The 50,068-nt window shown below is 64.6% G+C and carries 57 protein-coding genes; 27 read left to right on the top strand and 30 right to left on the bottom strand.

Annotated elements, in window-relative coordinates; all coding sequences use genetic code 11:
• Together ACT3SZ_RS15490 and mobF are read right to left on the bottom strand one after the other, a co-directional pair.
• Positions 1-227: hypothetical protein (locus ACT3SZ_RS15490; RefSeq protein ID WP_444620133.1), on the bottom strand; the 227-nt coding region annotated here is incomplete at its 3' end.
• Positions 228-303: 76 nt separating this feature from the next.
• Positions 304-4,470, bottom strand: a complete 4,167-nt coding sequence (gene mobF, locus ACT3SZ_RS15485; RefSeq protein WP_444620131.1) for a MobF family relaxase — start codon at positions 4,468-4,470, stop codon at positions 304-306.
• Between the two features lie 443 nt (positions 4,471-4,913).
• On the opposite strand from mobF, the gene ACT3SZ_RS15480 reads away from it, so the two are divergent.
• Positions 4,914-5,318 (top strand): hypothetical protein, encoded by a 405-nt coding sequence (locus tag ACT3SZ_RS15480; protein WP_444620130.1) that lies wholly within the window; start codon positions 4,914-4,916, stop codon positions 5,316-5,318.
• Between the two features lie 28 nt (positions 5,319-5,346).
• Positions 5,347-5,856, top strand: a complete 510-nt coding sequence (locus tag ACT3SZ_RS15475) for a hypothetical protein (protein WP_444620128.1) — start codon at positions 5,347-5,349, stop codon at positions 5,854-5,856.
• Here ACT3SZ_RS15475 and ACT3SZ_RS15470 read toward each other — a convergent pair.
• The 14 genes from ACT3SZ_RS15470 to ACT3SZ_RS15405 all read right to left on the bottom strand — a co-directional run bounded on the left by ACT3SZ_RS15470 (position 5,853) and on the right by ACT3SZ_RS15405 (position 13,846).
• On the bottom strand, positions 5,853-6,089 hold the full coding sequence (locus ACT3SZ_RS15470; RefSeq protein ID WP_444620126.1) for a hypothetical protein: 237 nt from the start codon (positions 6,087-6,089) through the stop codon (positions 5,853-5,855). The genes ACT3SZ_RS15475 and ACT3SZ_RS15470 overlap by 4 nt on opposite strands.
• Positions 6,090-6,149: 60 nt before the next feature.
• Positions 6,150-6,632: a hypothetical protein gene (locus tag ACT3SZ_RS15465; RefSeq protein WP_444620125.1), complete on the bottom strand. Its 483-nt coding sequence runs from the start codon at positions 6,630-6,632 to the stop codon at positions 6,150-6,152.
• Positions 6,632-7,240: a thermonuclease family protein gene (locus ACT3SZ_RS15460; RefSeq protein WP_444620123.1), complete on the bottom strand. Its 609-nt coding sequence runs from the start codon at positions 7,238-7,240 to the stop codon at positions 6,632-6,634. The genes ACT3SZ_RS15465 and ACT3SZ_RS15460 overlap by 1 nt, the downstream gene beginning before the upstream one ends.
• Entirely contained in the window at positions 7,221-7,736 is a 516-nt protein-coding gene (locus ACT3SZ_RS15455; protein WP_444620121.1) for a single-stranded DNA-binding protein, read from the bottom strand. The genes ACT3SZ_RS15460 and ACT3SZ_RS15455 overlap by 20 nt, the downstream gene beginning before the upstream one ends.
• A 71-nt stretch (positions 7,737-7,807) precedes the next feature.
• Entirely contained in the window at positions 7,808-8,185 is a 378-nt protein-coding gene (locus ACT3SZ_RS15450) for a hypothetical protein (RefSeq protein WP_444620119.1), read from the bottom strand.
• A 4-nt stretch (positions 8,186-8,189) separates the two neighbouring features.
• Positions 8,190-8,831, bottom strand: coding sequence for a DnaB-like helicase N-terminal domain-containing protein (locus tag ACT3SZ_RS15445; RefSeq protein ID WP_444620117.1), 642 nt, complete (start codon positions 8,829-8,831; stop codon positions 8,190-8,192).
• A 44-nt stretch (positions 8,832-8,875) separates the two neighbouring features.
• A complete protein-coding gene (nrdH, locus tag ACT3SZ_RS15440; RefSeq protein ID WP_444620115.1) occupies positions 8,876-9,127 on the bottom strand; it encodes a glutaredoxin-like protein NrdH in 252 nt (83 codons plus the stop codon).
• Positions 9,128-9,518: 391 nt separating this feature from the next.
• Entirely contained in the window at positions 9,519-9,845 is a 327-nt protein-coding gene (locus tag ACT3SZ_RS15435) for a hypothetical protein (protein WP_444620113.1), read from the bottom strand.
• 535 nt (positions 9,846-10,380) lie between these two features.
• Positions 10,381-11,001 (bottom strand): hypothetical protein, encoded by a 621-nt coding sequence (locus tag ACT3SZ_RS15430; protein WP_444620111.1) that lies wholly within the window; start codon positions 10,999-11,001, stop codon positions 10,381-10,383.
• 509 nt (positions 11,002-11,510) lie between these two features.
• On the bottom strand, positions 11,511-12,029 hold the full coding sequence (locus ACT3SZ_RS15425) for a hypothetical protein (protein WP_444620109.1): 519 nt from the start codon (positions 12,027-12,029) through the stop codon (positions 11,511-11,513).
• 98 nt (positions 12,030-12,127) lie between these two features.
• Complete coding sequence (locus ACT3SZ_RS15420) at positions 12,128-12,718, bottom strand: hypothetical protein (RefSeq protein ID WP_444620108.1); 591 nt, start codon at positions 12,716-12,718, stop codon at positions 12,128-12,130.
• A gap of 87 nt (positions 12,719-12,805) precedes the next feature.
• A complete protein-coding gene (locus ACT3SZ_RS15415; RefSeq protein ID WP_444620106.1) occupies positions 12,806-13,135 on the bottom strand; it encodes a hypothetical protein in 330 nt (109 codons plus the stop codon).
• 91 nt (positions 13,136-13,226) lie between these two features.
• The gene (locus ACT3SZ_RS15410) at positions 13,227-13,361 is read right to left on the bottom strand and encodes a hypothetical protein (RefSeq protein WP_444620104.1); all 135 of its coding nucleotides are present in this window, start codon (positions 13,359-13,361) and stop codon (positions 13,227-13,229) included.
• An 80-nt stretch (positions 13,362-13,441) separates the two neighbouring features.
• Positions 13,442-13,846, bottom strand: a complete 405-nt coding sequence (locus ACT3SZ_RS15405; RefSeq protein WP_444620102.1) for a hypothetical protein — start codon at positions 13,844-13,846, stop codon at positions 13,442-13,444.
• Positions 13,847-14,508: 662 nt separating this feature from the next.
• Here ACT3SZ_RS15405 and ACT3SZ_RS15400 point away from each other — a divergent pair.
• On the top strand, positions 14,509-14,811 hold the full coding sequence (locus ACT3SZ_RS15400) for a hypothetical protein (protein WP_444620100.1): 303 nt from the start codon (positions 14,509-14,511) through the stop codon (positions 14,809-14,811).
• An 87-nt stretch (positions 14,812-14,898) separates the two neighbouring features.
• Here ACT3SZ_RS15400 and ACT3SZ_RS15395 read toward each other — a convergent pair whose 3' ends face one another.
• Genes ACT3SZ_RS15395 through ACT3SZ_RS15385 form a run of 3 tightly spaced genes read right to left on the bottom strand, consistent with a single transcriptional unit; the run spans position 14,899 to position 16,084 of the window.
• The gene (locus ACT3SZ_RS15395) at positions 14,899-15,222 is read right to left on the bottom strand and encodes a hypothetical protein (RefSeq protein WP_444620098.1); all 324 of its coding nucleotides are present in this window, start codon (positions 15,220-15,222) and stop codon (positions 14,899-14,901) included.
• On the bottom strand, positions 15,212-15,841 hold the full coding sequence (locus tag ACT3SZ_RS15390) for a recombinase family protein (RefSeq protein WP_444620096.1): 630 nt from the start codon (positions 15,839-15,841) through the stop codon (positions 15,212-15,214). The genes ACT3SZ_RS15395 and ACT3SZ_RS15390 overlap by 11 nt, the downstream gene beginning before the upstream one ends.
• Positions 15,842-15,898: 57 nt before the next feature.
• Positions 15,899-16,084 (bottom strand): hypothetical protein, encoded by a 186-nt coding sequence (locus ACT3SZ_RS15385; protein WP_444620094.1) that lies wholly within the window; start codon positions 16,082-16,084, stop codon positions 15,899-15,901.
• A 289-nt stretch (positions 16,085-16,373) separates the two neighbouring features.
• Between ACT3SZ_RS15385 and ACT3SZ_RS15380 the strand changes: the two genes are divergently transcribed.
• The 3 genes from ACT3SZ_RS15380 (at position 16,374) to ACT3SZ_RS15370 (ending at position 19,463) form a co-directional block, all read left to right on the top strand.
• Positions 16,374-17,375 (top strand): hypothetical protein, encoded by a 1,002-nt coding sequence (locus tag ACT3SZ_RS15380; protein WP_444620092.1) that lies wholly within the window; start codon positions 16,374-16,376, stop codon positions 17,373-17,375.
• 215 nt (positions 17,376-17,590) lie between these two features.
• On the top strand, positions 17,591-18,337 hold the full coding sequence (locus ACT3SZ_RS15375; protein ID WP_444620090.1) for a hypothetical protein: 747 nt from the start codon (positions 17,591-17,593) through the stop codon (positions 18,335-18,337).
• Positions 18,338-18,683: 346 nt separating this feature from the next.
• Positions 18,684-19,463: a hypothetical protein gene (locus ACT3SZ_RS15370; protein ID WP_444620089.1), complete on the top strand. Its 780-nt coding sequence runs from the start codon at positions 18,684-18,686 to the stop codon at positions 19,461-19,463.
• On the opposite strand, the gene ACT3SZ_RS15365 is transcribed toward ACT3SZ_RS15370, so the two are convergent.
• The 10 genes from ACT3SZ_RS15365 to ACT3SZ_RS15320 all read right to left on the bottom strand — a co-directional run bounded on the left by ACT3SZ_RS15365 (position 19,460) and on the right by ACT3SZ_RS15320 (position 27,952).
• Positions 19,460-19,999 (bottom strand): MerR family transcriptional regulator, encoded by a 540-nt coding sequence (locus ACT3SZ_RS15365; protein ID WP_444620087.1) that lies wholly within the window; start codon positions 19,997-19,999, stop codon positions 19,460-19,462. The genes ACT3SZ_RS15370 and ACT3SZ_RS15365 overlap by 4 nt on opposite strands.
• 184 nt (positions 20,000-20,183) lie before the next feature.
• A complete protein-coding gene (locus ACT3SZ_RS15360; RefSeq protein WP_444620085.1) occupies positions 20,184-20,813 on the bottom strand; it encodes a hypothetical protein in 630 nt (209 codons plus the stop codon).
• A 126-nt stretch (positions 20,814-20,939) separates the two neighbouring features.
• Positions 20,940-21,173: a hypothetical protein gene (locus tag ACT3SZ_RS15355; RefSeq protein WP_444620082.1), complete on the bottom strand. Its 234-nt coding sequence runs from the start codon at positions 21,171-21,173 to the stop codon at positions 20,940-20,942.
• Positions 21,160-21,759 carry a ParA family protein gene (locus tag ACT3SZ_RS15350; RefSeq protein WP_444620080.1) on the bottom strand — a complete coding sequence of 200 codons (600 nt, stop codon included), beginning with the start codon at positions 21,757-21,759 and terminating at the stop codon, positions 21,160-21,162. The genes ACT3SZ_RS15355 and ACT3SZ_RS15350 overlap by 14 nt, the downstream gene beginning before the upstream one ends.
• A 276-nt stretch (positions 21,760-22,035) precedes the next feature.
• Entirely contained in the window at positions 22,036-22,689 is a 654-nt protein-coding gene (locus tag ACT3SZ_RS15345; protein WP_444620079.1) for a hypothetical protein, read from the bottom strand.
• A gap of 62 nt (positions 22,690-22,751) precedes the next feature.
• A complete protein-coding gene (locus ACT3SZ_RS15340; RefSeq protein ID WP_444620077.1) occupies positions 22,752-24,410 on the bottom strand; it encodes a hypothetical protein in 1,659 nt (552 codons plus the stop codon).
• Positions 24,411-25,053: 643 nt separating this feature from the next.
• Positions 25,054-25,440, bottom strand: coding sequence for a hypothetical protein (locus ACT3SZ_RS15335; RefSeq protein WP_444620075.1), 387 nt, complete (start codon positions 25,438-25,440; stop codon positions 25,054-25,056).
• A gap of 163 nt (positions 25,441-25,603) precedes the next feature.
• Positions 25,604-26,620 (bottom strand): GAF domain-containing protein, encoded by a 1,017-nt coding sequence (locus tag ACT3SZ_RS15330; RefSeq protein WP_444620073.1) that lies wholly within the window; start codon positions 26,618-26,620, stop codon positions 25,604-25,606.
• Positions 26,617-27,408, bottom strand: a complete 792-nt coding sequence (locus ACT3SZ_RS15325; protein WP_444620072.1) for an SDR family NAD(P)-dependent oxidoreductase — start codon at positions 27,406-27,408, stop codon at positions 26,617-26,619. Before ACT3SZ_RS15325 ends, ACT3SZ_RS15330 begins: the two co-directional genes overlap by 4 nt.
• A 22-nt stretch (positions 27,409-27,430) precedes the next feature.
• The gene (locus tag ACT3SZ_RS15320; RefSeq protein WP_444620070.1) at positions 27,431-27,952 is read right to left on the bottom strand and encodes a helix-turn-helix domain-containing protein; all 522 of its coding nucleotides are present in this window, start codon (positions 27,950-27,952) and stop codon (positions 27,431-27,433) included.
• A 174-nt stretch (positions 27,953-28,126) separates the two neighbouring features.
• Here ACT3SZ_RS15320 and ACT3SZ_RS15315 point away from each other — a divergent pair, with 174 nt between their 5' ends.
• The 20 genes from ACT3SZ_RS15315 (at position 28,127) to ACT3SZ_RS15220 (ending at position 48,378) form a co-directional block, all read left to right on the top strand.
• A complete protein-coding gene (locus ACT3SZ_RS15315) occupies positions 28,127-29,125 on the top strand; it encodes a hypothetical protein (RefSeq protein WP_444620068.1) in 999 nt (332 codons plus the stop codon).
• 410 nt (positions 29,126-29,535) lie between these two features.
• Positions 29,536-30,492 (top strand): hypothetical protein, encoded by a 957-nt coding sequence (locus tag ACT3SZ_RS15310; RefSeq protein ID WP_444620066.1) that lies wholly within the window; start codon positions 29,536-29,538, stop codon positions 30,490-30,492.
• Positions 30,489-32,636, top strand: coding sequence for a cutinase family protein (locus tag ACT3SZ_RS15305; RefSeq protein WP_444620064.1), 2,148 nt, complete (start codon positions 30,489-30,491; stop codon positions 32,634-32,636). Before ACT3SZ_RS15310 ends, ACT3SZ_RS15305 begins: the two co-directional genes overlap by 4 nt.
• An 18-nt stretch (positions 32,637-32,654) precedes the next feature.
• Positions 32,655-33,278 (top strand): DUF6668 family protein, encoded by a 624-nt coding sequence (locus ACT3SZ_RS15300; RefSeq protein WP_444620063.1) that lies wholly within the window; start codon positions 32,655-32,657, stop codon positions 33,276-33,278.
• Between the two features lie 56 nt (positions 33,279-33,334).
• Positions 33,335-33,622, top strand: a complete 288-nt coding sequence (locus tag ACT3SZ_RS15295) for a hypothetical protein (protein ID WP_444620061.1) — start codon at positions 33,335-33,337, stop codon at positions 33,620-33,622.
• A gap of 40 nt (positions 33,623-33,662) precedes the next feature.
• A complete protein-coding gene (locus ACT3SZ_RS15290; protein WP_444620060.1) occupies positions 33,663-33,962 on the top strand; it encodes a hypothetical protein in 300 nt (99 codons plus the stop codon).
• 39 nt (positions 33,963-34,001) lie between these two features.
• The gene (locus ACT3SZ_RS15285; protein WP_444620059.1) at positions 34,002-34,625 is read left to right on the top strand and encodes a hypothetical protein; all 624 of its coding nucleotides are present in this window, start codon (positions 34,002-34,004) and stop codon (positions 34,623-34,625) included.
• A gap of 5 nt (positions 34,626-34,630) precedes the next feature.
• A complete protein-coding gene (locus ACT3SZ_RS15280) occupies positions 34,631-35,422 on the top strand; it encodes a hypothetical protein (RefSeq protein WP_444620058.1) in 792 nt (263 codons plus the stop codon).
• Positions 35,416-37,023 (top strand): hypothetical protein, encoded by a 1,608-nt coding sequence (locus ACT3SZ_RS15275; RefSeq protein WP_444620057.1) that lies wholly within the window; start codon positions 35,416-35,418, stop codon positions 37,021-37,023. Before ACT3SZ_RS15280 ends, ACT3SZ_RS15275 begins: the two co-directional genes overlap by 7 nt.
• Positions 37,024-37,041: 18 nt before the next feature.
• Positions 37,042-38,517 (top strand): SCO6880 family protein, encoded by a 1,476-nt coding sequence (locus ACT3SZ_RS15270; RefSeq protein WP_444620055.1) that lies wholly within the window; start codon positions 37,042-37,044, stop codon positions 38,515-38,517.
• 36 nt (positions 38,518-38,553) lie between these two features.
• On the top strand, positions 38,554-39,453 hold the full coding sequence (locus ACT3SZ_RS15265; RefSeq protein WP_444620054.1) for a hypothetical protein: 900 nt from the start codon (positions 38,554-38,556) through the stop codon (positions 39,451-39,453).
• On the top strand, positions 39,450-41,282 hold the full coding sequence (locus ACT3SZ_RS15260; protein ID WP_444620053.1) for an ATP/GTP-binding protein: 1,833 nt from the start codon (positions 39,450-39,452) through the stop codon (positions 41,280-41,282). The genes ACT3SZ_RS15265 and ACT3SZ_RS15260 overlap by 4 nt, the downstream gene beginning before the upstream one ends.
• Positions 41,279-41,578 (top strand): transposase, encoded by a 300-nt coding sequence (locus ACT3SZ_RS15255; protein ID WP_444620052.1) that lies wholly within the window; start codon positions 41,279-41,281, stop codon positions 41,576-41,578. The genes ACT3SZ_RS15260 and ACT3SZ_RS15255 overlap by 4 nt, the downstream gene beginning before the upstream one ends.
• Complete coding sequence (locus ACT3SZ_RS15250) at positions 41,575-43,221, top strand: peptidoglycan DD-metalloendopeptidase family protein (RefSeq protein ID WP_444620050.1); 1,647 nt, start codon at positions 41,575-41,577, stop codon at positions 43,219-43,221. The genes ACT3SZ_RS15255 and ACT3SZ_RS15250 overlap by 4 nt, the downstream gene beginning before the upstream one ends.
• Positions 43,205-43,909, top strand: coding sequence for a hypothetical protein (locus ACT3SZ_RS15245; RefSeq protein WP_444620048.1), 705 nt, complete (start codon positions 43,205-43,207; stop codon positions 43,907-43,909). The genes ACT3SZ_RS15250 and ACT3SZ_RS15245 overlap by 17 nt, the downstream gene beginning before the upstream one ends.
• A complete protein-coding gene (locus tag ACT3SZ_RS15240; RefSeq protein WP_444620046.1) occupies positions 43,906-44,472 on the top strand; it encodes a hypothetical protein in 567 nt (188 codons plus the stop codon). Before ACT3SZ_RS15245 ends, ACT3SZ_RS15240 begins: the two co-directional genes overlap by 4 nt.
• Complete coding sequence (locus ACT3SZ_RS15235; RefSeq protein ID WP_444620044.1) at positions 44,469-45,287, top strand: hypothetical protein; 819 nt, start codon at positions 44,469-44,471, stop codon at positions 45,285-45,287. Before ACT3SZ_RS15240 ends, ACT3SZ_RS15235 begins: the two co-directional genes overlap by 4 nt.
• 2 nt (positions 45,288-45,289) lie before the next feature.
• Complete coding sequence (locus ACT3SZ_RS15230) at positions 45,290-47,113, top strand: type IV secretory system conjugative DNA transfer family protein (RefSeq protein WP_444620042.1); 1,824 nt, start codon at positions 45,290-45,292, stop codon at positions 47,111-47,113.
• 3 nt (positions 47,114-47,116) lie between these two features.
• On the top strand, positions 47,117-47,641 hold the full coding sequence (locus tag ACT3SZ_RS15225) for a DUF4913 domain-containing protein (protein ID WP_444620040.1): 525 nt from the start codon (positions 47,117-47,119) through the stop codon (positions 47,639-47,641).
• Between the two features lie 2 nt (positions 47,642-47,643).
• Positions 47,644-48,378, top strand: coding sequence for a hypothetical protein (locus ACT3SZ_RS15220; RefSeq protein WP_444620038.1), 735 nt, complete (start codon positions 47,644-47,646; stop codon positions 48,376-48,378).
• Here the strand turns inward: ACT3SZ_RS15220 and ACT3SZ_RS15215 are convergent.
• Positions 48,362-49,354, bottom strand: a complete 993-nt coding sequence (locus ACT3SZ_RS15215) for a hypothetical protein (protein WP_444620037.1) — start codon at positions 49,352-49,354, stop codon at positions 48,362-48,364. The two genes, ACT3SZ_RS15220 and ACT3SZ_RS15215, sit on opposite strands and share 17 nt — an antisense overlap.
• A 338-nt stretch (positions 49,355-49,692) precedes the next feature.
• Between ACT3SZ_RS15215 and ACT3SZ_RS15210 the strand changes: the two genes are divergently transcribed.
• Positions 49,693-50,068 (top strand): hypothetical protein (locus ACT3SZ_RS15210; protein ID WP_444620035.1); only part of this gene is annotated, 376 nt, incomplete at its 3' end.

Here is a 50,068-nt window from a genome sequence, read left to right as displayed (position 1 = left end):
TCGAAGGTGGCTCCGGGGCCTGCATTCAGGCCGGCCTGCAGCACTTCTTCGCCATGGTCGGTGAGATATTGCTGGTCGGTCGAAATGGGGAAGGAGGCTACACCGTGGCCCTGGTTGGACGTGGTCACCATCATCTGCAGCAGACTGAGCATCCTCTGCTCTTCTCCGCGTGCGGCACTGATCAGCTGGTTGAAGTCATCCGTGAAGAGGTCTTCGGGGGAGGTCATTGCTGGCCCTTTCGTTGGTATGTGGTGTGAAGAGCTGGTGGGGGGGGGGGAGGGGCGCGTGATGGTGTCATGCCGGTCACCAGCTCGGTCCCGAGCCGGGGCGATGGGTCGACCACGGAGATGATGGTGAGGACTTGCCCCAGCCCGACGGTCCGGATTCACTTCCGAGCTTCGGACGGACCGACTTCCACAGGGCGACCTTCTCCTCGGTGGTGAGATCCTTCGACTCGACCCCCCGGCCGGGCTCTTCGCCTTCGGGTGCGTCGGTGGCGTCGTCGTGATGGTCAGGATCCTGGGTGAGTTCGTCGTAGCTCGTCTGCAGCCACACGGCGAGTTCGGGATCACTGGCTGCGGTGACCGGTGGGGGAGCAGGCAGCGCAGCGCCTTCGCCTGCCGTGCCCGCCTCGGGGGCAGTATCGTCGGCGAGGCCCCCTTCACCGGCGCGTGCGGCCAGGCGTTCATCCCGGACCTGTTGCGTCACTTGACGCAATGCCTCGCTGATGTCGCCTGCCGGGGTATCGGCCCAGTCGGCCTCAGCGAGTGCGTCGACCCACATCTCACGGGCAGGCAGGCCGAGTCGTAGTGCATCCTCGATAGCGTCGGCGGCGTCGACGAAGTCGAGGTTGGATCGCCGCAGCGCGAATCGGTGGGAGTCGTCGAGTTGGTCGATCCAGGAGTCCAGCAGATCGCGGGGGTTTTCGACCTGTTCGGTCAGTTCGGCGAGGTTGTTGGCGAGCACGCCGGCAGCACTGCCGTCGGCCGGTACCCCGTCGCCGACGATCTTCCAGACGGTGTCGAGGTCGATCCTCTTGCCGGTCGCGTCGTGCACTGCGGCGTCCAGGGCGTGGCGGGCGTCGGCGTCGAGGGTAGTCAGATCGGCGTCCTCGCCGAGCAGACCCTTGAGTCGTTCGTTGGTCTCCAGGTGGGTGTCGGTCAGGTTGCGCAGACGTGAGGCGATGAGCCGACCAGGGGAGTCGGCCCAGTCGATGTCGTCGGCAGCATCATGCCAGAAGTCACGGGCGTCAACGCCGCGAGCGGCCGCGTGGCTGATGGCGTTCTCGATGGCCTCGACACCGTCGTCTTCGGTCTCGATCGCCGCGGCGTTGATCGCCGGGAGGGAATCAACAAGGCTGGCGGCAACCTGGTGGGAGAAAGAACTGGTTGCTCGAGCCACGCCCTCGCGGTACAGCGCTTCGACGCGCTCGGGGGAGTCGGCGGCGGTGAGTTGACGCTCCAGTTCGTCGACGGCGGAGAGCTGACTGTGATCATGGTGCACGATGCCGTGCAGAATCTGATGAGCACTCGGTGCGTCGTCGTCGCCCGAGTGGTGGACATGGGCGTCTTCGGCGAGCTCGTCGAGGGCGCTGGAAGTATCAACGTAGATACGGTTTTCCTGCTTGCCTCGGGTAGTCGTGACGTACATGGCATTGCGATCGAGTTTCGCGTCGACCAGGCTGTGCGTGGTGTCCACGGTCGCGCCTTGGCAGCGGTGGACCGTGGAGGCGTAGCCGAGCTGAGTGTTGGAGGCGACGTAGTCGGCCGGGAGGTGAACCGGGGTCTTGGAGCGCGGGTCGAAAGCATCGATGGACCCGTCGGCGCGGATGGCGCGCACCGTCATGAGCTGACCGTTGAGCACGCGCACACCGTCGTTGTCGTGGCCGATCAGCTTGTTCTTTCGCGCCAGGACCGTGTCGCCGATGTGGGCGGTGAGCCCGTCGGAGAGCTCGACGCTGGGGCCGGCGGTGGAGACGTGGCCGGCATCGAGCATGTCGGCCTGGATCATCTCATTCATGGTGAAGACATCGGCATTGGTGGGCGCGATCACCAGGGACCGGCGCCCGCTGGCGGTGTCTGCAAGGTAGCCTTCGACCGCGGCGGTGAGCATATCGGTGCGGGTACCGTCGGCGACCCACTCGCGCTCGAAGTACAGGTCCAATCCGCTGACGTCACCGTCGCGGATGGCGAGGGTTGCTGCTGCCTGTTCGTGGTCGTCACCCATGCGCATCACGTCGGTGAGCATCGGGGTTCCCGGTGCCTTGGCCAGGGTGCGGAAGATACCGCCGGTCTCCACCGCGTCGAGCTGGGCGGGGTCACCGACCATGCGGATCACCGCGCCCGAGGCGGTGGCGATCTCCACCAGCGAGGCGATGCGATCGGTGGAGGCCATGCCTGCTTCGTCGAGCAGCAGCATGTCGCCAGCCTTGATCGCCACCGGCAGTGTATCGAGGCGTTCGAAGTCACTGAGACCCTGATCTGCACTCTGGTCCCAGACGTAGGTCAGGGAGTCAATGGTGCGAGATTCGGTACCGATATCGGCTTGCAGGACCTTCGCCGCTGCGGCCGAGGGGGCCAGACCGATGACGCTTCGACCCTCGCGCTGCCATAGATCAGCAACCATCTCCATGGAGGTGGTTTTACCGGTGCCGGCAGGTCCGACCGCGACGGCGACCTGGGTGCCCGCCTGCAGGAAGTGACGTGTCAGTTCGACCTGTCCGGCGTTGAGTGTGAAGTCATGGGTGTCGGTAAACCGCTGTAGTGCACCGGTGAGTTTGGTGTCCTCGACGAAGACCGGGGCGATTGCCTCTGCGGCGGCCAGGATGCCGCGTTCGCGCTCTAGTTGCTCGGCGGTGGAGTAGATCTCGGAGTTGTTCTTGCGGTCGATGCCGTAGCCGACCTCGGAGGTCAATGCGTCGGGCAGCGCCAGGAACTCAGGTGGAGTCAGGCACACCGACTGCTCGTCAATGGTGTGCTCCATCACGCTCGCGTAGGCGGCTGTGCGCTGCTCGTTGCTGGCAAACCGGTAGCCGCGCAGCTGCTGGGAGACGGCGGTGTGAATGTGGCTGCGCTTGAAACTGGAGCGCCTGGACAACGTGGCCTTGATCGCCTCGTCGGACACCTTCTGTACGTCGACGTCGGTGAACACCGGGCGGGTGACGTCCTGCGCCGTGGCGGTGGAGAACAGCTGATCAATCTGCTGCTCGCTTATGACCTCTTTGGCCGTCTCGCGCCACTGGGAACGCAGAGCGTCGAGGGAGCCGGCGGGCTTCTTGGCGTCGCGGGTTTCCAGGATCGCGGCCTGCCAGAGCGAATAGTTGACCCGTCGTGACGGCTGGCGCTTGTGCTTGTCGACGTACTCGGCAACCATGCGCTCATACACCGGCCTGGCCAGGGCCCGGCGGGAGGAGAATCGCTCGTTGAGTTCGGTAGGAATGCCCTTGATCTCCCAGACCGGTTCAACGTTGCGGGAGGTCGCCACTGCGGTGAACTCAAGGCCGAGTTCGTCGGTCAGTCGCTGCTGTAGGGCGGTGTTGTAGTAGCCCGAGGCGGTGTGCATGTGCTGGAAGAACTGTTGACCGTCGATCGTCTTCCACTCGCCGACCTTGCCTACCTTCTGGGCGTCAGCGGTGTCGGCAATACGCACCTTGTTGGAGACCAGAACGTGGCTGTGCAGGTCCGGGTCCCCACCGCGGGTGTCGAAGTGGGTGAACTCACTGGCGAGCACTCCGTCGGTTTTGAGCTGCTGGATGCCGTTGACGCCCACGCGGGTGAACAGGGCGTTATCCTCCACCCATTTCAGAGACTCTGCGACGGCGTCATGGTGTGCTGCTGCGATCTTGTTGGCCGTCTCGCGGTCGGCGAGTGCCCACAGTGTTGAGACTGACTTCACCGGTGAGAAGGTCAGGTCAAACCCTGCCACAGCTTGCTTGGTGTTGTCCTGGATCTTATTGACCCAGGCGACGACCTCGCGTCCATCGGTGGGTGCCCGGCCGCCGTGCGCGTCGGCGAAGTGAGCCCGACCAACCTGCTGGACGAGAGTGGATCGTTCGGCTTCGGTGGGGCGCCGATCGTTGGTAGAGCGGAACTGCTTCTCGGCGTTGGCGAGGGCCTGGAGTACCGGTTGGTTGTTGGTGTAGATCGAGTAGGAGCGTCCGAGTTTGGTGTCTTTGATGCTCGCACCGTCGGCGATCATCGTATCGGCGTCAGGGTGCAGTCCTTCACCGTAGAGCGCGGCCATCTGGTCTTCGGTGATCTCCGCGCCTGCCACAGCACTCTCGGAGTTCAGGGCAGCCAACCCGGTGCCGCGCCACCGGCCCGCCGGTGTGCCTTTTGCTTGGTAGTAGGCGCTGAGACGGTCGCCGTTGTCGGGCACCTCTGGGGTGTCGGGTTCGGCGTCGTTGGTCGCCACAGAGCGGAGCAGGTAACGGTATCCGCTACCGGCGTGCACGGCTCTGAGGCTCATCATGGTGATGATGATACCCACCGCTGGAGCGCAGTTTCCAGCCCTTCCACGGCGCAAGCGTGTGACCAGCACTTTCCCGACACATTTGAAATGCATATGGTGTGAGGGTTTTTCAAGATCTGAGGAACGAAGATCTGTCTACGTCAGACTGGATGTCAGACGTAGACAGATGGGGAGCAACGATGGACAGATCGATGGTCACGAACGGAGCGACCAAGGATGGTCAACAGGGAGACACCACGAGACGATGAGGTGGGGTGGATATGCGGGAACGTTGACAGCGGATCATCCTGCGGTAGCATGCGCGAGTACCGGCGACGTGGTCACCGCCGGGGCGGGGCGAGGTTGTGTCAGGTGTGCGGTTTGCTTCGGCTCGTGACTTCGGGGCTGTCGGCTCGCTATGCTGGAGCAAGCAATGCAACCAAAGACGTAAGGGAAGACGATCCATGAGGGCAACAGGCAAAGACTCGGACTCACTGCCGGCACGCCAGCGCGCGCGCCTGGTGTTGGAGCAGGAGAAGAAGGATCTGGAGCGCAAGGAGAAAGCACTGTCGCGTGTGTTCACCGAGCTCGACAAGCGCGAGGACGCGGACCGTCGTCTTGGCGATCGGCTGCGTGCGTTGAAGGATCTCGGCATGACCAACAGTGCTCTGGCGAGAGAGACTGGTCTGGCCGCCAAAGAGTTGTCGGCTTTGCTCGCACTCGAACCGTCCGGGCAGCCTGACCATGATGATGAATCATCGGCGCAGACCGACGGCGGCGGTGAGGACACCGAGCTCGACGACCGGGGCGAGGAAACCTCGTCGTCGTCACAGTCAGATCAGCGTGAGCACGCGGCGGCGCTGAGCTAGCCGCATGGGTGAGTACACGCTTGACGGGATGCCTGAACTGTCGGCGTGGGAGTCGGTCAGCGATCAGCGTCGTGCCGAAGTCGCCGACCGGTTCAGCCGGCGCGTCGTTGCGGTGTCGTCCGGGTGCTTCATCTGGACCGGGGCAATCAGCACACCCGACGGCTACGGGCGGGTGATGGTGACAACCAACGGGGTGAACAGAACCTGGAGCGCGCATCGTCTGGCGTGCTCGTTGGCCGGTGTCACGCTGCACCCGGGCATGGTCGTCGACCATCGGTGCAACGAGCCGCTGTGCGTGCGGGTGCACCCGGAGCACGTGAGGGTGTCGAGTCAGTCGGAGAACCTGGCCTATGCCGTCGCGTGTGGCCGCGCTGTTGGTCCGCGCATGTCCGTGGACAGTTCGCGTCGTGCAGAGCGTTCTCGGTCAGTGCGGGAGCTCGCACTGTCGGGATGGTCGCTGCAGGCGTACGACGATCTTCTCCGGGCGTTTGAGACACAGCGCGTGGCTATGTCAGATGATCAGTTACGGCTCTTCTAGCCGCTGAGATCCACGATCACGGCGGAGTGTATCGGAGCACTGTTGACGCTCTGATCAAGCTGATCGCCGAACGCGCCGAAGATCGACGCGACAACGATGAGTACTCCAACGGCGAGCGACCATCCGATCCCGAGAAACACCGCCTTCACAAAGCCCACCAGGATCCCTGCCATGCGTACCTGGTGCCACAGGATCAATATCAGTCCTGCTGCCCAGAATAGTGTCCAGCCCATGTCGGGCTCCTTCCATGTGTCAGGTGCTGCCTCAGTTGATGGTTCGGTGCGCTGTGGGGTCTAGCTGATGGTGATCGGTAGGAGCTCTCGGCCGTCTTCAAGCGTGTCCGCCGCGCGGCTATCGTCGATGGTGTAGCCGGCGAGATCCAGCATCGCCTTCGCGTTGCCGTAGTGACCACCGTGTGTCAGGTGCGGAAGGATCTCGGCGACGACGGTCAGCACCGTGTTGCCCCGGGGTCCGCGCCCGGTGGCCAGCTGCACCCGCGGCGGCGTGGCAGTGTCGATGATCGCCCACTCGGCGCGAGGGCGAAACGGCACCTTGGTGCCGGCGAGGTCTGCGAACTGGTCAACGTCAACGGCGTCGACCGGGTGGCCTTCTTTGGCGAGAGTGGCGGCGTAGTGCTCGACCGCGGCGGTCACCAGCGCCACGCGCGACAGCATGCCGCTGGTCTGGCTGAGGGCGGCGCGGCACTGATCGAGCAGTGCGAGTGTGTCGACGCTCGTGTTGACCGAACTGTAGGCCGAGCGGCGTGGTGTGTTCATTAGCAGTGCCCCCACAGTCCGAGGTGATTGTGCTCGGCGGCGTCCTGGAGCCCGGTGTAATGATCTTTCAGTGAGTGGGGAAAGCTCGTCGTGTGTGCCAAGCCTCGGGCCAGCATCTCGGCGCCCAGGTTCGTCTCCCCAACCACGACGTGGGCGAGCTGCCGGTCGTAGTCGTCGACGTCATCGGCCGCCTCGTCGGTCACGAGCGTGACTCTCACGCCCGCCGGCGCCAGTTCACTGGCGATCGCGGATGCTTCTGGGCCCATGCACTCGACCGGCTTGTCCGGGTGCACGGTCTCTGGGGTGTCGATCCCCAGCACGCGCACCCGCTTCACTGTCCCGCCGTCGGTGGCGACGTCGACGGTGTCGCCGTCGATCACTCGATCAACGGTAAAGTCCTCGCAGCTGCCGATCTCACACAGTGACTGTGGCTCACTGGCGACTGCCGGAGCGGCACCCACCTCGTCGATGGCGCCGTCGAGCTCACTGCAGGCAGCCAGCCCGAGTGCGAGGATGCCGGCCGCCGTGGCGGCGGCAACGGTGCGGGAAATGCGGGTCATGATCTTCTCCTGGTCCTCGTCGAGCCGGTCAGAACGGCGGTTCATCATCGTCGGTGCTCTGGGGTGCTCCGGCCCAGGGGTCACTATCGGCAGCGTTGGTACTGCGCGGTGATGGTGCAGGCTCGCCGGCGTTACGCCCGGCGAAGCCGCCCTGCCCTCCGGTGCCACCACCATCACGGGGGGTCTTGGCGACCTGGGCGGTGGCGTACTTCAACGACGGGCCGACCTCGTCGGCCTCGAGTTCGAACACGGTGCGCTTCTCGCCCTCGCGGGTTTCGTAGGAGCGCTGGCGTAACCGGCCGGTGACGATCACCCGGTCACCCTTGGTGAGACTGTTGGCCACGTTCTCGGCAGCCTGCCGCCACACGTTGCACGTGAGGAACAGTGCCTCGCCGTCCACGTACTGGTTAGTCTGCGAGTCGAACCGGCGCGGTGTGGAGGCGACACGGAAGTTCGCCACGGCGGCTCCCGTCGCGGTGTAGCGCAGCTCGGGGTCGGCGACGAGGTTGCCGACGACGGTGATGGGGGTGTCTCCCTGTGCCATGATGGTGCTCCTATCGGTGATCGTGAGTGGTGAGGACATCGTGGGCAGCGAGGACGTCCTGGTCCATGGTTCTAGCTTTCCTGAGGGGTGTGGGCGTTTCCAGGCCGACGTCTCCAGTCCGGCATCACCACACCCTGAAACACGCCGGGTTTGCGTCTGGCTGCGGTAACCAGGTCTTCGACGGTGAGCTCACCGAGGTCAACGTGGCGCAGAAGTTCAGTGCGGGCCAGAAAGCTCTCCCGCGCGGCCGCCGCGTCCTCTTCTGCGTCGCTGGCTTCCTGCATGAGTTGTTCAACGTCTTGACTGTAGTTGGCACCGCGCGCAACCGGGCCCAGGCACTGCAGTTCACTCAATTCAGTCAGGGTCTCGGTGTTGACGACCGTGCCGTACTGCATGCGTCGGATGTCCTCGCTCAGCAGCTCCTGAATAGCGGTGATGTCGGCGGACATGGGTCTAGTCCTCCTGAGGGGTGTGGGTGTCGTCGTCCAGGACCTCTCCGTCGACAACGTCGGTGGCGTCGGTGCGGCCGAGGATGTCCCGACGGAAGGCGTCGAGGCGGGCGCGTGCGGCACGCTGGCGGCGGCCGTGCTCGACCATGAGGGTGAACAGGTCTTCCTCGTCGGCTTCCTCCCCAGCCTGGGCGAGGTTGGCGGCCATCGTCTGGAACTGGCGGCGGTAGCTGGCTCCGAGGACCAGGTCTGCAAGGTAGGTGATCTGTGCGGGCAGGGTGTTGAGTGAGGCGATTTCCAGGATGAAGCGCTGCGGAGTCTTGTTCTCGGGCCACCCTTCACGCCCCGACGCTCCGGCGGCGTCGCACCGGTTGGCGATGATCGTGGCGTCCAACGGAGCTCCAGACCCCGCCTGCTCGGCGATCAGGGAGAACAGCCTGCGGTGGGCGTAGTGGCGGAAGTCGGCCGGGGCCAGGGACTCGATGACGTCGAGGATCTTGCCCGTAGGGGCATCGGCCCACATCAGGGCACACAGCAGCTTGGCCTCCGGGTCCATCCTCGCGTCGTAGAGGTCGACGTTGTCGATGTCCTGCGGCTCGGTGGTGGCGTCCGGGGCCTTGTCCTGTACGGCGTGCAGTGCGCTCATGGTCTTGTGTGCTCCTTGTCTGTCCCTGGCGGGAACCGTGGCGTTCAGGCGGCCGCGGCGGTGCCGGCAGCGAGGTCCTTGATGCGGTCGGGACGGAAGCCTGACCAGTGGGCAGTGTCGGTGACGACGACGGGGGCCTGCAGGTGGCCCAGCTCGACACAAAAGTCACGGGCCGCGTCGTCGAGGGTGATATCTACCAGGTCGTAGGACACTCCGGCCTTTTCGAGGGCCCTCTTGGTGGCGGTGCACTGAACACAAGCGGGCTTGGTGTAGACGGTGATCTTGGTGGTGGACATTTCGATCAACTCCTTGTTCCTGTTCCCTTTATCTACACTTGAGTCTATCATCTGTACCTACCAGATGCAAGGTTTATATCGACCTCTTTTGGAAAACGACTGGACTATTTTCTAGAGCTTCGAGTTTCGTCTTTTAGAATCACAAACGCGATTGTAGTTCGTCGTTCATCGCGCAACGTGATAACTCGCATTGACCACTGGGGTATCGGGGCGAAAAGCCCTGATCCTTGCCGTCCCCTCCGATTCCCCGCGCCAGGCTTTGACGAGGAGACTGCACCTGGTCTCCCTGCTGCCCCTTCCCTGTCGTCCCCAGCCGATACCTCTGTAGCGGTGCCCCCGGTCCCGCCGGTGATCCCCCCCCTCACCGGCGGTTCCCCCACCCCCCTGGGGGCTAGCGGCGGCCGGTCACGATTCCGCCGAGGTGGCGGGAGAGCCGGTCGGCCCCCTGAGCCAAGGCCATCGACGGCGTTTCCACCTGCACATTCGGGTTGGAGCGCAGGGCGTAACCGGGGATCTTCTCACCGCTGATGGTGGTGATGGTGGTGCGCTGCAGCTCCGGGTCGATGAGGTAGTCGGCGTCGTCCGGGGTCAGGGCGTTGAGCTCGTTGTACTGCTCGATCACCTCGGCCGGGTCCATGTCCTCTGCGGCAGGGGACAGCTGACCACGGAAAATCATGTCCGAGATCATTTCCTCTGCGGTGGTGAAGTCGTTAAACATTTCTTGCTCCTTGTCTCCAGTCTGCGACCGGTACGGGGATAGAATCGGTGACCAGGATCCCTGGCCCCCTCCCCCCTCGTTTTTTTGCCGAGGAGGCACGCAGTGCCGATTAGGTCGCCCGCCCGGAGTGCAAGCATGGGAATCGAAGAAAGGAGAAAAGTTTTTCCGCGAAATAAGCGAGGCACGAGCGCGTGGACAAAGTTTTCGGGATGAATTCGACGAACTTTAGTTCGCCAGGCTTGCGCGGAGGGTGGGCGACCGTATAATCGCCGCAGGCTCCTCGGCAAGAAAATGAGGACCGTTGCGGTAGCTGACCGCAGCGCAGCGAGGATCAGGTACCGGGACGGTTTACAGTCCGGGCACCGGAGGGACGACGGGGTCCGGTCCTTGTCGTGGTCTGGGGGTGGGGCCGCGCCCGGCCGTAGGCTGGGTGGGCGCGGCGGCACCCCCAGACCACCGCGCCAGCCCTGCACGGGGCTGTTGGGTGGTCTCAGCGGCGGGGTGCCTCGCGGCGAGCGCCGGTGGGGCCGATGGGTTAGATCAGCGCCTTTGCGGTGGTGTCACGGTCCACAGGCGTGGCCAGCTTGTCGGCGGTCGCCTGGTTCATCGCGTGTCCTCCGCGCTCGAACTCGGACAGCACGGTAAGTGCGTGTTCGACCTTGTCCGCGAACGCCGCGTGGCCCTGGGCGCGGAGGTTCTTCGGCGAAGATCCGATGGAGGCGTTGAGGTAGTCCTGTGCGGTGGCGACGGTGGCCAGGTCGCCGCCGTTCTCCGCTCCGATGAGGAAACCGAGGGTCCATTCACCGTCAGGGCTGATGTCGAGCAGACACGCGCCGTTGTTGTTGTCGTGCTCGGCGATGGAGTGGGCGGACTCGTCGTCGTAGCGTCCGAGGCCCTGGGTCACTCCGGTGGTCTGGTTGACGCAGAAGGTCACCGCAGCGCCGAGGGCATGGTCACTGGCGTGGAACTTGTAGTACTCGTCCGCGCCGGTGGTGTTCATCAGCTCGGCCACCTGGGCGGCACGCAGGATCATGTGCGGCCCCCAGTTCCAGTGGAGGTGGCGGGCGATACGGTGCTGGTCGGTCTCCTCGCCGCCCTGTACACCGATCTGGGTGTAGGTCTGGTATCCGATGACCAGCAGGCTACGCTGTCCCATAGTTCTTGCTCCTTGTCTCCGGTATGTGACCGGAACGGGGAAAATCTCAGTGACCAGGTGATCCCTGGCCCCTCCCCCTCGTTTCTTTGCCGAGGAGGCACGCAGTGCCGATTAGGACGCACACCCGGAGCGCAAGTCCCGGGACCGGAGAAAGGAGAAAAGTTTTTCCGCGAAATAAGCGAGGCACGAGCGCGTGGACAAAGTTTTCGGGATGAATCCGGCGAACGCAGTTCGCGGGACTTTCGCGCAGGGTGGGCGTCCGTATAATCGCCGTAGGCTCCTCGGTAAAGAAATGAGGTTCCCCGCCGGCTGACTCGCCGCAGCGCAGCGAGGACGAGGCAGACGGTGGGGTCAACAGTCCGGGCACCGGAGGGACGACGGGGTCCGGTCCTTGTCGTGGTCTGGGGGTGGGGCCGCGCCCGGCCGTAGGCTGGGTGGGCGCGGCGGCGCCCCCAGACCACCGCGGTGTCGACCAGCCTGTGGGCTGTCGGCACCGCGAGATCACACGCCTATTCGGTGCTGTCGGCGGTGAGTCGGGGGGCCTGGGCGAGGTTGCGCAGGAACACGGCCGACTTCCCGGCGGTGACGGTCTGCAGGGCCTCGGCGGCGAAACGGACGAAGCTGGCGCGGTTGTAGCGGCCGGTCTCCTGGACGGCGATCTTGTGCGGGGTGTAGGGGGATTCGGGGTCAAAGGCGAAGATCATGCGGGTGAACAGTCCGTCGCGGAGCACCAGGCGGCTGGTGGCGGTGTAGACCTTGCGGCTCTTGTCGTGGGTGATGGCCAGGTGGATGGCGATCGTCTTTCCCTCGGCGGTGGCGCCGTTGGTGTACTGCCACGTGGCGGTGACGCTGCGCCCGTCAGTGGTGACGGTGATGTCGTCGACGCGGGGTGCATAGCCGTCGGCGGTCAGCTCGTCGGGGGCTGAGGCCAGGGCGTGGACCAGGTCGGCGGCAACGGTGGCGCTGGCGGTCTGGGATGCGGCGTGGGTGATCTTCTCGGCCAGGGTGTCGGTGGTGATCGTGCTCATGGGGTGGTTCTCCTTGTCTCCGGCGGGTCGCCGGTGTGCGGGATGTGGAAGGGGTGCCGGTGCGCCTCGCGGCCAGCGGCGACGCGATGGGTCGGGGGCTATCCCTCGGCGGTGTACTCGGCACCGACGAGGTGCCGGTGGGCGCGGCCCTCGATGCCGGTGACTTCGACGTGGTAGGTGGCGTGGATACTCGGGTCGCGGTCCTCACCGGTCAGCGCCAGGAACTCGGTGGCGATCCAGTCCTCGACGTCCGCCTGGTCGGCGTCGACGGCCGGGATGGTGTCGGTGAGCACGGGGACGGTCTCGCCGTGGGCACTGCTGGCACCGTCGGCGTAGTGGTTTTCGACGCGGATGGACACGCGGGTGGTGTTCAGCACGTACTCGGTGGCGGTGCTGTTGAAGGCGCCGTAACGGACCCGGTATCCGGTGGGCAGGATGATGCGGGCCTCGATCAGGGCGCGTCCCAGCTCGCTGGTGCGCGTCTCGTCCTTCATGGTGAAGGCTCCGGGCGCACTGGGAACGTGGCCCGGCAGGTTGGTCGACACGTCGTTGTAGAGCTCGCCGGTCTGCGCGTCGAAAGCCAGCAGGGCGATGCCGCCGGTGTGGGAGTACTCGCGGCGCTCGATGATGAGAGCCTGATCGTCGACGGTGATCCGGCCGACGATAGCGGGGGCGATACTGGTGGTCATGAGGGTTTCTCCTTGTCTCCGGCGCGTAGCCGGTGGGGATGAGATGATGTGTGGCGGTGAACCTCGCGGCCAGCGCCGAAGGGGCCGCTAGGCCCAGGTGGAGAAGGCGACGGGCTGGCCGTCCCACACCCGCATGTACGACTGGCCGTGCGGGGCCTTGAGTAGACCGGGCTGGCGCAGGACGCGGGAGGTGGTCTCCTCCTCGCTGCGAATGTCGGGGTTGGCGATCACGGTGCCGGACATGGAGCTGTGGATCTCGCCGATGGTCGCTCCGATGGCGACGCTGCACACGGTCGCGGCGGTCACGCGGGTGATGATGCGGAAATCGACATTTGTCTGGTCGTATCCCCACACGGACACGAGAATATCGCCGACGGTGAAAGTGTTAGTCTTCTCGGGCGAAGTGGCGAGGGCCATAATGTTCTCCTTTTCTGCCCCCGTGGGGGCTCTCTTTCTTACACTCTCAATTTTAGCATCGTCGGGGAATTTCGGCAACAGTTTTCGAGGATTAATTCCTGTAATTCTCGGCGGTTCTTCCTCGGGCAATTGTTGGGAGATATGGAATAACCCCGGGCACCGTGTCGGCGGTGTACTCGGTGATCTTGCGGTCCAGGTCAGCGAGGATGGTGACGGTGCGGGTCATGGGTCTTGGCTCCTTGTCTCCGGCGGGTGACCGGCGGCATGGGTGGCGGTGTGCCTCGCGGCGAGCGCCGGGATGGGGACTTAGGCGGTGGTCGTGATCGTCTGGCCGTGGGTCTGTGCGATGTATCCGCAGACGGCGCGGTCGTACCAGTCGGTGGCGTTGACGTCGATGGCGGTCCATCGCCCTGCCTGGATGGCTAGCGCGTTGCGCAGCCAGGCGTCCGGGGTGTCCTCGATGTGGGTCAGGGCCTGCTCTGACCAGTCGAGTAGCCCGGCAATGAGCTGGGCGTGGGTCAGCTCGGTGTCGGTGAGGATCAACGACGAGTGGTTGGTTGCGGCGTCGACGGTGATGGTGCCGTGGGTAGTTGCTTCAGGTGCCCGGTATGAGGTCATTTCGCCTCGGACGATGTCGACGAAGTTCTCGGCGAACCACTGGGCTGATCCTTCGGGGGTGATCCCGATGTGAATGGCGGTTGTCTTCTTCATGTCTTACTCCTTGTCTCCAGTCTGCGACCGGTACGGGGATAGAATCGGTGACCAGGATCCCTGGCCCCCTCCCCCCTCGTTTTTTTGCCGAGGAGGCACGCAGTGCCGATTAGGTCGACCGCCCGGAGTGCAAGCCTGGGAATCGAAGAAAGGAGAAAAGTTTTTCCGCGAAATAAGCGAGGGACGAGCGCGTGGACAAAGTTTTCGGGATGAATTCGACGAACTTTAGTTCGCCAGGCTTGCGCGGAGGGTGGGCGACCGTATAATCGCCGCAGGCTCCTCGGCAAGAAAATGAGGACCGTTGCGGTAGCTGACCGCAGCGCAGCGAGGATCAGGTACCGGGACGGTTTACAGTCCGGACACCGGAGGGACGACGGGGTCCGGTCCTTGTCGTGGTCTGGGGGTGGGGCCGCGCCCGGCCGTAGGCTGGGTGGGCGCGGCGGCACCCCCAGGCCACCGCGGTGCCGACCAGCCTGTGGGCTGTCGGCACCGCGAGATCACACGCCTACTCGGTGCCGTCGGCGGTGAAACGAAGTGAAGTGCAGAACAGCAGCGCCGTCACCAGCAACGACGTTGCTATATTGACACTACTTACCGTTTCATGTAATGTTGGTAATTTAGTGTATGTTGCGGCGGTCAAGCGCGGCGTATACCATGTCGGCATGGAGAATCTTCTGATGCACCCGATCCTGTCCGTCCCCGGATCGATCGCGATGATGGGGATCCCTGTCGCCGCGATCGCCGCACTCGTCCTGCTGGCCATCACCGGCGAGGCCACCCGCGGCAGATGGCTCGTCGCGCTCGGCGTCCTGGTCGGGTGGGCGATCCTCCGGGAGATCACCGACTGGGGCGCAGTCGCCCTGGCCGAGCACATGCCGCTGGTCCTCCTGCCCGCGGCCTGGACGGCCGCAGCGGTGGCCGGCATGTGGGCGGCCTGGCGCATCATGGTCCGCATCCCCGCCTGACACCACGCCCGGACACCCCCTCGCTCTGCTGCGAGGGGGCTCTTTCCGTTCTGGGCCGACCTCCCCGCTCAGCAGTTCCGCTAGTGGTCAGTCCAGGTCGCGGCGGAGGATCTCGGCGGCGGCGTCCTCGTCCGCTCGCGTCTGGCCGGCCACGGCCGCCAGCACTGAGGCGATGCCGAGCTGGTCGGCAGCATCGAGCTGCTCGTACGCGGCGGCGAAATCACCCGGGGCCTCATCGGGTCGACTGAGCAGGACCGCCAGGCAGACCAGCAGAGCGTACTCGCTGCTCGACAGTCCTCCCGCGGCGACGACGTCGCCGATGCGGATGTCCCCGCCGGCACCGGCAGGGATCGTGAGCTGACTCCAGCCCTGTGTCGTGCGAATGGCGGTGTCAGCGACGTCAGTCAGCATCTGGGGTCTCCTCGTCGGGGATCAGCAACGGCAGCGCAGGATCGAGCAGTCCAGCGGCACGCCACTTGGCGGCCAGGCGTGACACCCACGCCTGGCTGAGGTTCATGCTGCGCGCCACATCGGCCTGGGAGTACTCCCCCGAGGCGAGCATGGACCGCATGTGCTCCTGCTGGAATGGCGTCAACCGGGTGCGTCGCCCCGACAGTCGCCCCTCGGCTTTCGCGATCGCGAGACCTTCCTTGGTGCGTTGACTGATCAGATCAGCCTCGAACTCGGCGAAGACAGCGGTCATGTTGAAGAACATCCGGCCCATGGGGTCTTCGGGATCGTAAACGGTCGACCCCATCTGCAGTTTTACGCCCTGGTCAGTGAGGTGTTCCGCGATGCTCGACACATCGGAGATCGACCGGCCCAGCCGGTCGAGTTTGGTAACCACCAGAACATCGCCGTCACGGCAGGCGGCAAGCGCCTTGTCCAGCCCCGGGCGGGCGCGTTTGCGGCCGGTGTACCCGTGGTCGACGTAGATGCGGGCATTCTCGACGCCGAGATCCCGGAGCTGCTGTTTCTGTGCCCGCAGGTCCTGCTTCTCGGTCGAGCACCGGGCGTAACCAACTTTCACTGGATCACGTCGCGTTGGTCGTTAAGAGCTACAAGGGTGAACATCACGCATGATCCCCTATTCAAATGCTTTGCGAGGACCAGCCATGGCAAAGATCGTAATTCCCACGAAGAAGATGATGGGGGCGGCGATGAACCAGGGACTCGCGTCGCCGAATATGATGAGCGCTGTCGCTGCTAGTGCGAGGAATACAGTGCCGAACAGTCCTCGGATATAGACGTTGGCGCGGGGTTTTTCAGCCATGAGGGTGCCTTTCCGTGCGTTTCGATGGATGTGGTCTCGACCGTAGCGTCTCACCCGGACATCGGTCAGGGCCGTCGATCGAATGTTCGCATGTCGTGCCTATATAGTACAGTAGCGCAACTTAATTCCGCAAGGGGTTTACGCAAGGCGTCCACCACGTACCTCGCGGCCTCGCGAGGCCTTGCGAATACCGTTCATTATCCGCAAGACGCGACCGCTCCGCTTCTCTGTTATCAGAGAATGACTGAGTAGCACTGCGCGAGGTTGTGCGGTGTGGTACAGTGCCAGTATGACAGCAGAGAACGGACGTAGAGACATGCAGGGCGCCACCGAGAGGCTCGTCGCCAACCGTGAAACCATCATCTCCCTCACCGACCAACTCGATGAAGCGAAGATGAAACGCACCAACTTGATCGTCGAGGGAGCCGCCTACGGCCTCGACGGCGATCAACTCGCAACAGCCACAGGGCTTTCCCGCAGTGCCATACACCGACACCTCGCTCGGGCGGGAGTCAGCCTCAACCCCGATGTTCCGTATACCGAACTGGAGATGACCGCGATCGTGACCGCGTCAGCAGAACCACTCACAGACGGGCGAGGGTCAGTCAACCTGGAATCCACACCCGAGGAAATCGCTCAGCGATCGCTCACCAGCTGGTCCCTGGACAAGATCCGTCGCGAGCGCATCCCCCTACGTCGGTTGCTCGTACGACTTGGATCCGCCACGGACTCCCCCGGCACCATCGTCGCAGACTGGGCACTCGACCCATCAAAACCGACTCGCGGCGACGCTTTCCGGCCACTGAACATCAACGACCATAACTACCTAGGCACCGTGGGGCGTCGTCTGTCGATGCAAGGCGAGAAGCTGGGCCAGCTGGTGACATGGTCGCCGGACATCAGGGCACTACACGCTTCCGGGGAATCCCCCCTCATCGAGGAGGCCACCGATGAGTCGAACGACGGTGCAGCGCAGTGGAATAAGAACGAGGGAACTGGATGGATCGAGCTCGAAGGGTTCGGGGCAATCAATCCTCGGCGCGACAATGTCGGCCCAGCGGGGCGATACTACTTCACAGCGAAGACCCTCGACGGTGAGTACGCCACCGCCTACGGATCCGAGATCACAGCAGGGCCAGAGACGTGGCACTACGAAGTCGACAGCCCGTTCTACCTGAAAGACAGTGCCGGCCACTGCATCGAGGTGGTCGTCTCACTACTGGCCGGCGGGCGCTACGGCATGAGATACCGGGACAGTGTTTGGCCGACCGACGAGGCAGATGCGTGGTAGAAGCCTGCAGACCGGAGCAGACAACTCACCGGAAGTAGGTGCGGTGACTATCGCCCGGGCGCACAGCAGCATGTTTCTGTGGCGGATCGCTGACCAAGACAAAAAGGAACCGGCCCTGAGGGCATGCCCTCAGCGCCGGTGTCCTGTAACTGCGGGTACTATCCCGCTATATGCTTGACATCCTAGACCGCCCCTGAACGAAAGGCAAGTTCCCAGTGCCCAGGCTGACATATCGTGCCGCCCGGCAGATCGAGCAGGCTATCCCCGCCGCCCGGTTTCAGACCTACAAGCAGACTACAGGGGGCGTCATCGAGGCGGCGCAACTCTACCTGTGGAATATCCAGGCAGCCAGCGCGGTCACCGAGCTGACTGGCCTGGCCGAAGTGCTGCTTCGAGACACGATCGACACACGTCTTCGGGCCTGGAACGCCACCGTCGCCGGCCGGGAGGACTGGATAGTGCACCCAGCTCCAACAGTGTTAAAACACCAGGTCCGCCCTGATGTTCCTCCATCGTGGAAACCGAGGCGAGCCGGGGATCTATACCCACAGTGGTGGGAGAAGAAAGCACTGGACAACTACGACGCACGCCGACCGGGTGCCGCATCATCGGCAGGCCCCCCTCCGACGCATGACGATCTGGTGGCGAGTCTGAACTTCGGGTCGTGGACCAGCATCCTTCCCACCCCACAGGCAGGCCAGAACAACAACCGTGTCAAGATCTGGGATGCCGCCCTGTCATCGGGTTTCACAGGGGTCCGCCGCGAGGCGGTATACCGCTATGCCCACGAACTACGGTGGATGAGGAACCGGGCGGCACATCTACGACCCATGCTCAACACCGATGATCTCTGGGTTACCCATCGTTACGCGATACGCTTGCTCCGCTCCATGGACACGGACTTCGCACAGATAATCGCAGGACAAGCCGTTCTCCCAACGATCATCAAGGCCAAGCCCTGAACCTCGGTGTAGTGGTTCTCGATGAAGTCGAATATCCGACGCCACCCCTCCTTCGGGGCTCCATTGCGGAGCCCAATTGATCCAGCTCTCGAACTGGCCACGGTGAGTTGCCAACAGGGTGTGACCTGCTCACCAAGGCAGAATCACCCGACGTTCGCTGGCAGACCCGGACTCGATCGCTGCTTCCCCAACGAGAACCGGGCCCGCTTGCCTTCTGTGCCACCCCTCACCCCGGCGGACGGCGATAGCCGGCCTCCCGCAACCGCCTGGACCGCATCCGGTAGAGATCCCCTTCGAGGCAAGGCGGTGTAGCGCGCAGCGACCGCCGCGGCAGCTCACGCCAGCGGTGCCACGGGAGGATCAGTTTTCTCCGACGATTACCATCGACCGGCTCAGCTCCTCCGAGGCGCTCCAGGCCTGCTACAGCGCGGCCCTGGAGTGGCTCACTGAGGTTGACCAGTACAGCCCGACTCCGGACGGCCCCCTGGCGGCGGCACTACGCTCTGGGCTGTCCCGGGTTCGGCAGTTCAACCGCGCCGACGGTTCGGTTCCCGGCCGCCCCGCCCTGCCCGAGGTGGAGGACTTCAACGTCGAGGTGGTCACAGTCACCGGTGACGTCGGCGCCGAGTGGGTGGCCTCGCTGCAGCAGATCCGCGAGGCGGTCGTAGACAACTCGCCGCGCGCCCGTCAGCAGCGTGCTCTGCAGATCGGCGCAGCACAGTATGCCTTCGCCCAGGACGAGTTCGGCCGCGACATGATCGATGCTTACGGGGTGTGCTGTCGCGTCACTGATGACGGCGGCCAGGCACTCGTCGTCCGGCCGCGCACCGCGGAGCATCTGGATCAGCAGTACCTACAGGCTGCACGGATCGTAGTACACAACCCGAGTAGTACCGGCGGTGATCTGGCGGTGTTCCTGCGCTTCGCAGACGGCAGTATGACACTGCTTCCCCACCGCAACGTACTCGGCGGAGTCAACTTCGGCTACAGCGGTTCCGGCAGCGGCGAGCTGGCCACTGACATCGACAGGCTGCGCCAGGAGGTCCACGGCGCGCAGGAGTCCTACGACGAGGTGTTCTCCATGGTCAGCGAACGGGGGCTGACCAGGCTGGACATCGCTGTTTAAGCGCTGGCCTTGGCCGCGCGTCGAGCGGCGAGCTCGTCGGTCGGTGTCCCACCGCCGGCGCTGGACGCGTCCAACGCCGTGATCGTTGCCGAGAGGTCCTTGACCAAGCCGGGCACCGCCAGGCCAAACACGCCCTGACCGCCGGCGAGCAGATCGGTGACATCGTCGGCGCTGCGGCACTCGTAGACGCTGACCCCGTCGGACATCAGGGTCAACCCCGCAAGGTCCTCGACCCCTCGCGCTGCGAGGTGGTCGACGGCCTTACGGACGTTCTGCAGACTTATACCGACGTCGATGAGGGCCTTGATCATCTTGATCAGCAACAGGTCCCGGAACGAGTAGAGACGGTGGGACCCGGAGCCGGCGGCGCTGGCGATCGAGGCAGTCACCAGGTTGGTGCGCGTCCAGTAGTCCAGCTGGCGGTAGGTGATACCGGCGATCTGGCAGACAGTGGTCCCGCGGTAGCCAACCGTCTCGTCGGTCGGGCTAGCGGCCTCGAACAAGGTGCCCTGCACGGGCTGTGCGGTTGTGGTCATGGTGTCGCGTGCCCTTCTTCCCCAAGGGTGATGACGTGCGTGGTATTTACCCGGTCCACAGTAGTGGACGTCACCGCTTCCCGATACCGCCCAATCATCCCCAGGGGCAAGGTGGTCCAGCGGAGCGGCCACCGCGGCAGCCTTCTTTTCCGGTCTCGCGCACTGCGACCCACCGTCCACTCAACTACTCCCCCACACCCGGAGTAGCCTCGAGGTCGCGCGCATCGATGGGTTTCAGTGCTTTGATGCCGGTGACGGCCGGGACGATCGCGCGGCGGCCGGCATCGTCGATGTCCACAGTCCAGCTCAGCGATCGCTCCTCGGCGAGCACCAGGAGCTCGTCACCGACGGCGACGCCGTCGACAGTATCGGCCATGCTGGCCGGCCAGCGGGTCTGGATCGGCTGGCGCTGACCGTGCCGCGGCATGGTGAGGGTGATCGAGTGGTTCCCACCTCGCTGGTCGATGTCCACGACGGTTCCGACGAGCTGCAGGGGTTTGGGCTCGATGCTCTGGTAGATCTCGACGGCATCGCGGGAGTCGCCGATGACGTCGTAGAACAGTCCGACGGCCACCAGGATCGTGGAGGTCGCCCCGGTGGTCTCGTCGGTGTCGGTGCGCTGAGTGAGGGTGTCCTCGTGGGCAGCGAAGATGATCCGCGTGCCCAGGGCGAGATCAGCCAGCGCGTCAGGGCTGCGCGGGATCGACCAGATCACCGCGATTTGCTGGGCCCGTGCCAGGCCCTCGACGCTGATCAGCGTCTCGGCGCGGTCCTTGCGGGCGTAGGTGTCGATGACGGTTCCGATGTACTTCATGGTGGTGCTCCATATCTCCGCAGGCGTGGGCGGAACAAAGTGCGGGTTGAGGGTTGCTCGGCCAAGCCACGCGTGCTGAGCTCGGCGGGTGAGGACTGATCGGTGTGCATACCGAACACCTCGTCTCTACGTACTCAGAAACCTGTCCACGGCGGCATAGAGGACTTCCTGAACTGTGGTGCCTTCCTGGGCAGCCTTCGCTTTCAAGGCTTTCCGCTTCTCCTCCTCGATCCGAAAGGCGAGAAGCTTGCGGTCGTCTTTCGCTTTGGGCAGTAGCGTCTCGACTGTGGGGGCGGCTTCTTCTTTGGCCGTGTTGCGTTGAGTGGTGCGACTGAAACTGTTGGTTCTAGCGTTCTTCATCGGAAGCTACCTCCTCGATTTCGTCCAGGACCTCATCGAAGCCGTTGAGCTTGTCCGGGACAGTACCGTTGGCGTGCACAATATGCTCTCGGTGGGTGATGATCGTGTCGAAGCGTTGGAACGGCTCTCGCTCCGCCGGTCCGTCCAAGTCAGCGATGATCTGGTCCAGCGCTCGAGTACGGAGCCGTGCATCGTTGATCAACACCGCCGCTTTGCCTTCTGGGGCCATGTCATAGGTGATCTGGGTTCTGTCATAGTCATCGGGAGAAGGCTTGCATGGGATGACGATGAAGTCTGCCAGCTCCATTGCAATGGCGATGATCCTCGGGTCCCCCGGTGGACAGTCAATGATGATGGGTTGATCCGAGTTCTTGATCTGCTTGAGCCGGTACTCGGTGAGGTTCTCGACGGTCCATGCAGGCTCGCTGTTTTCGCCAGCGAAGTCGTACCATCGTGTAGCTGATCCTTGGGGGTCCATGTCGATTACACGCGGATGGTAGCCCTTTCGCACGCACGCCTCGGCGAGGTAGATGGCTGAGGTGGTCTTCCCTACCCCGCCTTTTGTGTTGGTGACCGTGATAATCACTGCGATGACTCCTAGTTGACTTGATTGCATGTTAGCTAGATGACCTGGTAGCGCGCGGACGAGCTGGCTTGCTATCTTGTCACCTCGCTTGCTTGTCATCATGTTAACACGTAGGCGACAAGTTAGCTAGCTTGCACGCTAACTGGATAACATAAAGGCAAGTCAGCACGTCCTCTAGCTAGCGTGATGACAAGTTGTCATGATGCTATGTTAGCTAGCTATCTCCAGGGAAGGTGGAGTTCGCCTTGCCCTGAGGCGAACTCCGTGGGCCGGGGGTCAAACGAGGATTTCGGCCCCGTGTTGGTTCCACTGTTCTTCGGCGTGCTGGTGGTGGTTGTGACAGGCAGTGGTCTTGCGGTGGCTCATCCTCGGCAGAGCATGGAGGTCTTCATCGACTCGGCGCAGTTCGGTGAGGATCGCGGTGTGAAGCACACCCGTGGTGACCCGGGCAGAGCGGTTAAGCCGTGCCTTGCGGCGCAGCAGCAGCCGACGGGTCTCGTCGACGAGCTGGCGGTGTTCGTCAGTGTAGGGCAGCACCAGCGGTGGAGTAGCGTCAGCTCCGGGCGCCGGGGCGGGGGAGTGGTGACCGGCATTGTGGGGTGCCGTGGAGGTGGCGCGGTGGGTATTGCGGTGGGTTGTGGTGTTTCTGGAGCTGCGGGCACGGCGCTGGGCGGTGGTGAGTGCTTTTGCGTGTCTGCGCTGCAGTTTTTTGGCCCGTGCGGTGGCGGTTTTGGTCCACTGGTGAGCCTGTCCGGGTAGCGCGTCGGTGAGGGCGTGGCGGTGCTCGCGGGTGGTGGTGAGCTCGGCGGTGAGCTGGTCACGCTCGGCAGAGGCCACGCCGGTCTCCAGGATGCTTAGCAGGGTGTTCTCGAGTGTGGCGAGGGTCTTGTCGGCGTGGGTGCGCTGTGTTGCGGTCATCGTCGTGGCCATGGTGTCTATTGTCCTTGCTGTCAGGGTGTTTTCGGGTTAGTCGCGAAGAGCGGTGTGTCAGGTCATCCGACGGGGCTCCAGTTTCTGCGGGTGCCGCACCAGTGGAGTTGGTAGGCTTCGGCGACTCGTGACCAGGCGGGGAAGTGGTCGTGGGCATCCCAGTCGATGCACCTCAACACGGTGGTCATCCACCCGGTGGCGTTGTCAGGGCGGGTGGACAGGCCCAAGGCGATGAAGCCAGTGGAGGTGCTGGTGGCCTGGTGGACCAGGCCGGCCAGTACGTCGCGGGTGGTTGCCCAGTGCGGGGTGTGGGTGTCGATGAGCCGGGCCAGGGATGTCAGGGGCATCTGGGCGGTGGTGGTGCCGATGAGGTGGGTGTAGGGCCCGTTGTCCAGGGCGTTTCCGGTGTGAGAGCGGGTCAGATCGTCGGCGATGCGCCAGGCCCGCACGCTGATCGGGGTTGTCCTGGCGGGTTGTTTGGTGTGGGTGTTGTTCGGGTTGTTGGTCGGGGAGGGTGTCTCGGTGTTCGCGCGCGCGAGCGCGCGCGGGTGAGCAACCCACTTACTTCCAAGAGGGAGGAGATAACCGTAACCACAGGTGTAGGTGGAAGATTTCGTGTTCTCGCAGCTCACTGAGGTGTCCTCGCCAGTGGCCTCGCTGGTGGTGTTGGTGGGGTTATCCACAGAGGTCGCAGTAGGGGTATCGATAGTGTCCAGCTCGCTTCTCTGCCCGGCCCAGGTGGCGGTGTAGCGGGCGTCGCGAGCGGCGAGGCGGTCGCTGAGGCCTTGGGCGTAGGCCGGGGCAGGGCAGACGGCAGCGGCGTCTGTGGAGTGTTCGGGGTGGGGCATGAAGTGGTCGGGGATGTTGGCGTCGACGACGTTGCCGGCGGTTTTCTGGTGGTGTCCGTGGTGGGTGCGCGCGGCGAGGCGCTCGATGCTTCGCAGGTGCCGACCGGTCGCGTGGATGATCAGCACATCGGCATCGACGAGTTCGCGGGTGATCGCGCGTAGATAGCGTGCCCCGGTCGCCGGGGTGATCGTGGCACCGTGGCGTTCGATGGCCCGCGAGACGATCGTGTCGTTTGAGGCGGTGCAGCCCCGCCCGTGGGCGGTAAAGAAGTCCGCGCGGGCGCGCAGAAGAGCTTCGGCTGTTCGGTGGCTGCACTGCAGTGGGCGGGTAGGCCGGGTGCGGGCGGTGTCGCAGACGCCCAGGGCGGTGGCGATCCAGTGTTGCCTGCCGGCCCAGACCCCGCGGCGCGCGTCAGTGGGCACAGGTAGTGACCAGGAGCCTGTGGCGGCCTGGTCGCCGTTGAGCTCTGCCAGGGCCGGGGTGAGACTGTCGCGGGCACCGGTGAGCTGGTCGGCCAGGGCGTCGGCGTAGTGCTCTAGCTCGTCGCGGGCGGTAGCGAAGTCCTCGGGAAGCTCCAGGACGTGGTTCCAGGCGGCGAGCTGGCCGCGCTGGTGGATGGCGTGCAGGGCCATGCGCGCGGCGTTGGCGGTGGCCGCCAGGTGGGCGGCGGTGTGGTTCGCCGTCTCCAGATCCACCACCGAGGGTGTGCCAGCCGCACCCGCGGGGGACACTTCGCCGGCCGGTGAGATCGTGGTGCTCACCGGGTGGCTATTGCTGGTGGGGGAGGGGTCCAGGATGCGCAGCGCGGTGCTCACCAAGGACTGGGCGATGCGTGGGGTGAGCCGACCGCGCCGGCGCACAGCGGTAGGCACTGGTGTCACTTCGGGGGTGACAGTGGCTGAAATATGAGGTTGTGTCGACTCGGAAGCAGGGCCGTGACCTGCTCTGACTACAGAAAAACCCAGGATAGACTCGTGTCCACTTGCGTCCTGCAAGAGGGTGTAGCTATCCTGGGAGACGTCGAATAGCAATAGACGCTCCCTTGTAGGGGGGACCCCAGCAGAACGATTGCCGTCGTTCTCGCCGAACTTCTCGAAAAGCCCCGGACTAGTCACCCGGGGTTTTTCTCTGTCTGCACCAGGTCTGCATTTCGCCGTCACTCCGGTCAGGGAGTGGGGGAGCAGGATCTTGGCTCTACCGTCCTCGTTGCGATGTCAGTCGCAGTCCGCGCTCCGGTCAGGGAGAGTCGGTGGGGAGGTGGCCAAGGTGGTGGTCGCCCTTGGTCTAGCTGGCGACGAGCATGTGCTCGGACCCCTATCACTGTGAAATTGTCGCGTGCGCCCAGGTCTTGTGGTGAGCAGGGCGATGGCTCCAACAAGCTCAGATGGGTCGGTGGAGTCCTCCTCGTGTAATTACAGACGTGTCGATACTCGATCATTCCACACAGGAAGCCGTAGTGGCAGATGCGACACAGAACGGCCCCGCTGAGTGTTTAGCTAAAAGTCTAACACGATGTCACGTTGCGTAAAGTGCTGCATCGAGAAGTCTGGCGATCTCGTCGGCGTAGTGTGCGACCGCATTGGGAGAGTGTCGTGACCCGTTGATGGTCACCGCGTAGCCTTGAGCGGTGACATGGACCTCAGCGAGGGGGCTTTGCCAGGTGCGCGTGATGGTCGCACCTGCATTGATGGCCGCCGCTGCAGAGACGAGCATGGTGTGCAGCTGGTCAAGGTCCTCGAGTGTGGCGGGTTCGCTCTCGACGAAAGCCACCCCTGCATTGGGGTAGACGGTGACTCCGGTACTGCAACTATGGATCGGCGTGTCCGCCGCGAGGGAAACGTAGTGCAGGGGAGAAGCGATGGAGCGGTTACGGGGGAGAGTAGGCATAGCAGCTTTCGGCATGGGTCGACTGTGGCGCATATTTCGTCGGTCCCGGTCGTGCCCTAGTTCCCTGGCCATTTCCAGGGCAAGCGACGCCGAATCTGCGGTGAGCGAACCAGCGAGGTGTCACTGGCGGTCTCAGACAGAACCTATATCGGTAATGAACATACCAGATGTGATGTGGCTAGTGCAGCGCATCGCCGAACCAGTACGTCACCAAGGCGGCAGTTTTCTCGCCGACCTTGATGGGGTCAATGCGTACCCGGGCCTCGTCGCCGGTGCGCCCTGTCGTTGTGACCTCGGCGAGGGGGAGCCCACTCTTGGCGACGGCTTTGATGTGGTCCAGTGCATGGTCAGTGGTGGGATCGCTGACCAGCAGGTCACGCAGCTTCGAGGCTCCCGACGGAACGGTTGGTGGCGTTTCGCCGTAGGTGCGCAGGATGGTCCCGCCCTCTGGGTCGATGATGAGGCGATACAACCCTGGAATGGGAACCTGTGTAGACACCTGTGTGGTGAGCGTTTGGGGATCAGGCGCCTGTGTTCCGGGCGTCCATGGTCCGCACTGCCGGGTGACTCCGTGCAGGATGACCTCTCCGGTGTCGTCGTGCTTGACGAAGCGGCAGGAGTAATGGGCGATCCATCGACCGCTCTCCAGGGTCTCAGTGGCATCTGTCTCCACCGTCTCGAAGGCCTGGTGGGTGACACCAGGCTTCTTTTCCACCAGTTTCTGCAGAGCTTCATGATCGTGGCCGACGAGTCGGAGAAACGCCTCATGCAGGGGTCTACCGTTTTGTCGCTGCTCTTCGGGAGTCTGATACATGTCCAGTAGATCCACACTGCCGTGAGCTGTCCCCTCGGTGACATTGAAATGCCACGCCCCGCATGCCGGCGGATCGATCGGTGGTTCACCGTCCTCGGGACCGTAGTGAACCAACACCGCGGGGGTCCATCCGCTGAGATCAGTACGTGGCTCTAGGATGTACCGGGTTCCGGACTGGACGAAGTCTTTACGGCTAGGGCTGTCCTCGTGCTGCAGGCTCTCCAGGGCGGTGAGGATCACTGTGCGATGACTCTTGGACTTGATCACTCGTTCCAGCGGGACGAACGTCTTCGCTGTCTGACCTACTGCAATGACCGTGGGTTCAGACGTATGGCCGAACTGCTCGATGAGAATCCAGTCGGGCTGCGCACTTCGGCTCACGGCTGTCCTTCCTGTGCCGTTGGGTAAGGTCCCACCACGGCGGTGACGATTTGCTGGGTTGTCCTGGGAAAAAGCTTGTTAGCTAGTATAACTAGTCGTGCATCCCCGCTGGTGCAGGTGCGATTCTTTCTCCCTGCCGCCGCCGTGATGATCCTGGCAGCTGCGATGTCTGGTTGTTGGCGTGCGACGCGGCGCTGGAACTTGTCTGCGACGATGTGGGCCTCGCGTCGCCCACTACGCTCGGCTGAGCGGTGGAAGATTGGTGTTTTGACACCTCCGAGAACGCAGTCAGTGACCGTTGCTGGGGAAAGTTCAGGTCGCAGAGCTTCGGCTAGCATCCATAGTGCTGCCTTGCTGGAGCTGTACGCTCCGTATCCGGGTGCTGTGATCTGCGAGAAGGCTGAGTTGAGGAGGACGAACCGCCCAGCGTGTGCACGCAGCGACGATGCGGCAGCGTGCGCGACGATCGCTGGTCCTAGGACGTTTTCCGAGAATAACGTTGTGAGCTGGTTTGCTCCCTGGTCGCCTAGGAGGGGCGCAGAGTCGGCGACTCCAGCGGCGTAGATGACTGTTGAGATCTCGGGATGGCCACTGAACCAGGAGTGGACAGTGTGGGGATCCGTGGCATCGAAACCGGTGGTGATGTCCAGGGCGTGGACAGTGGCCCCCTGGTCAATGAGTTGCTGGCGGAGGTGTTGTCCGATTCCTCCGGAGGCACCTATCAGGGCCACGTTCTCGGTTTGCCAGTCGTGTGTGCGGTCGGTGCGTTGTCCACTCTGTGATCTCACACAACCAGCATGCCTTGTTCTGCTACTGGGGGGTTGCCCATTCTGGTTCTTCATGTGACCACGGCTTTAGTGCCTCGCGTGTCGTGTCGTCGAGGTGGCGTAGTGAACCGGGGAAAAGACGAACGCGGCGGTTGATCCACGCTCGGTGGATTTCATCGGTAGTGAGGTCGTAGACGGGAGCCAGGGCGTCGAGCTGCTCCATGATGGGCATGGATACTGCCTGTTCCAGTTCGTAGATCTGCTGAGAAGTTATGCCTGCTTCGCGTGCCGCACTCGCAGCATTGAAACCTTTACTGATCCTCCGGTCTACGAGGTCGGCATCTTCGGGAGTGCGGTTCGACAGGATGAGGACGGTGGTTCCCAACGCTTCAGCTAAGAGCGGGGCGGCCTGGGGGGCCGGCTTGTTCCGTCCCGCCACCCAGTTGCTGACGACGGCACGGCCGACCTGACAGTCGACGGCAAGTTGTGCCTGCGTCTTGCCTGACTGTTCAAAGAGGTCGAGGAAGACGTCCTTGTCGAACGCCTCCATGCGGCCGAGCGCCATGCGTGTCCTTCTGGAGGGGGTGGGCGATGCTGTTCGACTCATGACTCTACTTCCTCTGTTTCTGATTCGGTGCACCACCTTGACACGCGGGTTTGCTCCCAGCGGTTGTAATGGCGTTGCTTACAGTTTAAGCTAAACACTGACCTTATTGGCAACCTTGCGACGGAGAAAACAGTGAAGAGACAAGTAGTAGGTTCGCGTCTGGGCAAGACTGCGGTGGCGTTCGGCCTGTCAACCGGTGTCCTGGTCGGGACAGGTGTCGCGTATGCTGATGATGCTCAGCCAGGCACCAGTGATGCCCAGGCCCCGGCGGCAGAGGATGCCGCGCAGCCGGGAACCACGGATGCCACGCAGCCCGAGGATGATGTCCAGCCGGGTACCAGTGATGCGCAGACGCCGCCGGCTGATGACACGCCTGCAGGGCAGACCCCCTCCCAGCCGGGAACGACTGATGCTCAGCCTGCGGAGACCCCCGACACCGCTGACCAGGGGGACACCACCCCGCAGCAGCCCGTCACCCAGCCTGAATCCCCGACCACGCCCGTGGAGCCCGCTGCACCTGTTCAGCAGGACCCCACTCCTGTCGCAGCGCAGCAGCCCTCAGCTCCGGTTGATCAGCCCACCGCCGCGGCCGAGGCCCCGGCGGCTGATCCGGCCCCCGCAGCACCGGTGCAGGATGCCCAGGCGGACGTTCCTGCCGCTCAGAGCGCCCCCGCTGAGCCTGTACCGGCTGAGCCCGTGGTCGCTGAGGCTCCGGTCGCTCCGGTTGCCCCGGCTGCACCGGCACAGCCGGAGGTGCTGTCGGCCTGGTCGGTAGACGCCTACCGCGGCGATGACACCGTCACGATCTCGAATGAGACCGTCGCCAACCAGACCAGCTTCAACGCCGAAGCCATCCTCGGGGACTACACCGTCACCGCACCCACTCTCACCGTCGGGCAGATCACCCCAGCAGCCGTTGAGGTCGGTGTTGGTGATGCCGCACTGACCGAGGTCACCCTCGACCCGACCATCGGCCAGGTCGTCGAAACCGCGACCACGGCCGGCGATCAGCTCGCTGAGCTCGCCGCCCCGGTCGCCGAGGTCGTCCCGGACCACGGCACGGTCACCACCGGTGACACTACCGCTGGAGCATCAGCCTCCTGGGGTGTTCCTGCTGAGCAGGACGCCTAAGCGGCACGGAGCAAAGGGGACACCATGATCACCGGAGGTACGCCGCGTACTACCTGCACCACCTGTGTGCGGGTGGACGAGCGTGCCTGGCACCGGGGTGATCTGGCGGTGGCCCACACCGACGTACGACACGACACACTGCTTTCGACCTTTCCAGTGGATCCACGTGATCGCTGTGCTGCTGGGTGTGATGGTCCCGGTGGTTCGGTTGTCCGTCGTCGTCGAGACGATCGTGCGCAGCTCCGGCGAGCTGTCTGGGAGAGGACAGTCGCCGCAGTGCAGTTCACCAGTTCCGTGAGGGGTGCCGGTGGATCGCGCAGAGAAATCGCCTGTGGTGTGGACCACCCCCAGATCATCCCGGGTGACTGTGGTCTACCGCAGCATCCACCTGCAGAGAAAAGGGGAACGTAATGGGCTGGATTGATGATCTAGCGAAGCAGGGCATCGGCGGCTCGTCGCCGGAAAAAAGCGACATCGACACCGCCGCGACGGACACCGACGACACCGTCGACGTCGACGACACTGCTGATGACGGTGGCAAGGATGGCGCCGGTGACGAACCGATCCGGCTTCCGTCGCGCAAGAGGGACCGTAAGGTTCCCGCCTACCTCGACAAAAGCACCTACGCCACTGAGCCTGTCGATCACCAGGACGCTGTTGAGGACGACGATACCGCCGCGGTACCGGCAAAGCGGGTGACGGCGGACAAGCCGAAAAAGTCTAAGAAGCCTCGCCCATCGGCAATCCTCGACACGGCCCGTAGCGGCCTGTTGTCTGGGTGGCGTGGTGGCGCCACGGCGATCGGGGTGATGGTCCTGGCGTTGGGTGTGGCCGGAGTGTTCGGTGTGCGGGCGATGTCAGGCACCGAGGCGGTCACCGCACGTGACACCGGCCAGAGCAGTGTTGCTCCGGCGCCGAGCCCGACTGATCACCGAAACCTGCTGCCCGACGCTGACAATGCCGGCCCGGCCGACAACGAGAAGTCGATCGGTGGAACGTGCAGCACGGTCGAGGACTCCGAGCTGCCGGTGATGCGAGCCAACCAGCGCGATATCCGCGGTGCCTGGGTGACCTACAACAGCGAGTTGTACGCCCACAACGCTGAGGGGATCGAAGCGGTCTTGAGTGGGGATTCCTCCATGCGAGATCAGGACTGGCCGGCTGTCTTCGATGAGGTCGACAAGGGCGCGACCTTCTGCCTGGAGATGGACAAGGTCTCCGGAAAGCAGGTCCGCGGACACCTCACCGTCACCACGGCTGATGGTGAAACCACCGATTACTACCAGAAAGCCACCGGGGTCGACGTCGACGGCCGGTGGTTCCTCAAAGACATCACCCAGGACTCCACGAGAGGCACCAGAGCATGATGATGCGCACAACGAAACAGCCCTCCAGGCAGGTCATTGCTGGCCTGGTGGCGGTGGCCACCGGACTCACCGTGGCCACCATTCCCCCCGCGGCAGCGCAGGATGACGCTAACGAGTCGACGAGTTGCCCGGCGGTGCACATGCTGCTGGCACCGGGGACCTCGGAGACGGCCCGTTGGGCCGACCCGAACACCGATAGCCACGGGTTCTTGTCCAACGAGGTCGCCAAGCCGATCCTCAACGGCTCCAACGATGGCCAGGTCCCGGATCTGGGTGCAGGACTGTCGAAGCTGCTGGAGCTCCCGGACGCAGTGGGCAGCGCCCAGGCGAGCTCGTCCTCCGGGGCGTCAGCTCATTCATCGGCAGAGTCGTCGACCTCGGGCGATGAGGTTGTCCAGCGGGTCAGCCGCACGTACGTCACCTACCCGAGTACGGCCGGGGGAGTGGCCATGCCCGGCATGTCGAAGAACGCCGGGGACGCCACCAGCTACGAAGACTCCGTCGCCACGGGCGTGGAGATGACCGAAGACCTGGCCGGCAAGATCGCCCTGCGGTGCCCGGATACCGAGATCTTCCTCATCGGCTACTCACAGGGTGCCGAGGTCATGAGTGCTGTGGCACGCCGTTCCGGCGCCGGTCAGAGCTACCTGGAGCCCGACAGCGTGGCCGGAGTGGCACTGTTCGCCGACCCGACCCGCGACGGTGGTACCCCACTGCAGCCCGGTGGGGACAGCAGCCCGGGACCGGTCCCCGGAGCTGAGGGTGACAGTGTCTCCCAGGTTGTCAGCGGCCTGGAGGAGATGACCACCCCGGATGCGCGCGGCCTGTCGACCGACAAGACCGGCATCGACGGCTTCGGGGAGCTGCAGGACCGCACGGTGAGCTGGTGCCTGATGGGCGACTACGTCTGCGGACTGCCTGCAGACAGCGAGTTGACCAACGACATCGTCACGATCCTGGAGAGGATGTCACTGGCTGATCCGGTCAAGACTCTGCGCGGTGTGGGCGATGTGCTCGACCGAGCCGTGAAGGTCGGAGACATCTCCGAGGTCGCCGACTTCGACTTCGGCGACGACGGGTTCAGCACCACCGCCGAGGATGCTGCAGAAACCCCGGTACTCACCGAGCGCGTGGCCGCGCAGAAGGACCCTGAGCTGGCCGAGGATGCCGACTCATCCACCACCAGCTCAACGACCAGCTCCGCAACGGACGAAGAGACCGACGCCACCGGGGACTCCGGCAGCAGCGAGGCCAGCGAATCCGCTGAGGCGGCGGAAACCACCGACCCCAGCGAGTCCGCCGGCGTGCAGCCGGGCACAGGTGATGACGCGTCCTCGACGTCAAGCGCTGAGCCGAGTTCTGAGACGAGCTCTGCCACCAGCACCGCTAGCGAGACCACTTCTGAGTCCACTGAGCCGTCGGCGGCGAGCACACCGAGTAAGACCAGCGAGCCGGCAGAGACTCCAGACAACGGGTCGGCTGACGGGCCGGCGGATGTGAAAATTCCGGGTGTGGGCAGTGTCCCTGGCCCCGGGCCGATGCCTGATGTGCCTGAGGTCCCGGGCATGCCCGGGGCCGCCGGGATGATCAACGACACCGTCGACAAGGTCGTCCCCGTCGCCGCCGGTCTCGGCGGCATGGCCCTGGGCGCGGGCATCACCGTTGCCAAGCGCACCCTGACCCCGGAAAACATCGCTCAGATCGGTATGGCCGGGATCTCCGGTGGCCCGCAGGCCGCCGGGGCGATCGCCGCGGCGAAGCTGACCGAGTCCGGCATGACCCTTCTCGAACCGGCCAGTGCCTCGGGCTACGCCCGTGACGTGCTCGACCTGCTCGACGACAACGACATCCCTGTCGCTGACGAGGTCAAGCTGGCAGTCAACCTGTCGAGCTGGATGTCGCTGACCGAGCACATCGCCTACGCCGAACGGGCGATGCTGCCCGACGGTCGTAGTGCCGCACAGGCAACCACCGACTGGGTCCAGGCCATCGCCTCAGACCTCACCGCCGACTCCGATACGCCGATGGACACCAGTGGCATCTCGGATCTCGTCGACGTGGGGACCAGCGTGCTGGCCGAGGTCGACTTCAACGACGAGCTGGCCGATCACGCCAAGACCACCCTGGCCGAGCTGGCCAAGTAAGTGGAAGGAGACGACACGGTGAATACCGCAGAAGCCTACGACGGGCCACGAGTACTACCCGAGGTCCCGTCGACGAAAATCAACCACCGCTCCACCGGAAGTGTCCCGGTAGCCACCAGCTCCGTGCTCACCGACGGGGAACAAGAACCCGCGGTGTACCTGCTCGGCGCACACGGTGGCGCCGGGACAACCACCCTGGCCCACAGCATGGCCCCGATGCGCGAGACCGACGTGTTCCCCGCCGAAGACGACCCCAACATGGTCGCGGTGGTCACCGCCTTGCACCGTCCCGGACTCGACGCCGCGCACAGGATCATCCGCCAGCTGCAGGCCGGGCGTGCCGGCGGCTGCGCCCTGGTCGGTCTGATCGTGGTGAACACCACCGGAGGCAAGACCCCCAAACCGGTCGCCCAGCGCCTGGCCGGGGTCGCCGACAACGTCTCAGAGGTCTGGGAGATCCCCTACATCGAGGCATGGCGCACCGTGGCCACCGACGCTCAGCCGGTCTGGACACCAGACCCCGGGGAAACCCCGCGAAAGAAGCGGAAGGTCGACCCGCTCACCGACGTCCCGCCGAGCGTGGCTGATGTCGCACTGAACATCTGCCGCAGTGCCGTGGACCTCTACGAGTCACTGTCCTAACCCCTGACTACCCACCTCCGCATTTCCCCCGTTTCTCGAAAGGAACTCCCGAGATCATGTCTCGAACCACCTACCTCGCTCAGAACACCGACACCAGCTTCCTCGACGGAATCAATGCCTGGATCCCCGACTTCATGGGCACCAAGCTCCAGGACGTCACCGGCGTGGTCATGGCCATCTGCTTCATCGTCATCGTCATCGGTGGCCTGATGATCGGCGCCGGAATCGCCTTCGCCCGCCAGGACGGACGCTCCGATCAGGTCGCCTCCCGCCTGCTGTGGTGGGGCGGCGGAGCGGTGATGGCCTCCGTGGTCGTCGGCGCCGTGCAGTGGCTGGCGTCCTAAGCCCCCTCAACCCTGCAGTCATCTGGCCACTAGATCACCCATGGAGAACCTCACCGTGCACCCCATCGCGCTACTCGCCCAACAAGGCCCACCCGAGGAGAAGCAGGACCTCACCGTCGATGTGCTGGCACAGCTGTCCCTGTGGGTGTCAGTGGCGATGGGTTTCGCCTTCTTCTTCGGCGTCGTGGTGCTGCTGCTGATGGCCAAAGAGATCGCCACCGCCCGCGACGAAGGACGCTCACCCCACCAGATCACCGACCGTCTGCTGACCGTGCTGCTGTGCACCGTCGGAGTATCCGTGATCGGTGCGCTGGCTGGCTTCGTCTACATCGCACGCTAAAGAGCCCCACCATCCCCGACGGAAAGGACCACCGAGACCATGAGCCGCACACTTCGCACCCTGCTCACCGCCACAACCCTCGCCGGCGCTGTGGCGCTGTCCAGCTGCGGCAGCGACGATGACACTGCAGCCACCAACGACGAGCCCGATCTGACCTCCGCGCCAGAAGCGACCTGGACGACCTCTGCCGGTGTGCCGTATCCGCGGGGGACCGCTGGCCAGTGTCCGGAAAAAACCGATCCTGTGCCCCACGGCTACGACCAGACCCCCCAGTGCGCAGTGATCGCTGCGATGTCGGGACAGGTCATGCTGGCCACCACCGGTGACAAGGACTATCCCGAGATGTCTCGCACGATCCTCGCAGAAGGCCCCGGAAAACAGCAGTGGGACCAGGCCAGGGCCCTGCAGACGGTGTCCGGTCAGGAGAACAACCCCGCCACGTTCGCCGGGTTCACGTTCACCGACTACTCCGACGAGCGTGCCCAGCTCCTGCTGGCCGTCGAATGGCCCGACGGCACGCTGACCGCCCAGCCGACCCAGCTGGCCTGGCAGGGCGGCGACTGGCGACTGGTGCTTCCCACCCAGCAGAACGCCGTCGACGCCACCGAAATCGAGAACCTGGACGCCTTCACCACCTTCGGGCCGGATGAGAGCAGGAAGTAGTAGTCATGAGTAGCAGCACTAAGCGCAAGTCCCTGATGATCGGCGGGATCATCGTGGTTGTGGTCGCCGTGATCCTGGTCGTCGTCGCCGTGATCGGCAGTCGGCAGGGCGGTGACGAGACCGCCGACGACACCGAGCAGTCACAGAGCAGTGATTCTGCCGGCCCGGCCGGCAAGTTCTCCTGGAAGGACAAGCAAGCCGACGCCTTCGGCCGGATGGGCTATCTCGCCGAGGACCCGAAGGGACAGATCCTGTCCACCGATACCCGCACCTACAGCTCCCTGGAGGCCGCCGAGGACGCGCGCCCGGAGGGCATTGTCTTCCAGGCGACGGAGTTCTCCGGCGGCTGGCCAATCCCGTTCTCCGAGACCGACGGGCCCACCGGCTTCGACGGGACAGTGCCGATCGGCTACACCAAGTCCGCCGCCGGGGCAGCACTGGCCACCGCGGCGTACTACACGCAGAGCTCGATGCCCCCGACGATGGGGGAGTACACCGAGAAGATCATCCTCGGCGCTGCCGACGATCAGCTCGACGCCGCCAGGGAGCAGTCCCGCAAAGCCGTCGAGCAGCGTGGCACCGAGGTCACCGTGCACGGCAATTCGCCGGGGCACTACGCGATCAACGCCTTCGACGGCGACTACGCCAGCGTGATCATCTACAACACCTCACCCTCCTCGGGACGGGTCCAGGCCGCACAGTTCGAGCTGCGCTGGATTGACGGGCAGTGGAAGGTCAGTGGAGCTGTTTCCGCGGAGACGTTCGACACGCTTCCCGAGGGGGCACAGACATGGTAACCACGACGAAAACCTTTACCCGGCTGTTGCTGGTCACCCTGGTGGCCCTGATTCTCGCCGGTGTGACCGGGGCCCCGGCGTCCGCGCAACCTGAGGTCAATGATGGCCAGTGCGTCGAGGCCGCCGGCGACTGGGAACGCGCGCAAGACGCTGATGGCTTCGGCGACACGGTCTCCGGCGCTGTGGGAACTGTGATCAACGGTGTTCAGTGCATGGCCCCCACCGGTGTGCTCGGTCCAGTCGGCGACGCCGTCGGGGTCGCCAATGACGTCGAGGATGTCGTCGAGTGGAAGGACGGCGCGTTCGTCGAGTTCGTCCGCAACATCAAAGACGGCAACCCCGCAGTCATCGGCTTCACGATGAGCCTGTGGACCAAGTTCAAGCTCGACGCAGACAGCCTGCAGCTGCGTGCCGACGGCATCAACAACATCGTGTGGCAGGCCGCAATCGTCGGCCTGGCCCTGAGCATGCTGATCGGCTTCATGAAAATCATGGCGTCGCGCAACGAAGGCTCCTCCGAATCCCTCACGGGGGCTGCGAAAGGCTACGGAAAGTACCTTTTCCTGGGCATCCTCGTGCCGTTGTTGGCCGTGCCCTCCCTCGCGGCGTTCGACTCGCTGGCCAATCACTGGATCAACACCTACGTCACCGAGAACGGCGACTTCACCAAGCTCACCGACGCGGCGACCATCGGCGAGGAGCTACACCCCCTGGTGATCTTCCTGCTGGTGGGACTCTCCGCCCTGGGTTCGGCGGCGATGTGTTTGATGATGATCATCCGAGTCATCGCCCTGCCGGTACTGATCGGCCTGCTACCGATCTTCGCCGCCTGGGCCATCGGTAACTCCGGAAAGTCCGCCGCTGACAACGCCTTCGGCGTCACCTTGAGCTTCATCCTGCTCACCCCGGTCGCTGCCCTGGTCTACTCCTCGGGGGTGTGGGTGGCACTGAACCTCGACGGCACGGAAGAAAACAAGGTGATCAGCATCATGATCTTCGGATCAATGGGGTTGGTGGGCCCGGGCATCTTCGCACTGATCCTGCCCGCCCTGCGCGGGCAGGCCGGCGGTGGTGGTGGTGCCCTCGGAGGGGCGCTGATGGGAGCTACTGGTGCGATTCTCGGCGGCGCCGCCGGCGGCGCGGGTCTTGCTATGGCCGGTGCCGGTGCGGCGTCCTCGGCGATGGGTTCGGCCAGCAACAGTGCAGCGAGCTCCAGTCCCGATGGTGCGACAGGCGCGGTCAACGCGCAGACCACGTCTCCCGGGGTGACCAGCACCGGCGGCGAGGGCCCTACCGGTAGTAATCCTTCCACCGGCGGCCCGGGCGGGCCCACCGGTGGTAATGGCCCCACCGGATCCAGCCCATCGACGGGTGGGACGGGAGGCGCGGGCAGTCCCACACCAGGGAGTGGGGCAAACCCCAAGTACGGCGGAAACGGTGCCGCTGGCCCCTCGACCGGTGGCGCCCGGCCTGCCGGGTCCGGGTCGGCGACGGCCGCGCGCATCCTGAGCAACGCCGGCGGCACCGCCGCACAGACCCTGTCCAACACCCAGGGAGTTCTCGACCAGGCGGTCGGGGCTCCCACCCACCCGCAGCGCTGAGCGAAAAGGGGATAGATTATGGCTACCGCCACCAAGGAAGCACAGACCTACACGCTGGGGCGTAAATCCGAGCGCAACTTCATCGGCCGCCTTCCCGCCCGCACGGCAATCGTGCTGGGCTCTGGGCTGGTGCTGTTTCTGCCGTCGATGTTCCTCGGCCAGATCAAGTTCGCTGTGCTCACCCTGGTGATCACCGCGGGGGTGGCAGCCCTGGTGCACTTCAAACCTGGTGGCCGTAGCCTCCCTGAGCGCACCCGCATCCGGGTGGAATCCCGCTGGCGCTCCAGCACCGGGGAAGACACTTTTCTGTCCGGCCCGGATTCGAAGATCCCCGGCGGGCAGTACCGCCTGCCCGGGGCGTTGTCGGCCACCGAGATGATCGAGACCACCGACGCGGTCGGGCGAACCTACGGCATCATCGTCAACCCGTTGGACAAGACGGCGACCGTGCTGCTCACCGGTCAGCTCACCGGCGATGTGCTGCGCAGCGTCGAAGAGCAGGACATGCGTATCGCCCAGTGGGGACGCTGCGAGGCATTGTGGTCGCAGAACACCGAACTCGAATCCGTCGTCTCGGTCGTCGACACCCGCCCGGCCACCGGCATGCTCGTCGCCCGCGAGGTCGACACGATCATCGACAAGGACGCCCCGGCCCCGGCCAGGGACATCATGTACGAGAAGGCCGCGGTGCTGCACCAGGGGGTCCAGGAGCTCGACTTCCACGCGGCCTTCACCGTGAAGGTGCCGATGTCGCATCGCCAGGACTACAGCTTCGCCGAGCAGCTGAGCTACCAGGTGCCTGAGTTCTACCGCCCCCTGGCCTGGGCCGGCATTGATGCCCGCCCCATGACCAGTGACGAGATCTCCGCCACGGCGCACTCCTACTTCACCCCCGGCTCCGAAGCCGACTTCGAGCAGCTGCGCGTCCAGCACCACGGCCACGGTATGGCCTGGCGGGACGCCGGCCCGTCGACGGCCGCAGCCCTGCAGCAGTGGTACTTCCACGACGGGGCGTACTCGAGGACCTGGGAGATGCGCGAGGGGCCCAAGGCCACGTTCGAGCAGAACCACCTCGCCCCGCTGCTGCGCCCGCACGATCGAGTGCTGCGCAAGAAGGTCGCCCTGGTGTTTCGGCCCTACGCCCCTGGTGAGGCACAGAACCTGGTCGATGCCGAGCACAAGGACGCCATGGTCGGCGTCAACAACGGTAAGGGCATCAAGAGCGCTGATGCGCAACTGCGCCTGGAGGCCACCGAGGCCGCCCGCCAGGCGTTGGCCCGAGGTGCCCAGTACGGCCGCCGCAGCCTGTACGTCTCGGCCACCGCCATGCCTGACGAGGACCGTCGGGCGATCACCGCAGACATCAAGGCGATGGCTGCCCAGTGCAGCATCAAACTCACCCCGATGGACCGGATGACCGACGCGGCCTTCGTGTTCAGCTGCGGGTTGGGTGCGCTTCCGTTCGGCAAGACCGGCCTTCGATCTGGCCGCTGACCCCACCCCACACGCACTGACGAGGAGAACGAGACCATGACTTCCCTGATCGCCGCCCTGAGAAGAAAAGTCGAGGACACCAGACCCACCGCACTGCGGGGTCTCAACGTCGACACCCGCATCGACGCCCGCGGTTTCGAGCAGGTGATGCTCACCGACGTCGCCCGCCGACAGATCAGCATCTCCAGCGCGGTCGCCGACGAGGTCCTGCTCGACGAGGCCACCGTCAACCGGTGGAACGCGCGGGTCGCCGAGACCGAGCGCATGTTGGTCACCTTCGCCGCCGACTCGACGAACCCCGACGCCCGCCCGCTGCTTGGGGCGGTGTTCCGCGCCGCCGGCAAGGCCGAGCGCAAAGACCTCACCGAGCTAGCCACCTGGCTGACCATCAACGGTCCGCGGATCTACGACACCGCCAGTGACGTCGGCCTGGACGCCACCCCGGTCAATGAGGCCGACCTGACTGACCGCAGTGCGACGATCCTCGCCGCCGGCGGGGAACACCGCCTGCAAACCCTCGACGACATCACCCAGCTGGCCTGGCAGGAGACCAACCACCACGTCGAAGTCGACTCCACCAGCTTCTCGGTGTTCACCGTCTCAACCTCGGTGCCGGGTGTCGCCGAGGACTTGGATGGGCTGATCGCTACCTGGGACCTGCCGGCACAAGTCACCCGTACCCGCTGGATGCGCCCGTACGCCCACCCGGAGCTGCTCGAAGAGCTTGACCTGAGTGACCCGGGCCGGATGTGGGCCACCGTGACGGTCACCGGCGGCGAGGGCAGCGATAAGGCCTTCCTACAGGCCCTGCACCCGGCGACACGACTGCACACCCGCCGCGGGTACTGCCGACAGTCACTGCTGCTGGCCGCCTCACTCGCGCTCGGCCCCACCGGATTCCAGAACCTCATGATCAACAAGGACCTGCTGCGATGACTATTACGATGAGCCGCGAGCCCCGCGTCACCGACGACGGGGACGTTACCGACGATGAGTTCTACGCCGAGTTCTACGCCGACCTGCTGCATGGGCGCCGAAAGCACCCTCTGCCGCTGAGTCCCACCGCACGCCGTCTGGCCCGCTGGCAGAAGAACAACCCGGACACCGTCAGCCGTATCAAGGAACGCTGGCTGGTCGACCAGGGCATCGCCCCGGTCGTCGGTGAGGCGTCCTTCGAGGCCCCGGGGGCCAAGGGCTACCCCTCGGTGGCCGGCAACGGCCGCTCCTCGGGCCTGGCTCGGACCATGGCCGAGCCCGCCGAGTACCTGATGGCCACCAACTACGCCGCCGGGTGGAATCCGAACTCCACCGGATCCCCGGCGCCGATGATCGGCCCGCCGATCGGCCGGTCCCTGCTCGACGGTAAAGACGTCGGCTTCGACGCGCTGTCCTGGCTCGGTCAAGGCCTGCTGTCCACCCCCTCGGCGTTCATCATGTCCGTGCCGGGGCTGGGCAAATCCACCCTGATCCGTGACACGCTGCTCGGACATATCGCCCAGGGCCACGTGCCGATCATCCCCAACGACCAGAAGAACGAGTACTCCGCTCTGGTCGAGGCCGTGGGTGGTCAGGTCATCCGCCTGGGCCACGGGTTGGGAACCCTCAACCCCCTTGACCCTGGGGCCATGGGTCGAATCATCCCTGAGCTGGAACAAGCCCTGGCCACCGGCACGGGCAACCCTGCGAAGATCACAGCCACGATCCGCCGGGCGAAGAAGGAGGTCGCCGCCGCGCAGCGCCGCATGGTCGAAACGATCGTGTCGGTCGGCCGACAGGCCCGTATGGACGACTTCGAGTCCGCGGCGGTGGCCGCTGCCCTGTCGGAACTCTACGAGGATGAGGCCGCGTGGGTGACCCCGCCGGAGCTGACCGATTTGATCAACCACCTGGAGACCGGCTCTGATCTGTTGCGCAAGATCACCGTGTCTGCCGACGCCGAAGAGTACCGACAGACGATGCGGCCTTTGCTGCGCAGTCTGTACGCACTGATGAACGGCGTGACTGGCGAGATCTTCACCGGCCAGACCTCTGATCCGATCGATGTGGACCACCCGGCGGTGGTCATCGACGTCTCGGCGATCGACGACAACGACTCCACCGTGAAGTCTGCGGTGATGATGGCCTGCTGGTCCTCGGCGATGGGAGCGGTCACCGCGGCACAGTTTTTGGCCGATGTGGGGCTGCGTAGGCAGAAGCTCTACGCCGTCACCCTCGACGAGCTGTGGGGCACCCTGGGTGGTGCACCCGATCTGACCCGTCACGTCGACGCGCTGCTGAGGCTTCTGCGAACCCTGGGCATGGCGGTCTACCTGATCACGCACGGCTCGAAGGACCTGGAGACCCTGCCGACGATTGAGGATCGCAACCGGGCGATGGGCTTCATTGACCGGGCCGGCGCGGTGATCTGTGGCGGGCTGCCGGCCGAGGAACTGGAACTGCTCAGCGGAAAGCTGCCGTTCAGCGAGCGAGAGAAGGACGAGATCGTGTCCTGGAGTGAAGGTGTGCCGTTGCCGCGTGTGCGTGACTCCCAGCCGGCGATCCCGCCGGGTCGTGGCTGCTTCATGATCAAGTCCTCGAAGTCCAACAGCCCCGGCGTGCCGATCGTCACGGTCGTGGTCTCGCTGGAGAAGACCCTGAAACTGCACGACACCAACTCCCGCTTCCAGGAGCAGTGGGAGGAACAGCGCATGCGCTCTGCAGCCTCCACCGAGGGAGAGCTGGTGTCAGCCGGTCTCGATGCCCTGCACGAGGGCGGTGACCTGTGACCACCTCCTCGTACTCTGATGAGTTCCGGATCAAGGCCGTCGATGCGTTCGTCGCCTACTTCCAGGCATCAAGTGGGTTGACGTCTGCGGCACGAATGGCCGCCGAAGAGTTCAGCATTGCCCCCTCGACGGTGCGCACCTGGGCCGAGGAACAGGGCCGTACCCCGACACCGACGTGGGGCGAGATCCGTCGCCTGCGCGCCCAGAACGCGATCTTGAGCTCCCGGCTGGCCAAGGCCCAGAACACCGAGCAGGCTGCAGTCGACTGCCCGGACTGTGGTGGTGATCTGGGATGAAGAAAATCGCTGGCGTCGTCATCGTCCTGTTCCTGGCTCTGTCAACGTTCATCGTCGTCATTCTCGGTGACTCCGATGACGATCTGACGTGTACGCCGAACGGGTCGGGCGGCGTTGGCGGATCGGGAATCGTCAACAGCGACGGCCTGGCCTTCCCGGTGGCCTCGTCGGCACAGTTCACCTCCGGTTTCGGTGAGCGTTGGGGCGAGGCACACAACGGTGTCGACTACGCCGGCCCGATCGGCACGGAGATCTACGCTTTCGCTGATGGTGTCGTCGCCGCCGCGGGCCCGGCCTCGGGTTTCGGTAACTGGATCGTCATTGACCACAAGATCGACGGTGAGGACCACTCCACGGTCTACGGGCACATGTCCGCTGACAACGTTCTGGTGTCTGCCGGGGATACGGTCAAGGCCGGCGATCACATCGCCGGCATCGGCAGTGAAGGCTATTCCACCGGACCTCACTTGCACTTCGAGTACTACAACGGTCTGAAACTCTCCGGTGGTACACCGGTGGACCCGCAGCCGATGCTGGAGGAGATCCAGGCAGACGGTGGCAGCTCGGATCGCTCCAGCGACGACGATGACGAGGCAGATGAGGCCCCGGCAGCGGGCCCCTCGGCGCCGACCTCCGGAGGTAACACCAACGAGGGCCAGGACGTCTCGCTGGGCGTTGCCAACGACCCGAACACGTTCGATGAACGCCAGCTCGACAACGTCCGGGCGATTATCCAGGTCGGTAAAGACCGCGGTGCGCCAGAGTCGGTTATCAAGGCCGCTCTGATGGCCGCCGGGCCGGAGTCCGGGTACCGCATGCTCGCCAGCAGGGCGGTCCCGGAGTCGCTGACGTACCCGAATGACGGCGTCACTCCTGGTGATGCCACCAGTGTGGGGATCTATCAGATCCAGACGCCGATGAATATGCCGGTGGCTGATGCGATGGATAGGACCAAGCACATCTCGTGGTTCTACGACACCGCCGAGCAGCTTGCCTCCCCGGACCAGCACCCCGGCGAGATCGCCGCGAACGTGGAGCGTCCCCGGGAGGATCTGCGGGGCAAGTACATGCAGTGGGAGGAGACCGCCGATGTGCTCCTGGAGTCAGAGGGCAACATCTCACCCAGCGCCTCCGACTGTGCCCCCGGTGGCGGCGGAGACGGTGAGGTGCCCGCCGACCTGAAGGAGTTCGCCGACAATGCTGTCGAGTACGCCCGCGAGCACCTGGGCCTGCAGTACTCCTGGGGCGGTGGCGACTGGAACGGCCCGACCAAGGGCGTGCCCGACGGCGGGGTGGCCGACTCGTTCGGCGACTACAACCGTGTGGGCTTCGACTGCTCCGGGTTGACGATGTACGCCTACGCCCAGGCCAGCGGCATGCGCGTGAAACTGCCGCACTACACCACCAGTCAGCAAAACGATCCGGTGATGACCGAGGTCAACCCTGGTGACATCGCCAAGGGCGACCTTCTGTTCTTCGGTGGGGCCGATCCCCACCACGTGGCCATGGCCACGAGCGCGACCACGATGATCCACGCACCGCAGTCTGGTGACGTGGTCAAAGAGCAGCCCATCGCCGAGTTCGGCGAGCAGGCCTCAGCAATCCGACGACTCAAGGAGATCCCCAGTGAAACCACTGAATAACCACCACACCGCCACACCGCGTCGCCTGGCCGCTGGCCTGGTGGTCGCCGCCGCCGCACTTGCCCTGGCGTCGTGTGGCGACGACGTTGACGCACCGCAGGAGACCACGCAGCAGGCGCCGTCGCCGAGCTCCGACAGTGGGGCCCCCAACCCGACCCGCGCACCGCAGGTCGGTTCCGGTGTCGGATTGGCCGAGGTCCCCTACGTCGCACTGAACCAGGAGGCACTGCGGGTCAGCGATGGTGACGGTGACGTCGACGGCAGTGATCCCGCCGACGTCCTGCGCCGCGGTCTGCAGGCTGCTTTCGCCTGGCGGCCGGCCGAACAGTCCGGCCAGTTCGACAGTTTCGTTGTGGCCTCCAGCGCCTGGAACAACGACTACCTGCGCGCCGAGGAGACCCGGCTGACCACACTGATTCCGATGTCTATGCGCGACTGGGCCTCCTGGGGCGATCGCGATCAGATCTTCTACCCGGAGGTCACCGTGACCAACGAGACCCACCCCGCCGACACCGATACGGATTTCTCCCGGGTGGTGAAGATCGATCTGCAGACCGGGACCCAGGACGATCCGAGTGCCGGCCGACACATCATGACGATCATCGGCCAGGCACGCGTACACAACTCCGATGAGGGCTGGAGGATCGACAACTTCCAGGTCCGCGACACGATTGTGGGGCAGCGATGAGGCGCCGCCACACGAGCCGTTCTCGCCGCTGGAGCACCGTCCTGCTCGCCGGCGCGACAGCCAGCGCCCTGGTTCTGACCGGGTGTGGCTCTGATGATGAGCACGCCGGCCACGAGCACACCGGTAGTGATGCTCATGAGCACATCGACCCCATCGCCGCCGATCCGGCCGTCACCGCCCAGGCGGTGGCGTCCACCGTGCTGACGTGGGACCCCGCCCAGCAGGATTCTCCGTGGGAGTTGGCCACCAACTTCATCGAGGACACCCTCACCGGGGATCTCGCCGACAAAGCCGGCGAGCCGTCCTCGGCCGCAGCGATGGCTGACCGCCCGAAACAGTGGGACGGGTGGGCCGCCGGGGGAGCGACGATGAAAGCCGTGGTCCTGGACGTCGAACTCGCCGACGAGGACAACGACGAGGTAACAGCGGTGGCTGAGGTCCAGCAGACGCTGAACTACCCCGACGGCAGCTCGTCGCGGTGGAAGAAGTCCACGCAAGAAGTACACCTGGTGGCCGAAAACGGTCGCTGGAAAGCCAACTCACTCAAGGAGACAGCAGCATGAGCACGACCACGAAGAAGTCCAAGACCAGCAAGGAAGACTCAGCTCGATTCGACGAGATCGACAGCCTGGTCACCACCCCGGCGAACAAGGCCCGCCTGGTTGCCGCGAAAACCGCTGACGAACTGCGAGATCTCGCCGAGGAACTGGGGGTGGACACCGGCCGTGACAGCAAGGACATGGGCAAGTTCATCTACAAGTTGAAGGTCATCGGCGTGGACTTCGTTGGAATGGCCAAGGCCGACGCCGCCGAGCGTCGTGCCGGGCTGGCCGACAAGGCCGAAGACCTGGCTGAGCGCGCCGACGACCTACCGTTCGTGCGCCTGTGGTGCGGGGCGGTCGAGAACGAGGCGGACGACTCCGGGGCGTTCGGAATCGTCGACGCCGAGGGCACGGCGATCTGGTACGGCACGTTCTCCAGCCGCTTCGAGAAGATCCGTAAGGCCGGTGACTTGATCTCCGCCGAGCAGTCCGCGGCCGACAAGGCCGTCTACGCCACCTCGAAGGCCCGCGAGGCCGCGGGACTCGACGAGATCAGCCTGTGGTTGACAACAACCTGCCCGGAGCTCGACGAGGCTGCGTTGAAGGTTTCCGGCGCCCGGCTGGGCGTGGCGGTGGACATCACCGTCGACGACGAGGATGAGTCCGCGGTGCATATGGCTGAGTCGCCGGGATACCGCAGCTTGAAGAACGTGACCGAAGAGGAGTTGAAGGCACTGGTGGAGACCGACCTTGAAGAGGCCGGTGAGGAGGACGACAACGACACCGAGGTGGAAGACAGCGATGTCGACGCCACCGGTGATGATGAGGAGGCCTGATCATGGCTGGTAGAGACAATCCGCGCGACGACAAGGTCGGTGGGCTGAGTTTCGAGACGAAGGCAGCGTTCGCGGTGTTGGGAGGGTTCGTTGGGATCAACGTGCTCGCCTGGATCTGCCAGCGCGCAGCGGTCAAGTTCTCGGGAGCTGATGCGGCAAGCCCGCCTAACCCGGTTGTCGCTGCGTTCATGATCGCGTTCAGCGACGAGTACCCGTGGCCGACGATGGCCACGGTGATCGCCGTAGTCGTGGTCGCGGTGGTCACCACAGCAGTTGTGCTGATCCGCATGGCCACGCGTAAGAGAACCAAGCGTAAGCAGGAGACGGGCGAGAAGACCCGAATTGACCACGTCACACGCCACCTGGCCAGCCCCACCGACGTGCGTAGCCTGTCACCGGAGAGTCGCCGCAACGCCCACCTGCGCAAGAAGTTGCCGGATATCGGCTGGTACGGCTTCACCATCGGCAACGAGGTCGACTCCGGCCAGCCGCTGCTCAGCGGTGCCGAGGATCAAGTCGTCGACATCTGGGCGCCGCGCCAGGGTAAGTCGACCTCTCGGGTGCTTCCCCAGATCTACTCTGCCCCGGGGCTGTTGGTGACCACCTCGTGCAAGCGAGACGTCATCGAGATGACGGCCAAATACCGCTCTCTGGTGGGTGAGGTGTGGGTGTTTGATCCTCAGGACATGGCCCCTGACCTGCAGGGAGATCCGTGGTACTTCGACCCGCTGGACTACGTTCGCCGCGATAGCGCCTGGGACTCCAACGCCACGACACTGGCCGACATCTTCGATGCAGCCACCAATGACCACGGAGATGTCGCTGATGGGCAGAACAGCTTCTTCTACCAGCAGGCTCGCAAGCTGTTGAAGGGGATGTTCCTGGCGGCCGCGGTCGCCGACCTGCCGATCACCTCGGCTTTTCGCTGGGTGATGCGCCCCGACGATGATGAGCCGCTGCGGATCTTGAAGGACAGCAAGTGGACGAATGTCTCCCTGGGGATGGAGGCCCAGTACGACGAGGAGGAGCGCACCCGTTCCAACGTCTTCGCCGCCGCGGCGAATGTCGTGGAGTGCCTGTCGACGCAGTCGGTCGAGCGGTGGGTGACTCCGCGGGCGGGGGCCCGCAAGCTCAGCGTGTCTGATCTTGCCTCCGATGAGACCGCGTCGTTGTTTCTGATGACCAAGGATGATGAGCCTGTGGCCCGTCCGATCACCAGCGTGCTGGTGGTCATGATCCTCAAGGAGCTTGAGGCTAGGGCCGAGCGCTACCCGCGCAACCGGTTGCCGGTGCCGGCGGCGATGCCGCTGGACGAGATCGCCAACGTTGTGCGGTGGCCCCAGCTGCCTACGAAGTTCTCCACCTACGGTTCGCTGGGCATCCTGGTCGACGTCGTGCTGCAGTCCTGGGTCCAGGGCGAGGAAATGTGGGGGGTCAGCGGGATGCGCAAGCTCTGGTCGGCGGCCGGAGTCCGTGTGATCGGCCCCGGCCAGACTGATGATGAGTTCGCTGCGAAGATCTCCCGGATGATCGGTAGCCACACCGAGATCAAAAGCTCCAAGTCCTACGGTTCAAATGGTGGTTCTGCCAGCGAGGATGTCGTTGAGAAGGAGACATTGCCGGCCAGTGAGATCCAGGCGTTGCCGGAGTTCCGCATGATCGTGCAGGCTACCGGGCGCCGGCCGATGCTGGCGCGGATGGTGCGCTGGCAGGACCAGTCCTACTCCCCGGAAGTCGAACAGCGCCTGGAGCGTGCCGGGCTGCGCGGCGACGGCCAGGTCGAGTCGGCTGCTGTGATTGATCACGATGAGACGATTGGAGCGTGAGTGATGTTCGCTGATTTCATCCACGATGCCATGCCCGCCGAGGTCGCAGAGCGTGCGATCACGCTAGCGGGGAAGGAGGCCACGCGCCTGGGTGAGCATCCGGGTCTGCCGCTGGCGATGGAGCGCCGTGCTCGCCGTGAGGCCGACCAGTATGGTGCGAGAGTTTTGGGGCTGCCGCAGCCGGTGCAGTTCCTCACCGTCTACGACTTCTTCGATGACTACTTGGCACCGATGTACGAGGTGCAGGACCGCAACCAGGAGAAGAACTGGTGTAAACGGTGGTGGGATCACCGCTCGGTGCTGATGCGCGTCACGGCGATGTGGCACAAGTACGAGAAGATGCGGCTCGATGACCCGGCCGGGTTCCAGGAGGACTTCATTCGGTTCGTCGTCGACCATCACATGCCGTTTCTGTTGTCGGCGCAGTCACCGATGAAGAACTGCAGCCCAGATCACCAGCCCTCACGTCAGCTGCCCAGCGAGACCCGTGAGAGCGTCGAGGACGAACAAACTGATGGAGGACAGTAGTGATGAGCAGGACACTGAGCGACGCCCGCGTGCGAGACATGGTCACCACGGCCCGAGTGGCAGGGCACCGCTACCCGGGGTCCCGCCGGACCGGGTACCTGGAGGGCGCTCAGCTGCGACAGGCCTCGTTGCCCAGACTGGTGACGGAGGTTGCACGCGCTGAGCATCCGGATGCGACAGCATCCTGGCGCGACCGTCGGCGTTCGGCACTGGCCGATGAACTCGACCGCAGGGAGTTCCCGTCTGCTGCTGGGTCGGCGCGGGAGAGCTGGGACTCCGCCCGGTATACCGAGACCCAGGCTGATATCGCCAGAGACAATGCGGATCTGGCTCGGGCGCGAGCGGAGATGGCCCGTCAGGATGCAGAACAATCGCGGGACGAGTCGCGGCGCATGGATCGTACGGACACCGAGAGCTCGGTCGGGGTCTCACCGGTGGCGGCTACGGCACTGATCGGTGGCGGCATTGTCGGGTTGGCGTTGATGAGTGAGGCGATGGACGTCGAGCAGGAGCAGATCGACGCGGAGTACCTGGCCGGCGAGGACGGTCTGACCCAGGAGTGGTCGACGGATATGGAGGATCCGAGTGTGGGCGGGGAGTCGATGGTGCCGACGGAGGCCACCGACCTGTCCGTGTCGGTGGCCGATTCATTGGCAGGAGCTGCGACGTTGTCGCCAGAGGCGGCCGGACCCGCTCAGACGGTGGAACAGGAGGTCGAGCTCACCCCTGAGCTGTGAGGTCGTCGGGGGTGTGTGGCCATGGGGTGTCTGCCTGGGGGTTGGGCAGATGGACCCCGTGGACGCGGTAGAGGGCCTGGTCGACGAGATCGACCAGGTCCTCGTCTGTGTCGGCCAGCATCGCACGGCCGGCAGACCCGGGGATGCGGATATCGAGGCTGTGGGCGAAGTCTGAGACCAGGTGCTCCCGGCCTTTGATCGACCTGATTTCACCATTGATCTTGAGAATCAGATCGCGCGCCAGGGCGCAAGGTTGGGTGTCCGTGTCGTCAACAATCGGTCGTGAGGCCCCGTACAGCTCGAATTCGTCGGTCTCGCGCTCATGGCGGGTACGGGCCCAGTGTCCCAAAAGACCGGTGTCCCTGACGCTCGTGACCCGCAGCGCAGCGTTGGTGATCTCCGGAACCACGGGTGTGGCGAGCCAATCTTCGATTGATTCCTTCGCACGTGTGATCTGCTCGTCAGTGCATCCGAGGAGACGTGCGATGCGCTCAACGGCCTCCAAGCCCACCGGAGGGGAGAAGTTGGTGTAGGTGTTGATGTTCAGCTGCGCGTGATATTTCTGCACCTGGCGAAGAGCCTCGAACGCGGTGATGTTGTAGCGGGTCGCGAGCACATCCGGGGTGGGGATCTCGAAGTGGGTGGTGTCGTAGTCCATGCAGATGTTCAGCGCCTCGCGGGCGGAGAGGGTGTTTTGCTTCCACTGTTCATCGAACAGGCTGTGCCGCAGAGGGGGCGAGGGGATGTCGCCTTCCAGTGCGGTGAAGGGGTGCCGTGTTACCTGGCTGACTGTGGCGCGTTTGATGCGGTAGAACTTCGCGGCGTCGTTGGCGGAGTAGCCATGCAGCAGCAAGATCTTCACCAGCGGGTGGTAGGTGATCTCGGTGACGAGATCGGAGAGATCGCGTCGCAGGGTGGTCGCGCGTGCGTGGGTGACGTTGAGGGCCGGGAAGAAGGATTCATCGAGGTTGGGCATGAAAAACACAGTACACCTGTTTCCCTTCTGGGAAACAGGTGTACTCTTGCCGACCGGTGGGGCTACATCTGCGGTCGGTGAGGCTGCTCGAGTTGTTGGCCCCATCCTTGGGCGGCTGGAGTCGTATTCTGCTCACTGGAGAGGTCAGCCACACCGAGGTTTCCTGGTGATGCTGAGGCCCACTGACTCTGCACATCGTTGGCGGGGCCGACACTGCCACCAAGGTGATCGTTCGGATCGAACTCACCGGTGGGGTCAGGGTCCACGCTGACTCCGTCCTGCCGCAAAGGGGGGAGGGGGATTGGGGCATGAGGGTCGAAGGAGTTTCCTTCCCCAGCATGCAGCGCTGCGGAGAGCACATCCTGGCCCTGCGGCGTAAGAATCTCCCCGCTGTCGAGAATGCCGTCCTGACCGTCCTGTTGCCAGTAGCTGATGCGGACGCCTTCGCCTATGCCGCGGTGATCCGCGACGTGGATATCGGAGGGCTGCATGTCCTGGAAGGCGTCGCCCTGCATCGTGGGCAGGTTCACACCGCTGCCGGTCGCGGCCGCGACCACCAGGTCATCGAACTGTTCGAGGGCGCGGCGCTTCTGCGTTCCCTGGCTACCGATCTCTCTGGCGTCGACGTGCTCGGCGACATACTGCTCTGTGATCAGCGCCTGCGGGTCAACAGCTGGAGTGGGCTCTTGGGCAGGCGCGACAGCGTGCTGCGGG

Source organism: Corynebacterium sp. AOP40-9SA-29 (assembly GCF_052377405.1).
In the GTDB taxonomy this organism is placed as follows: domain Bacteria; phylum Actinomycetota; class Actinomycetes; order Mycobacteriales; family Mycobacteriaceae; genus Corynebacterium.
The sequence above is the reverse complement of the archived record's forward strand: the minus strand, read 5'-3'. Positions and strand labels throughout refer to the sequence as shown.

Excerpts from the sequence above, each read along its gene's own strand:
- mobF (WP_444620131.1), bottom strand. The coding sequence starts at position 4,470 with ATGATGAGCCTCAGAGCCGTGCACGCCGGTAGCGGATACCGTTACCTG.
- ACT3SZ_RS15480 (WP_444620130.1), top strand. The coding sequence starts at position 4,914 with ATGAGGGCAACAGGCAAAGACTCGGACTCACTGCCGGCACGCCAGCGC.
- ACT3SZ_RS15475 (WP_444620128.1), top strand. The coding sequence starts at position 5,347 with ATGCCTGAACTGTCGGCGTGGGAGTCGGTCAGCGATCAGCGTCGTGCC.
- ACT3SZ_RS15470 (WP_444620126.1), bottom strand. The coding sequence starts at position 6,089 with ATGGGCTGGACACTATTCTGGGCAGCAGGACTGATATTGATCCTGTGG.
- ACT3SZ_RS15465 (WP_444620125.1), bottom strand. The coding sequence starts at position 6,632 with ATGAACACACCACGCCGCTCGGCCTACAGTTCGGTCAACACGAGCGTC.
- ACT3SZ_RS15460 (WP_444620123.1), bottom strand. The coding sequence starts at position 7,240 with ATGATGAACCGCCGTTCTGACCGGCTCGACGAGGACCAGGAGAAGATC.
- ACT3SZ_RS15455 (WP_444620121.1), bottom strand. The coding sequence starts at position 7,736 with ATGGCACAGGGAGACACCCCCATCACCGTCGTCGGCAACCTCGTCGCC.
- ACT3SZ_RS15450 (WP_444620119.1), bottom strand. The coding sequence starts at position 8,185 with ATGTCCGCCGACATCACCGCTATTCAGGAGCTGCTGAGCGAGGACATC.
- ACT3SZ_RS15445 (WP_444620117.1), bottom strand. The coding sequence starts at position 8,831 with ATGAGCGCACTGCACGCCGTACAGGACAAGGCCCCGGACGCCACCACC.
- nrdH (WP_444620115.1), bottom strand. The coding sequence starts at position 9,127 with ATGTCCACCACCAAGATCACCGTCTACACCAAGCCCGCTTGTGTTCAG.
- ACT3SZ_RS15435 (WP_444620113.1), bottom strand. The coding sequence starts at position 9,845 with ATGTTTAACGACTTCACCACCGCAGAGGAAATGATCTCGGACATGATT.
- ACT3SZ_RS15430 (WP_444620111.1), bottom strand. The coding sequence starts at position 11,001 with ATGGGACAGCGTAGCCTGCTGGTCATCGGATACCAGACCTACACCCAG.
- ACT3SZ_RS15425 (WP_444620109.1), bottom strand. The coding sequence starts at position 12,029 with ATGAGCACGATCACCACCGACACCCTGGCCGAGAAGATCACCCACGCC.
- ACT3SZ_RS15420 (WP_444620108.1), bottom strand. The coding sequence starts at position 12,718 with ATGACCACCAGTATCGCCCCCGCTATCGTCGGCCGGATCACCGTCGAC.
- ACT3SZ_RS15415 (WP_444620106.1), bottom strand. The coding sequence starts at position 13,135 with ATGGCCCTCGCCACTTCGCCCGAGAAGACTAACACTTTCACCGTCGGC.
- ACT3SZ_RS15410 (WP_444620104.1), bottom strand. The coding sequence starts at position 13,361 with ATGACCCGCACCGTCACCATCCTCGCTGACCTGGACCGCAAGATCACC.
- ACT3SZ_RS15405 (WP_444620102.1), bottom strand. The coding sequence starts at position 13,846 with ATGAAGAAGACAACCGCCATTCACATCGGGATCACCCCCGAAGGATCA.
- ACT3SZ_RS15400 (WP_444620100.1), top strand. The coding sequence starts at position 14,509 with ATGGAGAATCTTCTGATGCACCCGATCCTGTCCGTCCCCGGATCGATC.
- ACT3SZ_RS15395 (WP_444620098.1), bottom strand. The coding sequence starts at position 15,222 with ATGCTGACTGACGTCGCTGACACCGCCATTCGCACGACACAGGGCTGG.
- ACT3SZ_RS15385 (WP_444620094.1), bottom strand. The coding sequence starts at position 16,084 with ATGGCTGAAAAACCCCGCGCCAACGTCTATATCCGAGGACTGTTCGGC.
- ACT3SZ_RS15380 (WP_444620092.1), top strand. The coding sequence starts at position 16,374 with ATGACAGCAGAGAACGGACGTAGAGACATGCAGGGCGCCACCGAGAGG.
- ACT3SZ_RS15365 (WP_444620087.1), bottom strand. The coding sequence starts at position 19,999 with ATGACCACAACCGCACAGCCCGTGCAGGGCACCTTGTTCGAGGCCGCT.
- ACT3SZ_RS15360 (WP_444620085.1), bottom strand. The coding sequence starts at position 20,813 with ATGAAGTACATCGGAACCGTCATCGACACCTACGCCCGCAAGGACCGC.
- ACT3SZ_RS15355 (WP_444620082.1), bottom strand. The coding sequence starts at position 21,173 with ATGAAGAACGCTAGAACCAACAGTTTCAGTCGCACCACTCAACGCAAC.
- ACT3SZ_RS15345 (WP_444620079.1), bottom strand. The coding sequence starts at position 22,689 with ATGGCCACGACGATGACCGCAACACAGCGCACCCACGCCGACAAGACC.
- ACT3SZ_RS15335 (WP_444620075.1), bottom strand. The coding sequence starts at position 25,440 with ATGCCGAAAGCTGCTATGCCTACTCTCCCCCGTAACCGCTCCATCGCT.
- ACT3SZ_RS15320 (WP_444620070.1), bottom strand. The coding sequence starts at position 27,952 with ATGGCGCTCGGCCGCATGGAGGCGTTCGACAAGGACGTCTTCCTCGAC.
- ACT3SZ_RS15310 (WP_444620066.1), top strand. The coding sequence starts at position 29,536 with ATGGGCTGGATTGATGATCTAGCGAAGCAGGGCATCGGCGGCTCGTCG.
- ACT3SZ_RS15305 (WP_444620064.1), top strand. The coding sequence starts at position 30,489 with ATGATGATGCGCACAACGAAACAGCCCTCCAGGCAGGTCATTGCTGGC.
- ACT3SZ_RS15295 (WP_444620061.1), top strand. The coding sequence starts at position 33,335 with ATGTCTCGAACCACCTACCTCGCTCAGAACACCGACACCAGCTTCCTC.
- ACT3SZ_RS15290 (WP_444620060.1), top strand. The coding sequence starts at position 33,663 with ATGGAGAACCTCACCGTGCACCCCATCGCGCTACTCGCCCAACAAGGC.
- ACT3SZ_RS15285 (WP_444620059.1), top strand. The coding sequence starts at position 34,002 with ATGAGCCGCACACTTCGCACCCTGCTCACCGCCACAACCCTCGCCGGC.
- ACT3SZ_RS15280 (WP_444620058.1), top strand. The coding sequence starts at position 34,631 with ATGAGTAGCAGCACTAAGCGCAAGTCCCTGATGATCGGCGGGATCATC.
- ACT3SZ_RS15275 (WP_444620057.1), top strand. The coding sequence starts at position 35,416 with ATGGTAACCACGACGAAAACCTTTACCCGGCTGTTGCTGGTCACCCTG.
- ACT3SZ_RS15270 (WP_444620055.1), top strand. The coding sequence starts at position 37,042 with ATGGCTACCGCCACCAAGGAAGCACAGACCTACACGCTGGGGCGTAAA.
- ACT3SZ_RS15265 (WP_444620054.1), top strand. The coding sequence starts at position 38,554 with ATGACTTCCCTGATCGCCGCCCTGAGAAGAAAAGTCGAGGACACCAGA.
- ACT3SZ_RS15260 (WP_444620053.1), top strand. The coding sequence starts at position 39,450 with ATGACTATTACGATGAGCCGCGAGCCCCGCGTCACCGACGACGGGGAC.
- ACT3SZ_RS15250 (WP_444620050.1), top strand. The coding sequence starts at position 41,575 with ATGAAGAAAATCGCTGGCGTCGTCATCGTCCTGTTCCTGGCTCTGTCA.
- ACT3SZ_RS15240 (WP_444620046.1), top strand. The coding sequence starts at position 43,906 with ATGAGGCGCCGCCACACGAGCCGTTCTCGCCGCTGGAGCACCGTCCTG.
- ACT3SZ_RS15235 (WP_444620044.1), top strand. The coding sequence starts at position 44,469 with ATGAGCACGACCACGAAGAAGTCCAAGACCAGCAAGGAAGACTCAGCT.
- ACT3SZ_RS15230 (WP_444620042.1), top strand. The coding sequence starts at position 45,290 with ATGGCTGGTAGAGACAATCCGCGCGACGACAAGGTCGGTGGGCTGAGT.
- ACT3SZ_RS15225 (WP_444620040.1), top strand. The coding sequence starts at position 47,117 with ATGTTCGCTGATTTCATCCACGATGCCATGCCCGCCGAGGTCGCAGAG.
- ACT3SZ_RS15220 (WP_444620038.1), top strand. The coding sequence starts at position 47,644 with ATGAGCAGGACACTGAGCGACGCCCGCGTGCGAGACATGGTCACCACG.
- ACT3SZ_RS15215 (WP_444620037.1), bottom strand. The coding sequence starts at position 49,354 with ATGCCCAACCTCGATGAATCCTTCTTCCCGGCCCTCAACGTCACCCAC.